Origin of the sequence: Kibdelosporangium aridum (assembly GCF_900176515.1) — a bacterium.
GTDB classification, from domain to species: domain Bacteria; phylum Actinomycetota; class Actinomycetes; order Mycobacteriales; family Pseudonocardiaceae; genus Kibdelosporangium; species Kibdelosporangium aridum.
Window position 1 is genome coordinate 459,123 of sequence record NZ_FWXV01000007.1, and the last position, 56,844, is coordinate 515,966.

Consider the following 56,844-nt stretch of genomic DNA (forward strand, 5'->3'; position numbering starts at 1 on the left):
CGTGGAGTGTGCCCGCGACAACGTCGCCAGGCTGGGGCTGGGCGACAAGATCCGCGTTCAGCACCAGGATCTGTTCCCAGTGGGCAAGGCCGATCTTGTCGTGTGCAATCCGCCCTGGTTGCCTGGTGCCGTCTCGGCGCCGCTGGACGCCGCCATCTACGACCCGGATTGCCGGATGCTGCGCGGGTTCCTCAGCACGCTGCCCGATCACCTGACCGACAGCGGCGAAGCGTGGTTGATCGTTTCCGATCTTGCCGAACGCCTGGGACTTCGGCCGGCGACCGACAAGTTGATCGCCGAGGCCGGCCTGAAGACCCGCGACCGGTTGACCGTCCGCCCACGGCACAAGACGCGCCCAGACGACCCTCTCGCCGAGTACCGGGCGGCGGAGATCACCTCACTCTGGCGGATAGGTCACATGGTGTAACCGCTGAAGTACACAACGCCTTTGTCCAGCAATGCGTGGAACTTCCCGTGCAGGCTTGACTTGTTCCTGGCGTCGTAGTCCGAGGAGTGCATCCACTCACCGGCGCTGTCGACCAATGTCACGAGTTTCGGGTGCACCTCCTTGGTCCAGCCGGGCGTGGCCGGGTTCCACCGGTTTTCCTTCAGCTGCTTGATTCCCGTGTCGTCGAGGTGGATCACGGCGTGGTAGACGGTGTCGGTCGGCCCTGGTGTGCGTGGGTCGCCGCGGGTTACCGCCACCCAGTGCACCTCTTTGATCCCGGTCATCCACGGGAACTTGGCGACGACCGATTGCTTGTCGCCGGACACCTCAGAGGTCTGAGTCACCGTCTCGCCACTCGAGGTCGTGCAAGCGGCCACCAACAGGACACACAGCCCGGCCAACCATTTCCGCATGGTCAGATCGTAGCTCCCCCGTGACCGGCACCACAGCTGTCCACATAGAACTCTCTAGCAGAAACCGCTGGGGAATGCCAATTTCCGCTCATCCTGTCCGAACCGTGGAACGATTTGGTTCCGCGTTCCCCGGTTGGGACAGTGGCAGCCGATCTTCACACCAGGGGAAAGGCAGTCATGGCCGAGCAGGAGAACACACTGTCCGGGCTCCCGGAGAAGCCCAAGCGCAACCGGGGCCTGCTGATCGGCATCGCCGTCGTGGTGGTCGTCGCGATCGCCGCAGTGGTCGTGCTGTTCGCCACACGCGGATCCGACAGTACGGCCGACGGCCGCACCACGGTCCGGATCGGCACCACCGAAGCGGGCGCCGAGTACTGGAGCACCTTCCGTGATCTGGCCGCACAGCAGAACATCGACTTGCAGGTGGTCAGCTTCAGTGACTACACGCAGGCCAACCCGGCGTTGTCGCAGAGCCGGATCGACCTGAACCTGTTCCAGCACTTGCTGTTCCTGACCAACTACAACGTGGCGAACAACGACACGCTGACGCCGATCGCGTCGACCTACGTCGTCCCGCTGTCGCTGTACTCGCGTAAGCACACAGCAGTCGCGGACATCCCCGCCGGCGGCACGATCGCGATTCCGAACGACCCGACCAACCAGGCGCGAGCGTTGCTGGTGCTGCAGAAGGCGAACCTGATCGTGCTCAAAGGCGGCGGCAACGTGCTGTCCACGCCCGCAGAGATCGACAAGGACCGGTCCAAGGTCACGGTGACTCCGGTCGACGCCGCGCAGACCGTCGCCTCACTGCCCTCTGTGGACGGTTCGATCGTCAACAACAACTTCGCGCTCAACGGTGGTCTGGACCCGTCGACGGCGCTGTTCGCTGACAACCCGGCCGATCCCTCGGCCGAGCCTTACATCAACGCGATCGTCGCCCGCGCTGCCGACAAGGACAACGCGGTCTACGCCAAGGTCGCGCAGATCTACAAGGACCCGCGCGTGGCCGACAAGGTCAAGGCCGAGTCGAAGAACACCGCCGTGCTCGTCGACCGTCCGGCGGCCGACCTGACCGCGATCACCGCCCGGCTTGCCGGCACGATCCGCGCCAGCCGCTCGTGAGCGGCATCGATTCCGCTGGGCCGATCATCGAATTCCGGGGCGCCGGCAAGAAGTTCGGCGACGTGACCGCGCTCGCCGGTGTCGATCTGAGCATCGACACCGGCGAGATCTACGCGGTCATCGGCCACTCCGGCGCAGGCAAGAGCACACTGGTCCGGTTGATCAACGCCTTGGAGCGGGCCACGTCCGGCTCGGTCCTCGTGCACGGCGTGGACATCACCACCCTGTCCGAGCGGCGGCTGCGGGACGTCCGGCTGGGCATCGGCATGGTGTTCCAGCAGTTCAACCTGATGCGCTCGCGCACGGTCTTCGGCAACGTCGCGTATCCGCTGAAAGTCGCCGGATGGGCGAAAGCCGACCGGGAACGCCGGGTCACCGAGCTGCTGAAGTTCGTCGGGATCGCCGACAAGGCCTGGCAGTACCCGGATCAGCTGTCGGGCGGGCAGAAGCAGCGCGTGGGCATCGCGCGTGCGCTGGCGACCAACCCGAAGATCCTGTTGGCCGACGAGTCCACCAGCGCGCTGGACCCGGAGACGACCGGTGAGGTCCTGCGCCTGCTCAAGCGGGTCAACAGCGAGTTCGGCGTGACGATCGTCGTGATCACGCACGAAATGGAGGTCGTACGCGAGATCGCCGACCGCGTCGCCGTGCTCAAGGACGGCAAGGTGATCGAGCACGGCCCGGTGCGTGACGTGTTCGCCGCGCCACGGGAACCGACGACGAAGACCTTCGTCGAGACCGTGCTGCGGGCCCGTCCCGACTCAGCCGACCTGGCACGGATCCGGGAACGGCACCCCGGGCGTCTGGTGATCGCGCGGGTGAGCGACGACCGGCGGATCGGCCCGGTGCTGTCGGAGGCGATCAGCCGCTACGACGTGCGGTTCGAGGTGGTGCACGGTGGCGTGAAGGAGCTCGGCAGCACGTCGTTCGGCAGCCTGACGCTCGAGCTGATCGGCGCGGACGCGGCCGTGGACAAGCTGATCGCGGACCTGCGGACCACCACAGACGTGGAGGAACTGGCCTGATGGGCACGAACTGGGACACCTTGCGGCCGATCCTGCTTGACGCGGTCGGCCAGACCCTCTGGATGGTCGCGGCCACGATGGTGGTCGGCGGGTTCCTCGGCCTGCTGCTGGGCATCGCGCTCTACAGCACCCGCCAGGGCGGAATTCTGGCGAGCCGCCCGGTGCACACGGTGCTGAACGTGGCGGTGAACATCGTCCGGCCGATCCCGTTCATCATCTTCATCACGGCCATCGGCCCGGTCACCATCGCGGTGGTCGGCACCCAGCTGGGTACCGGCGCGGCCACGTTCGCGCTGATCGCCGCGGCCACCTTCGGCATCTCCCGTATCGTCGAACAGAACCTGGTCACGATCGACCCAGGCGTGATCGAAGCGGCCCGCGCGATGGGCGCGAGCCCATGGCGGATCATCACGACGCTGCTGGTGCCGGAAGCCTTGGGACCACTGATCCTGGGGTACACGTTCGTGTTCGTGGCCGTAGTGGACATGTCGGCGGTCGCGGGCGCCATCGGCGGCGGTGGCTTGGGCGACTTCGCCATCGTCTACGGGTATCAGCGCTTCAACTGGGGCGTCACGGCCGTGGCGGTCTTGATCATCATCGTGCTGGTCCAGGTCGCCCAGTTCGCCGGCAACCGCCTCGCCCGACGGGTGCTGCGCCGCTAGGTTGCATACCGTACACACCGGCATGCGATGCTCGTCTCCATGATTCGACACGTGCTGGCTGCCGTAGCCGCTCTTGTCATGGTCGCCGGGTGCGGGACTGACCAGGCAGCCGCGCCCTCGGCCGACAGGGAGCTCATCCTCGCCACCACGACGAGCACCCAGGACTCCGGCCTGCTCGACGAGCTGCTGCCCGCGTTCACAAAGGACACTGGCTGGCGCGTGAAACCGTTGGCTGTCGGCAGCGGGCAGGCGCTCGAGCTGGGCAGGCGGGGCGAGGCGGACGCATTGCTTGTGCACTCGCCGGAAGCTGAAGTCAAGTTCGTGGCGGAAGGCAGTGCCGGGCAACGGCGCCTGGTGATGCACAACGACTTCGTCCTGGTCGGCCCCTCGGCTGATCCGGCGGGGATCAAGGGCGTGCCCGCGGTCGAGGCGATGAAGAAGATCGCATCCGGCAGCGCCGGTTTTGTGTCCCGTGGAGACGATTCCGGCACGCACGCGCGGGAAAAGCAGCTGTGGCAACAAGCTGGGATCAAGCCGGCCGGTAGCTGGTACCGCTCGACCGGGCAGGGCATGGGTGCCACATTGCGGGTGGCGGCCGAGACGTCGGCGTACACGCTGACCGATCGGGCCACGTATCTGACGCAGAAACCCGCGCTCGATGTGCTCAACGAGGGTGACAAGGCCCTGCTGAACATCTACCACGTCATCGAGATGACCAAGAAGGCCGGCGAGCGGGTACAGCCCGACGGCGCGAAGGCGTTCGCCGACTGGATGGTCGGTGCCAAGGCCCAGCAGATGATCGGGGACTTCGGTGACGGCAAGCTCTTCGTGCCGGACGCGGGCAAAGACGAAGCCACGTTGGGCAGCTGAATGGACGTACTGGGCGACGGTCTGATCGAAGCGCTTCGGTTGCTGCTGACCGGAGACCAGGACACGTGGGCGATCACCGGGCTGACCTTGCGTGTGTCGATCACCGCGACGCTCATCGCGTTGGTGATCGGTGTCCCGTTGGGTGCTGTGCTCGCGCTCGGTCGCTTCCGTGGGCGACGCGTGCTGCTCGCGGTCGCCAACACGGGTATGGGCTTGCCGCCCGTTGTGGTCGGTTTGTTCGTGACTGTGCTGTTGTGGCGCAGCGGTCCGTTGGGGACGTTCGGTCTGCTGTACACGCCGACGGCCATGGTGATCGCTCAGGCGGGCATCGCGACTCCTGTCGTGATCGCGTTGACCGCTGCGGCGTTGCAGCAGGTTGACCCGGATTTCGTGCTGCAGATGCGCGGGCTCGGCGCGACGCGGGCCCGTGCTTTCGGCGCGTTGCTGCTGGAGGCCAAGCTTCCGTTGCTCGCGGCGGGCATGGCCGGGTTCGGTGCCGTGGTCAGCGAAGTCGGGGCCGCGCAGATGGTTGGCGGCAACCTCGCGGGCGAGACCCGTGTGCTCACCACGGCCGCGGTGCTGGCCACGAGCCGTGGCCAGTTCGCCCTGGCCATCGCGTTCGGCTTGGTACTGCTGGCTATCGCGTTCGCGGTCAACCTCGCGGTCACGTTGGCGCAGCACCGTCAAACGGCGGCCCGGTGAGCATCGGCTGTCGTGAGCTGCGGGTGACCGTAGACGGGCGAGCGCTCGTCACGGTCCCGGCGCTCGATATCGCCGACGGCGAGACCCTGGCCGTGCTCGGGCCTAATGGCGCTGGGAAGTCCACGCTGCTGCGGGCACTTGGTCATCTGACGCACGCGTCAGGCACAGTGCTGCTGGACGGCCAGCCCGCGACCACAACCGCGCTACGCCATGCCGTCGCCGCCGTGCTGCAACGACCTGTGCTGCAGCGCGCGAGTGTGCTCGACAACGCCGCCGCTGGCCTGCGTTTGCGAGGTATGGGGCGTTCCGAGGCCCGTCGCCGCGCCGAGCCATGGCTAGACGCTCTGGGCGTGGCACACCTCGCCGAACGGCACGCGCGAACGCTCTCCGGTGGCGAGGCACAACGCGTGGCCATTGCCCGCGCGCTGGCCGTCGCACCGCGCGTGCTGCTGCTCGATGAGCCGTTCTCAGGGCTGGACGCGACAACCCGTACGGATCTGCTCGCGGACCTTCGTGCCGCCCTCGATCGGCTGAGCGCGGCGGTCCTGCTGGTCACCCATGACCGCGAGGAAGCGCACGCGCTGGCGCAACGCACGGCCCTGCTGGTCAGCGGCGAGATCCGGCAAATCGGGAAGACGGACTCGGTCCTGGATGCCCCGGCCGATCCGGACTGCGCGAACCTGCTGGGCTTCACCACGCATCTGCCGCCCGCTCTCACCGGCCGCGACGTGCTGCTGGTCGCCCGGCCTGAACGGTGCACACCGCTCGGGGACGACGCACCCGCGCCACCGGATTCCCTGGTGTTCGAAGGTGTCCTGCGCCGAGTCGTGCCGCTTGGTGGGGCTGTCCGTCTGGATGTGGACACGGCCACTGGACCGGCCGCGGCGGTGACGACTGCCGACGTGACCTCCACCCCGGGCAGCCGGATCCGCCTCGCTGTCGGCTTCACGCATCTGCGTGCATGTGGCCCGTAAGCTGCTCGGCCATGGTGGACACAGCGAAGAAGGCGCGGCTGACGCTGGGCTTGTTGTTGCTCATCCCGGCAGGGCTGGTCGCGGTGTTCCTCAGCGGCGTCTTGGTGATGGGATCGGCGGGATGCGGCAGCAGTGGGTCGGCCATGATCTGCTCGGCGACCGTCCAAATGTGGGTGATGGTGCTGCCGCCCGCGGGCGCGGTCGCCGGAATGGTCGTCGGTGCCATCCTGGGGACACGTTCCCTGCGGCAAAGCCGCCCGATCACCAACGCGGTTCTCGCCGGCTGGCTGGTTTTCGCCGTCACCGAAGTGGCCGCCATCGTTCTCGGCGCGGCCTGACAGCAGTCCACTATGGATTGTCGTGCGGCGTGGTGTCGCCCATGCTGTACCGGTCGATTCCGGCTTGGACCGTCTCGCACATGTCGATGAACCGGTCGAGGAACTCCGGGTCCACTGCGTCGAAGAACAACCGACGGACGCGTTCAGCGTGTGCGGGCGCGGCCTCGGCGATCGTGGTCTCGCCGTTCTCGGTCAGCATGAACGCGGGCGATCGGAGGTTCTCAGTGGGCACGCGCCGTACCAGTCGGCGCCGCTCCATCCGCTTGAGGTGATGTGACAGCCTGCTCTTTTCCCACTGCGTCGCCTCGATCAGCTCGTACGTGCGCATCCGGCCGTCCGGCGCCTCAGCCAGGTTCACCATGACGAGGTAATCGGCGGCGGACAGCCCGAAATCCGCCTGCAGGTGCTGTACGAGTGCATTGTCCAGCCGCCGTTTGAAGGCAAGGTACGAGCGCCACGCGTGCTCTTCGCGCGGACTAAGCCAGCGCCCTTCTGCCATGTGATCAATCCTAACTACCCGTCCGGCCGTCGCGTACACCCATATCCACAATTCGCCAAAGTCGCCGGACATGACAGTAGCAATCTATACAGGTATAGTGATACCTGTTGATTGCTTGTCAGTTAGCGACGAACGCCAAAGAGGGACGACGTGAAATGACCGACGAAAAGCCATCCGAGCAGCTACTTTCCCGGCGCGGCGCGCTGACCGCACTGGCCGGCGCGGGCGTGGTCGCGACAAGCGCCCAGCTGGCGATGTCCCGGACCGCGGCAGCGGCACCGGCGACGGCTCAACCTGCCGATGTCGTGTTCGTCAACGGTCGGATCACCACGTTGGACCCCAGGAAACCGGTGGCGACCGGCCTGGCCGTGCGTGCCGGGCGAATTCTCGCCACCGGCACCAATTATGAGATCCGCAGGTTCGCCGGCCCGAATACCAAGGTGATCGACCTGCGCGGACGGCGCGTGATCCCCGGTCTCAACGACTCGCACACCCATCTGATCAGGGAAGGTCTCACGTACACCGCCGAACTGTCGCTGGCCGGCGTGACCTCGGTGGCCGACGCGTTGCGGCTGATCAAGTTCCAGGCCGACCGCACGCCCGCGCCACAGTGGATCAGGGTGATCGGCGGGTTCACCAAGTGGCAGTTCCGTGAGAAGCGCCTGCCCACGCTCGCCGAGCTGAACGCGGCCGTGCCGGACAAGCCGCTGATCGTGCTACACCTCTACGACCGCGCTCTGCTCAACCAGACTGCCGTGCGCTTGCTTGGGTTCACAAAGGACACCCAGGCGCCGCCCAACAGCCAGATCGAAGTGGACGCCGCGGGCAACCCGACCGGCCTGCTGATCGCCAAGCCGGATCCCTTGCTGCTCAACAGCACCCTGGCCAGACTGCCCGCGTTGGACCCAGCGAGCCAAGCCACGTCCACCAGGCTCTACATGCGACACCTGAACGCGCGCGGCGTCACCAGCATCACCGACGCCGCCGGTGGCGGAACGCTCTACCCGGAGAGCTACAGCGTCATCAACCAGTTGCACGCACAAGGCCAACTGACCGTCCGAATCGGATACCACCTCTTCCCGCGCACCCGTGGCGGCGAACTCAACGACTACAAGCAGTTCGTCGCGAGTACGAAGGTCGGCGGCGACGACTTCCTCAAGCTGTCCGGCGCGGGCGAGGTCGTCCTGTTCACCTCGGTGGACTTCGAGGACTTCGAAGAGCCCCGGCCAACCCTTCCGTCCTCAATGGACGCTCAGCTACGGGACATCCTCGCGCTGTTCGCCGAGAACGAGTGGCCGTTCCGGCTGCACGCCACGTACGACGAGTCGGTCAACCGGCTACTGAACGGCATCGAACAGGTTTACGGCCCGAGCGGCCCGAAGGCGCCGTTCATCCTCGATCACGCGGAGACCGTGACCGCGGCGACCATCGACCGGATCGCCAAGCTCGGCGGAACCGTCGCCATCCAGGACCGGATGGCGTTCCAGGGCGAGACTTTCCAGCAACGGTACGGCACACGGGCCGCGACGCACACTCCCCCGGTTCGCCGCCTGTTGCGCAGCGGGGTCCCGGTCGGCCTTGGCACTGACGCCACTCGCGTCGCCAGCGACAACGTCTGGATCGCGCTGTACTGGATCACCACTGGGCACACGGTTGGCGGCACGCGGCTCTACCGTTCAGACAACACATTGGACCGCACGGAAGCGCTTCGCCTGCTCACTCAGGGAAGCGCAAGCCTGTCCCGTGAGGACGATCGCAAGGGGACGCTCCGCCCTGGCGCGCTCGCCGACCTCGCGGTGCTCACGGAGGACTACTTCACCGTGCCGGACTCCCGGATCCCGGGGATCGAGTCGGTGCTCACCATGGTCGACGGGAAGATCGTGCACGCCGCAGCGGAGTTCAGCACGCTGAATCCTCCGCTGCCCACGATCGTCCCGGCCTACTCGCCTTTGCTGACCGGAGCCAACCGGCTCTGACGTCAACGCTGTGTCGTGGCCGTCGTCTGCGTTCGCGCGGGCGGCGGCTTCAGCAGCAACGGAGTGACGTCAACGGATTCCTTGAGCAGCCCGAAGTCGGTCATCAGCTTGACGATGCGCTGGATCGGGATCGGGTCGAGGTTCGCCCGGAACACCGGCAGCCGGGTCAGCGCCGCGACATCCTTGTCGATCTTGGCGAACTCCGGCAGCAGCGGCTCGATCTTCGTGCGGTCACTCGACGCGTCGGTCGCCCTGCCAAGCCCGCGTTGGAAAGCCTCGACAGTCTTCGGGTGCGCGTTGACGAACGTGCTCGTGGCGCCGAAACCCGTGAAGGGCAAGTCGCTCAACGGGCCACTGGCCAGATCCAGCAACGGACTGGCACCAACCGAACGCTCGGCCGCCGTGACGAACGGCTCGACCATCATGGCGGCGTCAACCCTGCCCTCGTCCAGCGCGGTCGGCATGTCGGGGAACGGCATCTCCACGAACGTGACGCTCTTGTGGTCGACGTTCTGCGTGGCGATCGCCGAGCGGACCATGAGCTCGGCCAACGTGCCCTTCGCGGTGACCGCGACCTTCTTGCCAGCCACATCCGCCGCGGCGTTCAGCTGCGAACTCTTGCTCTTCATCAGCATCGCCGTGCGCGGCGCGGCGTACGAGTTGCCCGCGACGATCTTGACGTCCGCGATCCCCTTGGAATGCGCGAGGATCAGCGGCGGATAGGTCGAGTAGACGATGTCGTACTGGCCGTTCACCATGCCTTCGACCGTCTGCTGGCCACTGCCCGCGATGGCGACGTTGACCTCTAGGCCCTCCTCACGGAAGAACCCGCTGCGGATCGCCAGTTGCAGCGGCGCGATCTCCACTGTCGGCAGGATCGCGACGTTGATCCGGGACTTCTCCAGCGGTCCGGACGGCGCGGGATCACTTGACTCCCCTGTGATCGCGGAACAGCCGCTGACCAGCAGCGCCGTCACAGCGAACGCGGCGGATAGCACCCGTCGAGGCATCGATGACACTCCAAGGAAAGGCCGGATGTGGCACCCGCCCGGTGGCGAGATCACCGTCCGGAAGAGGCCGCGCTCCAGTCGAGCGGGTGCGCGCACAGTCTGGAGCTCACCCGCTGTCACATCCCTGCCATGACAGCGAATCCGTGACAGGCCCTTGTCAACCCGCTGGTCCAAACCACAAGGGCCGCACCGAATTGCATGCACCGCAACGGAATCAGCATGATCGTCCGTCAAGCGGTTTTGGCGTCTTTCACTTGATCGGCGCAATACTACTACCTGTGGACGACTGCTTAACCCAGTCGCGCCACCGGCGAGGCCTCGATTGGTCCTAATGGGACATACACATAGCGACGTGACGCCGCCCATCACGCGACTTGGGCTCCCTCAGGCCGACCTTTACACAGGCCCACCCAGTCGGTACAACTAATCTAAGACGACCGGTCATATTCAAGGCAAGACAGGAGCACAACCATGACCACCTACGGCGCGTACGAGGTCGACGCAGGCGGATTTCGCCTGGTCGACAGAGACTTGGTTGAGCCGGTCGCTGGGCATGTCCGGATCAAGGTCGAGGCGTGCGGGGTCTGTCACTCCGATGTCGCCGCCGTCGACCAGCTGTTTGGGCAGACCGGGCCGGTTGTGCCTGGGCATGAGATTGTCGGGGTGATCGACGCTGTTGGCGAGGGTGTGCACAAGTGGCATGCCGGGGAGCGTGTCGGCGTCGGGTTTCTCGGCGGCCAGTGCGGTGAGTGTGACTTCTGCCGACGTGGGGACTTCGTCAACTGCACTGATCAGCCGTACACGGGGACCGTTGTCGACGGTGGATACGCCGAGTACGCCTACGCGCGCGCCAGCGGGCTCGCCCGCATTCCGGACGGCCTCACGTCACTCGACGCGGCACCGCTGTTGTGTGCTGGGCTGACGACGTTCACGGCGCTGCGTCAGGTCCATGCGCGGCCTGGTGAACTGGTGGCCGTGCAGGGCATCGGTGGTCTTGGTCATCTTGCCGTCCAGCAGGCCAAGAAGCTTGGCTTCCGGGTTGCCGCGATTGCCCGTGGCACCGGTAAAGCCGCACTCGCCGAGCAGTTGGGCGCGGACGTTTATCTGGATGCCACCGCTGAGGATCCGGGCGCCGCGCTGCAGAAACTGGGTGGTGCGGCCGCGATTCTGGCCACCGCGTCAAGTGGCGCGTCCATGTCGCCATTGTTGGGTGGGCTGCGTCCGCGCGGTCAGATGATGGTGCTTGGGCTGCCGTTGGACCCTGTGCAGGTGGATGCCCTGCCGTTGATCTTTGGCACGCGTTCGATCGCGGGCAGTCTCACCGGCAGCTCCATCGAGAACGAGGACAACCTCGCGTTCAGTGTCGCCAACGGCGTCCTGCCGATGAACGAGGTCAGGCCGTGGACCGACGCCCCCGCCGCATACGAGCACATGATGTCCGGTAAGGCCCGGTTCCGGGTGGTGCTCAGTATGTGATGTCCTCGTGGGTACCCCTGACGTGGAGTGGCACAACTGGTGCCACTGGACGATCATGCAAGGCGAGTACGCACGTCCGACGCAGGGGACATTTCCATGGCACTAGAAGGCGAGTACGTGCCCAGCACGGCCGACTACGCACGCGACCAGGTCGCGTTGTACGAGGACACGAATGGGCAGCAGGGCGGCGACATGCAGGGTCGCCCGGTGATCATCCTGACCACGCGGGGAGCCAAGTCCGGCAAGATCCGCAAGACACCGCTGATGCGGGTCGAGCACGACGGCAAGTACGCCGTCGTGGCTTCGCTCGGCGGCGCTCCGCAGAACCCGCAGTGGTACGCGAATGTGAAGGTCAACCCTCGCGTGGAACTGCAGGACGGCGCTGAGCGGCGCGAGTATGAGGCGCGTGAGGTGGAGGGGTCTGAGCGGGAGCAGTGGTGGGATCGGGCCGTGGAGGCCTGGCCTGACTACGCCGTGTACCAGACCAAGACCGACCGGGTGATCCCGGTTTTCGTTCTGGAGCCGGTCAGCTGAACGTCCCGGTGGTGGGGCCGCCGCCCCACCACCGCCAGATCAGGACGACACCAGGGAGCCCAGGAGCTTCAGCCGCCGCGCGGACTGCGTTCCCGGCTCAGCCCCGTTGAAGATCATGCGCTGCCCCGGGGCGTCAGGCAGCCGGAACGTCTCCTCGTTCAACGTCAGCCTGCCCACCAGCGGGTGGTTGAACTCGCGAACCGTGTGCAGGCAGTCGGTCATCGGGTGCGTCGCCCAGATCCGCGCGAAATCCGGGCTTTTGACGCACAGCTCGGCCACTAGCTCGGCCAGTTCCGGGTCACCGGGATGCTCACGGGTCGAAATGCGCAGATTGGACGCGGAGATGTGCATGATCGTCTCCAGGTCCACGTACAGGTCACGCGCTGCCTGCTCGAGGAACAACCGCCTCGCCAAGTTGGGCCGTTGACCGGGCTCGATACCCAGCAACGCGTACCCGAGCCGGTTCGCGGCCAGCAGATCGGCGCGTCTGCCGATCACCCACGCCGCCTGGTCCGTCGCGCTGTCCAACAGGGCCCGCAGTGAGTCGCGGACCGTTTCCGGGCCGAGGGGCCCGCGGGCGATCTGGGTCGGCCAGGCCAGACGCAGCAGGTGCAGGCGTTCGGTTTCATCCAGGCGCAGCGCGGTGGCGATCGCTTCCAGCACCGAATCGGACATCTGGTGGCTTTCGCCTTGTTCGATCCGGGTGTAGTAGTTCACGCTCATGCCCGCGAGCCGCGCCACCTCTTCACGCCTGAGGCCCGGCACCCGCCTTGGCGCGCCGTGGGTGGGGATGCCGATCTGCGCGGGGGTCAACGCCGAACGCCGGGAGCGGAGGAAGTCGCCTAGCTCTGTGTTCCGGTGCTCACCCACTTCCCGATGATATCGAACGGGCGCACCGACATGACCTACTAAGCAGGCTAGTACAGTGGCGGCATGGGACCCCAGCGGCTGACCACCGGGCCACGCTGGGTCCTGCTGTGCCTGCTGCTCTTCGGCGTCATCGGGATGCACCACTTCCTGCCTGCCGACGCTCAGGTTCACCACACGGCCACTGTGGCCACGACCGATATGCCCCAGCCGCATCCGGACGAGCCCTCACATGACTTGCTGCACCTGTGCATGGCGGTTATGTGCGCTTTCGGTGGGTTTCTGCTTGTCACGATGCTGCTCACCAAGTCCGTGACCGCCTTGGTGCCGCCGTTGCGGACCTGGCGGCACATTTCCCGGGTCGACCGGCCGCCCAGCGGCCGCGATCTGCTCAGTTGCGTCTGTGTGCTGCGGCTGTGATCGGCACGTCTGCCGTCACCACTTCCCAGTACACAGAACAGGAACCCCTACACCATGAGGAAAATCCTTGTTGGTGCGAGCGCGGCTGCCGTGCTCGCCCTCGCCGGTTGTTCTTCTCAGGACAGCGGCCACTCCGCGATGACCACCACGACCACTCCGTCTGTCCAGAGTGGATACAACACCGAGGACGTCACGTTCGCGCAGCAGATGATCCCGCATCATCAGCAGGCCGTGGACATGGCGAAGCTTGTGCCGTCCCGCGGTACTGACCCGAAGGTGCGCGAACTGGCCACCCGGGTGCAGCAGGCGCAAGACCCGGAAATCCAGCAGCTGACGGACATGCTCAAGAAGTGGAACGCCGCACCGCAGGGCATGGACCACGGCTCGGCTGGTCACGGCGGCATGGACACCACGCACCTCGAAGCCGCGAAGGGCACGGAGTTCGATCGGATGTGGCTGCAGATGATGATCGAGCACCACCAGGGCGCCGTGCAGATGTCACAGACCGAACTGAGCAAGGGCTCAAGCCCTGAGGCGAAAGCGCTGGCACAGAAGATCATCGACGCGCAACAGGCCGAGATCACCGAGATGCAGGCCATGCTGAAGTGACCGCACCCTCGTGAGCGGCCCGCCGCTCACGAGGGTTTCAGCACGTCAGCAACCCTACGGTGAGCAGCAGAACCGCTGCGCCAGCCAAGGGACCGGCCGTGGCCGTCAGGCCCGTCAGCACGCACGTCAAGGCCCGTCGCACGGGCCGGACGTGCGGGGCACCGCAGTCGAGCCGAGCGAGCCGGACGTCCACGGCCTGTCTGGCCATGGCCAAGGCGATCCCGGGCGCCTGGCCTGATACGCAGATCAACGCCGAGCGGACGGCGGCAACGCCATGGACACGGACGGCGGCATCATCGGCGGCGAGTTCGACCAGGTCACGCAATGCCGTTGCGGCGTCACGGAAAAGCGGCACGAACGGCAAGGCTTTCCGGACTGCCTCAGCGATCGCGACGATCAGGTGGTGACGTCCACGAACATGGGCGCGTTCATGGGAAAGCACGGCAGCGACACTCTCGGCAGGCAGATGCCGATACAACCCTTCCGTGGCAACGACAACTCCACCGGACAGGCTGAAAGCCAACGGCTGGTCGTGCTCCAGCCACAAAGTCCCGCCCTGTTCGCCACGCGCGGCCAACCGCAGAACGCTCAGATGCTCAGTACGCCGACGAGCCCTGCGGCGAGCACCACGGACCACGATCACGGCAAGGCGAACGGCCAACGCCAGCACCAGGCCACCGGCAACCGCGCCGCCAAAGGCCTCGGCCTGCGGCGGAGCGCCGTGCACGATGTCCCGGCAGTGATGCAAGAAGGACACGAAGTCGTTGCCATGACTGGGAACAAGCAACAACACGACCGCGGTGACTGTCGCGGCCGAAAACCCGACAGTGGACAGCAACCAGGCGACGATCAGCACCCACGGGTCACGTCGCCGCAAATCCACCCGGCGCAACCGGGCAGGCACCAGCCAGCCAACAAGGACGGCACAGGCAAGGAGCGCGGCGGCCACGGTCATCGGCGCCGACCCTTTTTCCGCAGGCCGGAACGCAGAACTTCGACTTCACGCTCGGACACCGTGCTGGCGAACTGCAACAACACGGCCTCCGGATCACCGGATGAATCGAGCACTTCCCGCAGCGCACGGGTCGCGGCCTCGGCACGGGTCAGCGCGGGCTCGTACAGGTAGGCCTTGCCGTCCAACTGCCGGCGAACCCATCCCTTGCGGTGCAAGTTGTCCAGTACAGTCATCACGGTTGTGTAAGCCAGCGGCCTGCCTGTGTCCAGTGTGGCCAGTACGTCACGCACCTTGGCGGGCTCACCTGCGTCCCACAGCACGGTCATCACCGCGGACTCCAGGTCACCCAGCCCGAACATGCCACCTCCCACTCGCCACGACCTCGTAGGCGAGAATAACCGAGGCTGAAGAACCTGCCCCAGCGTCACGCGTCTTCTACCCTGAGGCCATGACGACTGGGGGGTAGGAGAGAAATGGCGACGGTCCGGTTCCGGGTACTGGGGCCAGTCACGATGGAGGTCGATGGCAAACCGGTCGCCCTCGGCGGTGTCAAGCCGAGGACGCTGCTGGCGGCGCTGCTCGTCCGGCCGGACCGGACAGTGGAGACGCCGGCGTTGATCGAAACGGTGTGGGGGGCGAGACCGCCGGGCTCGGCGCGCGGGATGATCCAAACCTACGTCTCGACCTTGCGCCGGGCCATCCGGCAGGCAGGCGGGCCGGACGTACTGCGTGGTGACGGGTCCGGGTACTGGGTGACGGTCAAGGGCGGGCTTGATCTCACCGAGTTCGAGAACGCCGTCGAAAACGCCCGCGACATGCTCACGCACAACCGTCCGAAGCAGGCAGCGGCGCATCTGCGCGGGGCATTGGGGTTGTGGCGGGGCCCGGCCTTCGACGGCGTGACCAACGGTCTGCTCGGTGCCGAGGCGGCGCGGCTGCAGGAACTCCAGATGACCGCGCTGGAGTTGCGAGTCACCGCGGATCTGCGAGCAGGCGACTACGAAACGCTGATCCCAGACCTTCGTGGCCTGGTGGCACAGTATCCGTTGCGGGAGAAGCTGTGGGCGTCGCTGATGCTCGCACTGCACCACACCGGCCAGAATTCGGCCGCGTTGGCGGCGTTCGAGTCGATCAGGCGCAAGCTGGCGGACGAATTCGGCGCCAATCCTGGAAGTTTGCTGCGTCAAGCGCACGAAACCGTGCTGCGCGGTGAAATGACCGGCAAGGAGGCGGTCACCAGCGCAACGCCGGCGAACACCGTACCCATGCAACTGCCCGCGGATCTGACCACGTTCTGCGGCCGGACAACCGACATGGCACGGCTGGACACGCTGAACGCACGGACGATCGTGATCGCGGGGCCTGGCGGGGTCGGCAAAACGGCTTTGGCTGTGCACTGGGCGCATCAGGTGCGGACCCGGTTCCCGGACGGCCAGCTTTTCGTTGACCTGCGCGGATACGACACCCTGGCACCGGTTTCCACCGCGCAGGCACTCACCCAGTTCCTGCGTGCGCTCGGAACACCGTCACAGCAAGTACCGGCCACAGTGGACGAACAGGTCGCACTCTACCGATCGTTGACCGCGGACCGCATAATGCTTGTCGTACTGGACAACGCGGTCGGCACCGACCAGGTTCGCGCGCTGCTGCCGCCCAATCCGCAGTCGATGACGCTGGTGACCAGCCGAGATGACCTGCGCGCGCTGACTGTCCACAATGACGCTCGGGTCCTGCGCCTCGACGCGTTGTCCGAGCTCGACTCAGTGGCCCTGCTGAAGTCGTTCCTTGGCGCGGTCGACGACGGGCCGGTGGAGGAACTGGCTCGGCTGTGCGGATATCTGCCGTTGGCGTTGCGGATCGTGGCCGCCAACCTGCTCGGCAGCGGACATGGCTTGATCACGGACTACATCGAGCGGCTGCGCGCGGACCGGCTGGCGGAACTGACCATCGACGGTGATCCGTCCGTCGCCGTCCGGTCCACGTTCCACCTGTCCTATCAGGCACTCGACGGGCCGGCACGGAGGTTGTTCCGGTTGCTGGGCCGTGTTCCCGGGGCGGACTTCACCGTGCCGGTCGCATGCGCGATCGCCGGTGACGACTCCGAGGCGGACATCCGCCGCGCGCTCGACCGGCTGGTTGCCGCGAACTTGGTGGCCCCACGGCCTGGTGAGCGGTTCCAGTTCCACGACTTGATCCGTGACTACGCCGCGGATCAGGCACGGGCCGAGACGACCGACGATCTGACCGCGTGTGACCACCGGTTGCTGGGCTTCTACTTGAGTGCCATCAAGGACGCATCCGTTCGTTGGCTGGACGACGAACGCGCGAACCTGGTCGCCGTGGTCGGCAGCGCGGCGAGCGACACCGGGACATGCCACTACGCCACAGAGATCACGCTGGCGCTGCGGCAGTACTTCATGAGCCGCGGGCACGCGGCAGACGGTTTGGCGATGTGCGAAGCCGCACTGGCCGCCGCACGACGCGCGGGTGATCAGCGCGCGGAAGCCGGGGTCCTCACGATGAGCGGCCTGATCTCGTACAACTTGAGCGACTACCAGCAGGCCATCGCCAAGCACACGAGGGCACGGGACGTCGCCAAGGCGATCGGTGATCCGCTCGCCGAAGCCGACGCGGTGCACCACCTCGGCCGCGTCCACGCCCAACTCGGCCAGCCGCGCGATGCCATACGTTGCCACGAAAGCGAATTGGCGCTCGCCGAGCAGGCGGGCAGCGAGGTGCTGCGCGCTCGTGCGATCAACTACATCGGGGTGGCGGAGCTGTCCCTCGGCCATGTCGAAGAAGCGGTCGCCAAACACACTGAGTCGCTTTCCATCTTTGAGAAACTCGGTGACCAGGGCGCGACCATCTACGTGCTGAACGGGCTCGGCCTGGCGCATTGGACGGCCGGGCGGCTGACCGAAGCCGCCAACTGCCACAAGCAGTGCGTGGACATCGCGCGCGAGAAGGAAATCCACTACCTCGCCGGAAACGCGCTGGTGTGCCTCGCGGAGACGTACTGCGACCTTGGGCGTTACCTCGAAGCGAAATCCCATGCCTACGAGGCGCTCGTGGTCAGCCGCCAGATCGGCGAACGCCGGTACGAGGCGGGCGCGCTGGAGATCACTGCCACGGTGCAGCGCAGGCTCGGCAGGCTGGCGGAAAGTATCGAGGGTTACACCGCCGCGTTGGCTTTGTCGAGGGCGATCAGCTTCCGCTACGGCGAAGCGTCCATCCTCATTGGACTGTCGATCGCCCACCGGCACCTCGGCGAGACCACCACCGCCATGGGCTTCGCCCGTGCGGCACTGGACGCCATGTACGAGACGAGCATGCGCGTGCTCGAGGCGCCCGCACTGACCGAACTCGCGGCGAACTGCCTGGCCATGGGCGATCTCAGCCAGGCGGACCGGCACATCGAGCACGCGTTGAAACTGGTCGTGCAGGGCGGCCAGCGCCTGTTCGAGGCACGAGCGCTGCACGTGCGCGGCCTGATCACGCAGGCGGCGCAGGGCAGCGCGGCCGCCGTGCCCCATTGGCAGCGGGCATTGGAGATCTTCACCGAGATCGGCGCACCGGAGACGACGGAGCTCAGCCGTGTCCTGAAATCCGCGGTGACCTGCTGATTCAAGGTGCCCACAAGGTTTATCTCTGGTCGGCCCGGCATAGTTGACCATGGCCAACCGCCACACGGGACAGACTTTTACTTCTTTCTCGAGGAAGTAGAAGTTACTGGGGGTCGGCTCCGCTGCCACATCGATTCGGCATCTCGGTAGCGGAGCCGGCGGCGGAAGCCCACCGTGTCATCGTCCGGCCTGACGGAGCCAGCGCACAGTGGAGCGGACGATCTGTTCCTTCACGAAGGCCGCGCGCTTGCCCGTGAAGATCTTCTGCTTCGGCGCGTCATCGGCGTGCACGAGCTGGACGAGGCCGTCTGCCCGGCCGAGGCTCATGCACTGCAGGTAGTACCGGAACGACAACGGCTTCGGCTCCCAGCCGCGCAGTTGCCGTGCGATGTTCTTGCCTGCTCGCTTTCCCATCGGAAGTGCGACGGCACAAGCCATCCGCAAGTCACCGGCGGCGTCGCCGACGGCATAGATGTTCGGATGTGACACTGACCGCAGGGTGTCGTCGACCGCGATCCGGCCACGGTTGTTCAGGGTGATGCCTGTGTCGGCCGCCAGCTGGATGTTCGGCGTCAGGGACGCTGCCCACACGACCACGTCACTGTCGATGTCGTCAGGATCGGCTTTCCGCCCTTCCACCAGGTCGATCCCCATGTCGGTGAACACGGAACGGACGTAGTCACGGGCTCGCGGCGACCACATCTGCCCGATCTCGCCCGCCGTCACCATGCGGACCTTCCAGTCCTGTCCCCGCGAGGCCAGTTCGGTGGCGATCTCGACGCCGGTCGCGCCGCCGCCGACCACAGTCAGCGTGCCCGGGCCGTCGTCGAGGCGCTTACGCAGGTAGCCGGCGTTCTCAGCGGTGAACACGCGGCCATCCGCCGGGACGCTCGCGGTATGGCTGCCCAACGCGTAGACGAGGAAGTCATAGCTGTACAGGCCGCCGTCGTCGGTATGGATCTGTTGTTGGTCCGGATCTATTCGCGTAGCCCGGGCCGCGACGGACGTCACCGGCTTCTTCTGGATGAAGCTCGACAGCGGGTGGGCGATGCTGGGGCGCCCGGCCGCGAGTTCGTGCTCGCGGACCCGCTCGGTGAAGCTGGCACTGGGTGCGATCAACGTGACATCTGCCTGGTCAGCGGCGCGCAGTGCGGCCATCACACCCGAGTACCCGGCGCCGAGGACAACAACTTTGTGCTTGGTCATGCCTCCTGGACGAATTTCCGCCGCGCCGTGTGACATCGGGGATGTCACACCCGAGAGGGTTGTCTCGTCTTGAGGGCATGAGCGACGAAGCACAGCTCGCAGCCCTTCGTGCTGCCGCTGACCGTCGACGCGGCCGTGTGTCCAGAGTGCGGGGCACCGGAGAAACTCGCCTTGCTCAGGAAGGGAACACCATGACAATCGCAGTCAGGGCAGCAGTGGTGATCACCGCGGCAAGCCTCGCCGTGCTCGGCATCTGGATGTGGGCGTGGCCGGACAGCTTCGCCGACTACGTGGCCTTCCCTGTCCACGTGCATTTCCTGCACGACATGGGCGTGTTCCACATTGGACTCGCGATCGCCCTGTTCCTGTCCTTGGCCCAACGGGACTCGATCTTCGTCCTGCTCACCGGGTTCACCGCGATCTGCCTGATGCACGCGGGCAACCACCTGATGGACCACGACCTCGGCGGCACGGCCAACGCGCCGTACATCATCGCGGTGCAAGGCCTGATCAGCGGTGTGGGTGCGTGGTGGCGCCTGCGAGAACTGCGAAAGGTTCCGCTAGCCCAAGCGCGCCGCTGACACCCTGATCCACCACAGCCCGAGAATCGGCAGGACGACCGGTACGAAGCCGTAGCCACGCCCGTAGAACGACCACACGGTCGCGTCCGGGAACAGCTGTGGCGCGAACAGACTGACCGTTCCCACCACGACAACACCGATCAGCTCGACCACGCACGAGATCGTGGCGATCCGCCGGGACGTCTCGGTTCCTTTGATCAGGCACACCAAGGCGACGATGTAGATCACGGCCGCCACGGCGGACAGCACGTACGCCAACGGCGCCCGCTCGAACCGAGACGCGATCTGGACCGCGGACCGGGCCGTCGCGGCGATCACGAAGATCGCGTACACCGCGATCAACAGCCGCCCAGGCCCGGACCGCGTGGCTTCACGAAGATCAGCCATGGCCGTCCCAGATCTGTCGCAACCGGACGATCAGCACCGGAATGGTCAGGCACCCGATCACCAGAACGCCTGAGCCCCAACGACTGCGCTCGGCCGCCGCCCAGACCGCGGCGAGCGGCAGGATCAGCACCGGCCCGGCGAGGTAGCCGATGAACGTCCACTTGTCCACGGCGCGATCGGTCGTGAACACGTTGACCAGGCCGATGACCAGCTGGACGAGCAGCGCGAGTTCCAGCACCAGCACCGCGCCCGCCAAGGCGAGACCGTACGGGCGGTTCAACGCGAACCGCTTGTTGAGCACTATCAGCACCAGCCCCCACACCGCCAGACCAATGGCGGCGAAGGTCAGTACCGTGGCGAGCACGTCGACCATCCAGCCAATCCCTCTCCTCGACCCGTGGACCGGGCACAGTGTATTACTACGGCTTGTAGTACTTCCATTCGCCCAGCACTTGCCGGGTCCGAATACCTCGAAGTGGTTGACCGAAGGCCACTGACGACTACTCGCCATTCCCGTCGAGCCGGAAACGCGGGACGATGGAGGTCATGACAGAGCCGTTGGTGCTCGACGAGAACTTTCTGCAGAACCCGTACGCGATCGAAGCCGAGTTGCGGGCGTCCGCGCCGGTCAGGCAGGTGATAACGCCGGGCCGCCTGCGGGCGTGGCTGGTGACCAGGCACGAAGACGTCAAGGCCGTGCTGACCGATCCGCGTGTGCGCAAGGACTCCCGTCGCGCCACCGAGCTGTTCAAGCGGTTCCTCCGGCCTCAGTCACCAGTTCTGCACCCCACGTACCGCGCTTTGGAAAACCACATGCTCCACGCCGATCCGCCGGACCACACCCGGTTGCGCAAGTTGGTCGGCAAGGCCTTCACCACACGCACTGTCGCGCGGTTGCAGCCCCGGATCGAGCAGATCGCCGACGAACTGCTCGACCAGATGACCGGCGAAGTCGACCTGCTCGAGGCCTACGCGCTGCCGTTGCCGATGACAGTGATCTGTGAGCTGCTCGGCGTCCCCGTCGCGGACAGGGACGCGTTCCGGGACTGGACGCACGTGATCGTGGCATCCGATCCGCGGCGCGATCTGGTCGGCGCTTCCCAGGCAATGAGCGACTACCTCGCCGATCTGATCGAACGGAAACGCGAAGCGCCGACCGAGGATCTGCTGTCCGATTTGATCGCGGTGTCCGACGACGGCACGCGGCTGACCAAGCAGGAGCTGCTCTCGATGGCCATCCTGCTGCTGATCGCCGGACATGACACGACCGTGAACCTGATCGCCAACGGCACACTGGCGCTGCTGCGCGCGCCCGAGCAGCTCAAGGCGCTGAAGGCGGATCCGTCGCTGCTGCCGGACGCCGTCGAGGAGCTGCTGCGCTACGAAGGCCCACTGCACACCGGCACGATGCGGTTCACCGTCGAGGACGTCGAGATCGGTGGCGTGGTGATCCCGGCGAACGAGTTCGTGCTGGTCTCCCTGCTGGCGGCCAACCGCGACGAGCGGCGGTTCGAGGAGCCGGACGCACTCGACATCTCACGGTCCGCTGGCGGGCACGTCGCGTTCGGCCACGGCATCCATCACTGCCTGGGTGCCCCGCTCGCCCGGCTTGAGGGACGGATCGCGATCGGCAAGCTGCTCGACCGGTTCCCCGACTTGCGCCTCGCCACCGATCCCGACACGCTCACCTGGCGGACCAGCACCTTGATGCGCGGTCTTGAGGCCTTGCCCGTGCATACGAAGTGACCACAGCCACGTCCCCTGGCTGTCACAGCGGGTACGGCTGTGCCGTCCAGGCTGTGAGAAGAGAAAGGGGACGTCATGCGCAAGATCCTCGTGGTCGGCGGTGGCTACGCCGGCTTCTACACCGCATGGAAACTCGAGAAGAAGCTGCGGAAGGGCGAGGCCGAGCTGACCCTCGTCGATCCCCGCCCCTACATGACCTACCAGCCGTTCCTGCCTGAGGTCGCGGCCGGTTCGATCGAGGCGCGTCACGCGGCCATATCGCTACGCAGACACCTGCGCCGCACCAAGCTCGTCGCGGGGATGGTGACCGAGATCGACCACGCGCGTCGCACGGTCACCGTCCGCCCGATGGACGGGCCGATGTTCGACATCGGCTACGACATCATCGTGGTCACCGCCGGAGCGGTCACCCGGAAGTTCCCGGTGCCGGGCATCGCCGAACACGCGATCGGGCTCAAGCACATCGAGGAGGCCGTGGCCATCCGCGACCGCCTGCTGACCTCGTTCGACCGCGCCGCGGTGCTCCAACCGGGCCCGGCGCGGCAACGGCTGCTCACGGTCACGTTCGTCGGCGGCGGCTTCACCGGCGTCGAAGGGTTCGCTGAGGTGTTCTCGCTGGCCAAGGCGCTGGTGAAGCGCTACCCCGAGCTGGACGAGAGCGAGCTTCGGTTCCACCTCGTCGAGGCTGCCGGGCGGATCCTGCCCGAGGTCACCGACCGCCCTGGCCGGTGGGTGGTGCGGTCGTTGGAGCAGGGCGGTGCCAAGGTGCACCTCAACACCACGGTCCAGTCTGCTGTGGACGGTCATATCGTGCTGTCGAACGGCGATGAATACGACTCGGGTCTGATCGTGTGGACCGCGGGCAACGCGGCGAACCCGGTGGTGCACAAGCACACCGACCTGCCGACCGACGCGGTCGGGCGGATCGTAGTCACCGCCGACCTGCGCGTGCCCGGTGTCGAGGACGCGTGGGCCGCGGGCGACAACGCCGCCGTGCCAGACCTCGCGTCGGATGTGCCTGGGGCCCTTACTGTGCCCAACGCGCAGCACGCGTACCGCCAAGGCAAGCTGTTGGCCAAGAACGTCGCGGCCACGCTGCGGGGCGGTAAGGCCAAGGCCTACGAGCACCACAGCCTTGGCGCGGTGGCCACGCTGGGGATCGGCCGGGGCATCTTCCAGTGGCGGTGGATCGTGATCAAGGGGTTCCTGGCCTGGCTGATGCACCGCGGCTACCACGTCCTCGCCGTGCCCAGCTGGGAACGCAAGGTGCGTGTGCTGGCCGTCTGGCTCACGGCCGTGTTCTACGGCAGGGACATCGTGTCGCTGGCATCGGTGGAACACCCCCGGGACGCGTTCGTCGCCGGGAGTGATCCAGAGTTCCGTGCCTAGGTGTTGCGCCAGACCGTGCCGCGGCGCTCGTACTCCATGACGGTCTCGATCCGGTTGGCCAGCTGCACGCCGAGGTACCGCTCGACCAGCCAGATCGCGGCGTCCAGACCGGACGTGATGCCGCCACAGGTGACCAGGTTGCCGTCGTCGACCACGCGCGCGTTGATCACCGTCGCGCCCTGCGCGGCGAGATCCGCCTTGGCGCCCGCGTGCGTGGTGGCGGGCCTGCCTCGCGTGAAACCGGCCGCTGACAAGGCCATCACGCCGGTACAGACCCCGACCATGACCGCCTTCACGTCAGCAAGGCGGCGCATGAACGCCTTGTCCGCGAGCAACCGCGCAAGGCCCGATGCCGGCTGATTGGCAAAACCGCCACCCGGCACCACCAGGACGTCAGCGTCCTGCGGCGACCATCCGCGCGGCACATCGATCCGCATGCCCTTCGACGCGGTGATCGTGGTCGGCCTGCCGGTCGACACCAGGCTCGTCCGGATACGGTCGCTCATGTGGCCCGCCATGGACAACACATCGAACGGCGCGACGAAGTCCAGCTCCTCCGCGCCTTCGTACACCAGCACCTGAACACGTAACGGCGACTGTGACGCCGAGGCGATGGGTGCGCCCGTTGCCATCACCCCGGCGGACAGCGCTGACGCGCGTAGGAAAGTACGGCGTTCCAAGAGTTACCTCCCAGTGACAGTCCTCTGCTCACTAGTCGGCTGGGACCCACCGGTCAGTTCCGGGGGAATTTCCGGGGTGAATTTGCGCAGTCTGAGGCTGTTGGAGACGACGAACACCGAGGACAGCGCCATCGCCGCTCCCGCGACCAACGGGTTCAGCAAACCCAATGCGGCGACGGGCAACGCGGCCACGTTGTAGCCGAAGGCCCAGGCGAGATTCCCGCGGATTGTGCGCAGTGTCCTGCAGGACAGGCTGATGGCGTCCACGACGGCCGTGAGGTCGTCACGAACGAGGATCGCGTCCGCCGCCGCGAGTGCCACGTCCGTGCCTGTTCCGATCGCCATGCCCAGGTCCGCCGTGGCCAGCGCGGGTGCGTCGTTGATGCCGTCACCGACGAACGCCACGCCGCGTCCCTGGCTCTGCAGACGACGCACGAGTTCAGCCTTCTCCTCCGGTCGCATACCGGCGTGGACCTCGTCTATCCCGACTTCGTGAGCGATCGCTCGGGCGGTGGACTCGTTGTCACCGGTGACCAGGACGGGGTTCAGGCCACGAGATCGCAGCAGCCGGACGGCGTGCGCGGCACTCGGTTTGGGCTGGTCCCGCAGGGTGATCAGGCCCTTCGCGGCGCCGTCCCAGCCAACCAGGACGACCGTGTCGGTCGAATCCTGTCGCAGTTCGGCGGGCACATCCCAGCCGCGTTCGGTGAACGCCGCGATTCGCCCTGCCAGAACGGTCTTTCCTCGCACAACCCCGATCGCTCCGAGCCCTGGCAGGGCCCGGAAGTCCGTGACTTCGGGAAAGTCCTGTGCGGCTGCGACGATCGCCCGGCCGACAGCGTGTTCGGACGCTGATTCCAGAGCCGCCGCGGTCGTCAGGACATCACCGACGACACTGGACACCTCCATCCGCCCGGTCGTGACCGTGCCTGTCTTGTCCAGCAACACTGTGTCGACGTTGCGCACAGCCTCCAACGCATGCGGACCGCGCAGCAGAAGCCCCAGCTGGGCGCCCCTGCCTGTGGCGACAAGCAATGCCGTGGGTGTTGCCAGACCAAGTGCGCAAGGACACGCGATGATCAGCACTGACAGCGCGGCCGTCAGCGCTTCCACAGTGGACCCGCCGCTGATCACCCAGATCGCCGCGGTCAGCACGGAAAGCCCGAGAACCACCGGCACGAACACCGAGGCGACCCGATCGGCCAGCCGCCGGACCTTGGCCTTGCCCGACTGTGCCTCCTCGACAAGCCGGGTCATCTGGGCGAGCTGGGTGTCCGAGCCGATCCGGGCCGCCCGGACGACCAAGCGGCCGGTCAACGAGATGGTCCCGCCGATCACGGCCATTCCTTGCTCGGTGGCAACGGGAACCGATTCGCCGGAGATCATGCTCGTGTCCACATCGGAGTGGCCGGACTCGACCACTCCGTCGGTCGCGATCTTCTCGCCTGGCTTGACGACGAAGCGGTCATCGACACACAGACTGCCGATCGGGACCAGCTTTTCGGCACCGCCTTGGATGACCGTGACGTCTTTGGCGCCCAGCAAGGACAACGCACGCATCGCGGCACCGGCGGTCCGCTTGGCTCGTGCTTCGAAATAACGGCCTGCCAACAGGAATGTCGTCACACCCGCGGCGACTTCAAGGTAACTACCGCCGTCGGGGCTCGCGAAGACCGTGAACACTGACCAGCCGAACGACACCAGCACGCCCAGGGACACCAGGGTGTCCATCGTTGTGCCGCCGTGCAGCGCGTTCTTCAGTGCGGCCCGATGAAACGGCAACGCCGACCAGAACACGACCGGCACCGCGAGCGCGAGACAGATCCACTGCCAGCCAGGGAAGCGCAATTGCGGCAGGAACGTCATCGCCAAGGACAAGTCGCCCAGCGGAACCATCAGGACCACGGCCACGATCAGCCTACGCCACAACGCCTTCACTGGGTCAGTACGGACCGCGGAGGCCGTGTACCCGGCGTTCGTGATGACCTTGACGAGCGTTTCCACATCCACAGTGGACGTCCGGACGCTGGCACGTTCGGTCGCGTAGTTGACCGTCGCCTGCACGCCGTCGACCTTGTTCAGCTTGCGTTCGACACGGGTCGCGCACGCGGCACAGGTCATGCCGCCGATTTCCAGCTCGATGGTCACGATTCTCCTGTCATCGGCGGATGTCCGAAAGCTTGGCCAGCATCGCGTTGTACGCGGCCAGTTCGTCCTCGGACTCGGGGTTGCGGTCGTGCCGACGGGCCTCGCGTTCGTCCGAACGCGACCACTGCACCAGCAGGGCGATCACCACGACGAGAACCGGGATCTCACCGGACGCCCACGCGATCCCGCCACCAAGGCGCTGGTCGGCGAGGAGGTCACCGATCCATGGCACGGCAAGCGAACGGTAGAAGTTCTCGGCGATCACGTCCTGTGTGGACATGATGATCACGCCGAAGAACCCGTGGAACGGCATGACCGCGAACAACATGGCCAGCCTGCCCAGGTACGGCGGGCGGCGCGGGCCGGGGTCGACACCGATGACCACCCAGTAGAACAAGTATCCCGTCAGCAGGAAGTGAGTGTTCATCAGCAGATGCGCCCAGTGCCACCGCACCGCCTGGTCGAAAAGCCCGGTGAGATAGAGCGCGTAGTACGACCCGACCAGAAGAATGCACGCCACCAACGGGTTCGTCAGGACCCGCGAGACCTTGCTGTGCAGTACAGCCAGCAACCACTCTCGCGGACCTTGGTTTGGACTTAGCGCACGCAATGCCAATGTCACCGGGGCGCCCAGCACAAGGAGCACGGGCGCCAGCATGTTCAGCGCCATGTGCGTCACCATGTGCACGCTGAAAACACCTGGCCCGTAGCGTCCGACTCCGGACGACGTGGCCAGAAGCACCACCAGACAGCCAAGCAACCAAGCGATTGTCCGTCCGACCGGCCAGTGATCTCCACGCCCCCGCAGTGCCCGTACGCCAAGGAGATAGCCGATCACCAGCAGGATGGCCACGGTTCCGAAGATCAGGGAGAACCGCCATGCCGCGAAGAAGTCCCACACGCTGGGCGCGGCCGAGATGTCGTGCCCGATCAGCGTGTCCATCGGTGTCTGAGCTGCGAAGAACCCGGGCGGCGGCTGCCTGGCCATCCCCACCGAGACACCGATGCCGACAGCCATCACCAACACTTGAGCCCACAGTGCTCGCCTGATGAACATCGCCAAGGCCGCGAGGATGACCACTTTGGCCAGCAGCAGAAGGCCGTAGGAGGTCAGCAGGTCTCGCCACGGTGTCAGGACGAGTCCTTCCAGGGCACCCGAGATGGCCAATACACCGAAGCAGATCAGGGAAATGACGTTGTACTTGCTCTTGTACTGCTGCCCCCGGCTGACGTGGACGACAAGCGTGCCCACCCAGACCGCGGCCGCTGTCACGTGCCAAATCGCCGCGTCCGTCGCGATGTCGTGCCCGGCTCCTGCTGATGCGTGCCCGGCCACCACGGGTGGCAGCAGTGCGAACAGTGCGATCAACGTCAGCGCAGCACAAGACAACCAGGTGAGCACAATCCGGCAGGCGATCAGCACGATCAGCACGAGCGCCGCGGAAATCGCCCAGGCTTTGGGGGTTTCCAGCGCGGTGAAGCCACCGACGAGACGCGGGATGTCCATTTCGGACAAGGGCTGGCCCGAAGCGTCGGCGACGTCGAGCACCACCATGGCCGCTGCGGCGGCAAACCACGCGACCGCAGCGTGAGTGGCGATACGCAGCCCCGCGTAACCTTCCGCCTTCAGCACCCCGTCCCGCCGGGCTGGCGCCATGAACACCGCGTACACCAGCCCGCCCACGGTCAACGCCCCCGCGCCGTCCGCTGTCAGCCGGACAAGTGCCGCACTGAACCGCACGAACGCCCCAGGATCGGTGTCGCCGAGCGCGACATGTCCGGACGCGCCGATCAGCGCGACGAGCACGAGGACAGTCACCGCGCCCGCGAGGGCGGCTCCTACCGGTCTGGTCACCTTCCACAAGTCGTACGTAGCGTGCCTACGGTTCCCGGGTGTGATGGCACCCACTCATGGGGTACTCGACGGTCATGGCACACATGAAACTGAGCACGACAGTTCTGGAAGCACCCGACGCGCGTGAACTGGCGGAGTTCTACCGTCAGCTGATGGGGTGGGAAATGTGTGAGCAAGAGGAGAAGTGGGTAACGCTCACGCCACCAGGCGGCGGCACCGGGTTGTCCTTCCAGACCGACCCGGAATACGCCTCGCCGACGTGGCCTGCCAAACCCGGCCAGCAGCAGATGCAGGCACACCTGGACATCGCTGTCGAGGACCTCGAGGCCGCGAGCGCACACGCGCTCACGACCGGCGCGACACTCGCGGACTACCAGCCGCAGGAGCGAGCGCGGATCTTCCTCGACCCCGTCGGGCACCCCTTCTGCCTGTACGTCCCGTACGAGTCACTTTCATGTGACATCCCGGTGCCTGAGGACGGCTGAGTCAGCCCTTGCTCTGGTCGTTGCTCAGCCACTTCTGCGGGCGCATCCGCACGAGCACGGAATGCTCCCCCAGCGCTTCGTCGACGTACAGCTCGGAACGATCCACCGGGAAATAGCGGCTGGCGATCTTGACGGCCTGATCCCGGGTCGGCGGGGCGTCGTTGGCGATGACCGGGCCTTCCACGGTGACGTACTTGTACGGCTCGGTCTCGTTGTGCACGGCGAGGCTGAACGTGCCCGCTGCCCTGATCAGCTTGTCCTTGACGGTGTCGCGTTCGATCCAGATCAGCAGGTCGCCGCCGGGTTCGTAGTCGTACCAGACCGGCACGGCCAGCGGCGCGCGACCGTCCCTGGTAATCGCGAGAATCCCGATGTGCGGCTCGGCCAGGAACGCCATCCGTTCCTCGGCTGTCATAACAAAGGACATGTCTGCAGACAACAGCGCGGTCGTCTTGATCATTCCCGACCCGGGCCAGAGTGCCCGCCACCGGGGCCAGCATGTCTACTTAGGATGCAGGCGGCACGCCGCGTTGCGGGCGCGGTGGCCACCGGAGCAGAGTGGATGGATGGACAGTCTCGGCACACGCATTCTGCGCAACGGTTTCGGCTGCCCACGGGGGCTGCTGGGGCGTGTCGGCGGCTGGCTGATGGCCCGGGGAAACGCCGCGACCGAACGACATGTGGTCTCCTTGGCCGCACTCGGCGAGCACGACGTCGTGGTGGTTCTTGGCCACGGGCCAGGCATCGGTCTTGAAGCAGCCGGAACGAAGTCACGCCATGTGATCGGTATCGAGCCGTCGAAGACAATGCGTGACGCAGCCGCACGCCGCTGCAAGGAGTTGATCCGCGAAGGCAGGGTGACCATCCGCGACGGAGCCGCCGAGAGCACCTCGCAGCCGGAGGCCTCCGTTGACGTTGTCCTCGCGGTCAACAACGTCCAGATCTGGCCGGATTGGCAGGCCGCCTTCGCCGAGCTGCACCGCGTTCTGCGGCCGGGTGGCCGGATGTTGCTGTCCGCCCACCGCAAGTGGCTGCCCGACGGGCTGGAAAAGGCCGTCGAGGACGCGGGATTTCAGCAGGTTGAAACGTCGCTCTGGGATCCGCCGTCCCATGGTGCCGACACCGCGTTCATCCTCAGGGCGACCCGCGCGTAATTGTTAGGAAAGTTTCCTATCAGTATTGACCAGCTTCCCGCTGGCATGTCACGCTCGTCGTCAAACCGCCGCCCTGCACTCGGAGGTTTCCGCCCATGTCCCGTACCAGGGGCACGCTTCTGGTCACCGCGGCGGCGTTCACCGCCTTACTCGGTGTCACCCCTGCCGCACAGGCCGCGCCGCAACTCACGGCGAAATTCACCCAGACCTCGGTGTGGGACACCGGTTACGGCGCCACGTACACGATCGCCAACAGCGGTGACACCCCGTCGACGACCTGGACCGTCGAGTTCGATCTTCCCGCCGGGAGCACGGTCAGCAACTCGTGGAGTTCCACCAGGACCCAGACCGGCCAGCACTACAAGTTCACCAACGCCGCCCACAACGGCGACATCGCTCCTGGCGCAACCGAAAGCTTCGGCTTCAACGTCTCCGGCCTCGGCACTCCCCTGTCCTGCACGGTGAACGGCGCTCCCTGCGGCGCTGCGCCACCCGTCGACAGCCAGGCCCCGACCGTCCCCGGCAACCTCCGGTCGACGGGCGTGACGTCGAGTTCGGTGTCCTTGGGGTGGAACGCGTCCACCGACAACGTGGGCGTGACCGAGTACCAGGTCCTGCAAGCAAGCACTGTCGTGGCAACGTCAGCGACCACTTCGACGGCTGTCACCGGGCTCTCGGCCGACACCTCGTACACGTTCAGCGTCCGTGCACGGGATGCGGCCGGGAACACGTCCGCGGCAAGCTCTCCGATAACTGTCAGGACATCCTCGGGCGGCGGTGGCGGACCTGTTGTGGACGTCAGCACCGCGGCACAACTGCGAGCAGCTCTGGCCAATGCCACACCGGGACAGACGATCAAGCTCGCCGCGGGCATCTATCGCGGATCGTTCGTCACCCAGAAAGCCGGCACCGCGGCTCAGCCCATCACCCTGACCGGGCCACGCAACGCCGTCCTGATCAACGACGGACCGTCCGGTGAAGCACCCTCTTGCCCGGCACCGACCGCCGGCTGGGACTCCGGTTACGGGCTGTGGCTGTCCAACGCTCCTTATTGGAACCTCACCGGCTTCACTGTCGCGGAGTCCAAAAAGGGCATCGTGATCGACAATTCGCACCACGCCGTGGTCTCCAGCGTTCACGTGCACCACGTCGACGAAGAGGCCGTGCACTTCAGGAAGTCCTCCGCGGACAGCGTGATCCGGGACTCGCTGATCACCGACACCGGTCTGGTCCAGAAGGGCTACGGCGAGGGTGTGTACATCGGTTCGGCAGGCTCGAACTGGGCGTGCCACGGCAACAGCGGCGGCGTGGACAAGGCCGACCGGGTGCAGGTGCTCAACAACCAGATCGGCCCAAACGTCGCTGCGGAACCGATCGACGTCAAGGAGGGCACCGCCAACGGCGTGATCCGTGGCAACACCTTCAACGGCCAGGGCATCACCGGCCAGAACTCGGCCGACTCGTGGGTGGACGTCAAGGGAACCGGGTACCTCATCGAGAACAACACCGGCACGTTCACCACCCCCGGCGTCTTCGCCAACGGTTACGAAACCCACAACCCGAGCACAACGCCCTCGTTCGCCAACGGCTGCGGCAACACGTGGCGCAACAACAAGTCGGACCTCGGCGGCGTGGGCGAGTACGCCATCAAGATCACCTCGGTGTCGAAGTGCACCGCCAACCCCAATGTGGTGTACGGCTCCAACACCGCGACCGGCGCGACCAAGGGGCTCACCAACATTCCGGTGACGCCGTAGGACAGCGACGGCGCCTGGGCACCCAGGCGCCGTCAGTCCACGCTGGCGCCCGGCGCCGGCAAGAGTCACAATGTCCCGATGACGGGGCTAGCGGACCTGATCAAGTCGGAGCGACTCGAGCACATCGAGTTCCTCAAGACGCTGACGCCCGAAGAGTGGGCGACGCCTTCCTTGTGTTCCGGTTGGACAGTGCAAGAAGTCGCCGCGCACATCGCATGGGCCCCGGCAGCCTCGCCTTTGGAGACCATGAAGTTCATGGTGCGCAGCGGGTTGCGGGTGAACAAGGGCAACGCCGAAGCCGCGCGGCACTGGGCCCGCCGTGGCCCTGAGGCGATCCTCGCGCAGCTTCAGGTCACCGCCGAGAAAGGCCTGAAACCGCCTGGGGGTCCAGAGAAGGCCGCCTTGGCGGATGCGGTCGTGCACGCCATCGATATCCGTAAACCGCTCGGCAGACCGAAAGCGCTGAACCCTACGGCCTTTCCGATCGTCGCCGACTTCTTCGCCGCCTTGCGGTGGCCGTTGTCGATCATGATCTCCCGTCCGAGGCACCGTGGCGTGCGTCTGATCGCCACGGATCTCGACTGGTCACACGGCGCCGGCCCAGAAGTCCGTGGCACGGCCGAAGCCCTGCTCATGCTGCTCACCGGCAGACCGGTGACCGCGAGCGACTTCACCGGCCCCGGTGCCGAAACGCTGTCAGGCAAGTAGTTTCCGCGTGACGATCGTGCGAGCGCCTAGTACTCCCGTCGAGACTCCGCTGAACCGCCAAGGTGAACGCGTTCACCCTGCGGTCCGAAAAGGATCAGCAGTTCGACCGGCCGGTCGTCGTCGGGCATGAGGCTGTGCGGAGTGTGCGTGTCGAACTCAGCCACCTCGCCCGCCTTGAAGACGTGGTAGTGGTCGGAGAGCATCAAACGCAATCGGCCGTCCAGGACGTAGAGCCACTCGTAGCCCTCGTGTGTCTGCAACTCCGGCGTGTAGCTCTTCGGCCTCGGCGGAATGACCAGCTTGAACGCCTGGATCCCACCGGGCCGTTTGCTCAGCGGCACGAACGTCATGCCGAACCGCTTCACCGGCCGGAGGTGCACACGCGGATCACCGGTCGCGGGCGCCCCGACCAGCTCGTCGAGCGGTACGCCGTAAGCCCTGGCCAGTGGCAACAGCAGTTCGAGGTTGGGTCGCCTGCTGCCACTCTCCAGCCGGGAGAGGGTGCTCTGTGAGATACCCGTGGCCCGTGAGAGGTCCGCGAGCGTGATGTCACGCTGTTTGCGCAGGGTACGCAGCTTGGGACCGACGGCGTCCAGCACGTCACGCAGTTCGTCCATGCCCTAGAACTTGCCGGAACGGCATGAAACTTTGCAAGTCCAGCAAGCCGCCGGTCATGGTGTGACCATGACAAACGCCCGAGAGTTCTGGGAAAACCGCTACAACGGAAAGCGGCGCTGGAAGGGCACGCCCAACGCCCTTCTCGTCGAGACCGTCGCAGATCGAAAGCCTGGTCGCGCGCTGGATCTCGGCTGCGGGGAAGGTGGTGACGCGGTGTGGCTCGCCGGCAAGGGCTGGGAGGTGACAGCGGTCGACATCGCCGCGTCGGCCCTGCGCCACACCAGCGAACACGCCGAAGCCAACGGCGTCCACGTCACCACCGAGCAGCACGATCTCAGCGAGACGTTCCCCACTGGTCCGTTCGACCTGATCAACGCCCAGTACTTGCAGACGCCCTTCGACTTCGACCGGGCCGCCGCGTTCCGCAAGGCCGCGCACGCGCTGGCACCGGGCGGGCTGTTGCTGATCGTCGACCACGGGTCGCTGCACCCGTGGTCGTCGGCCGATCCGGACACGGTTTTCCCGACACCGCAGGAGATCTTCGACGAACTCGACCTTGATCCGTCACGGTGGCAACCCGAACGCCTCGCAACGCCGGAGCGCAAGGCCACCGGGCCGGGCGGACAGATCGCCACCGTGACGGACACAGTCATCGCGGTGCGATCACGGGCTTGAACACGTCAGTGCCCCACCAGGATCGCTGCCACCGGTCGTGTTGGCGGTCAGGCCGAACGTCGTTTGCCCGTTCACCGCGACGGATCTGTTCCCGTCGGTATTCCGCACTGTGACAGGTGATCCCGACCCGACGCGGACGCCGTTCCATACGCTGGTGACCGTCTGGCCAGCGGCGGTCGGCCACGAAACGGTCCAGTCGGACAACGTGGTCGACCCGGTGTTGCGGACGGTCACCTCGGCCTGGAAGCCGCCCGGCCAGGCATTCGTCACCCGGTAGGTCCCCGTGCACGCACCCGGGCTGCCGCCGGGCGGTCCACCCTCGCCGATGCCGGTGACCTCGCCGTTTCCGCCGTCGAAGACCACGTCGGAGCATCCGTAGAAGGTTTCCTTGCTGTCCGAGCGCTTCCACACCGAGTAGATGATGTGCTTGCCGCTCTTGCCTGACGGGAAGCGGCCGCGCCAGTTGTACTGGGCGTCGACCGAACCGACCTGGCCGGTCAGCGGCGGGTGGTCGACCGAGAGGAAAGGCTGGTCCTCGAGGTCGTTCCAGGTCAGCGGCCTGGTCGGGCTCCAGCTGTCCTTGGTGACGTACAGGTAGAACCAGCCGGGGTGCGCGGCCCAGGCGTTGTAGGCCCAGGCGAAGTCCGCGCCCGCGGTCAGGTGGGTCAGTGGCCAGTCGTCGCGGGGCAGGTTCCAGCCGTCGAAGGTCTGGTTGCCGCCGCTGCACAGCTGGCCGTCCGGGACGAACCCGCGGGTGCGGCCGTCGCCGTCGGAGCGCAGCACGCTGAACCAGTTGTACAGCGGGTTCGTCCCACTGACGCCCGCGGCGGCGGCGCAGGCGGGGTTGACCGGGACGATGTTGCCGTTCTGGGTCAGTCCGTCCTTCCAGCAGAAGTACGTCCGGCTACCGGGTTTGAGCATCGCACCGTGGGCAAGCGCGGGGGTGCCGCCGAGCACTATGACCACTGTGGACAGTGCCATGGCGATGGCGGCGAGCAGGGCGAGTCGCTTCATTGCGCTCCTCCGTGAACGCCTTCTGGGAGCGTTCCCAGAATCTGGCTACGCCAAGTCCTTGTCAAGGTGCGGAGTGTGAGGCTACGGTCGATTGGGAGCGCTCCCAGAATCTGGCTCTGCACGCAAGGAGGCGATGCATGAGGCTCCACGCAGCACTGGCCGTCTCAGCCCTGCTAGCTGCGACAACAGTCGCCGCTCTGGCCGCACCGGCTGCGAACGCGGCGCCCGGTTGCAAAGTCGAATACAGCATCACCAACCAGTGGAACACTGGATTCGGCGCGACCGTGGCGATCACCAATCTCGGCGATCCGATCACCGGCGGATGGACCCTCGAATGGGACTTCCCCGGAAACCAGCAGGTCCAACAGGGCTGGAACGCCCAGTTCGGGCAGCAAGCCACCAAGGTGACCGTCCGCAACCCGAGTTGGAACGGCTCCTTGGCGACGGGCGCGAGCGTCTCGCCGGGCTTCAACGGGACCTTCTCGGGTACCAACGACAAGCCGACCTCGTTCAAGCTGAACGGGGTCACATGCGACGGCACCACACCACCGCCGACCGACCCGCCACCAGGGTCCAAGGTGGACAATCCTTATGTCGGCGCCGGGGTGTACGTGAACCCTGACTGGGCAGCGAAGGCATCGGCGGAACCCGGCGGAAGCGCGATCGCCAACCAGCCGACCGCGGTCTGGCTCGACCGCATCGCCGCGATCAACGGCACGGCGACCGCCCGTGGCCTGCGGGCCCACCTGGACGAAGCGGTCCGGCAGGCTGCCGGAAATCCGTACGTGATCCAGCTGGTGATCTACAACCTGCCCGGCCGGGACTGCTCGGCACTGGCGTCCAACGGCGAGCTCAAGGCCGATGAGCTGCCGAAGTACAAGGCCGAGTACATCGACCCGATCGCGGCGATCCTGGCTGACACGAAGTACTCCGCGTTGCGGATCGTGACCGTGATCGAGATCGACTCGCTGCCCAACCTGATCACCAACGTCACGCCGCGGCCGACCGCCACCCCGCAGTGCGACACGATGAAAGCCAACGGCAACTACGTCAACGGTGTCGGATACGCGCTGGCCAAACTGGGTGCGATCCCGAACGTCTACAACTACATCGACGCGGGCCACCACGGCTGGCTGGGCTGGGACGACAACTTCACGCCCTCAGCGCAGATCATGGCCCAGGCCGCCAGGGCCTCCGGCAGCACGGTGAACAACGTGCACGGCTTCATCGCCAACACCGCCAACTACGGCATCCTGAAGGAGCAGTTCTACACGATCAACGACTCCATCAACGGTACCTCGGTGCGGCAGTCGAAGTGGGTGGACTGGAACCGCTACGTCGATGAAGTGTCCTTCGCCAAGGCATTCCGTGAGGAAACTGTGCGAGCCGGTTTCCCGTCGGGCGTCGGCATGCTGATCGACACCTCCCGAAACGGCTGGGGCGGCTCGGCGCGACCGACCGGTCCTGGCCCACGGGACACTGTGGACACGTACGTCAACGGGGGCAAGCTGGACCGCCGGATCCACCTCGGCAACTGGTGCAACCAGGCCGGGGCTGGCATCGGTGAGCGCCCGAAGGCCGCGCCGGAGGCCGGCATCGACGCCTACGTGTGGATCAAGCCGCCGGGCGAGTCCGACGGCTCCAGCAAGGAGATCCCGAACAACGAAGGCAAGGGCTTCGACCGGATGTGCGACCCGACGTACACCGGAAACCCGCGCAACAACAACAACATGAGCGGCGCACGGCCGGACGCGCCACTGTCCGGGCACTGGTACCCAGCCCAGTTCCAGGAGTTGCTGCGCAACGCCTATCCGCCGCTGTAAAGGAAGGAACCACCTATGCCTGGCCGAGCCCTGGTCGGACTGTTGCTGCTGGCATTGACGGCATGCTCACCGCAACAACCACCACCCGACCAAGGGCTCGGTCAGCCCATTACGTCCATCGACGACCTCGCGTCCTTGGTCAAGGAGCGCGCAGGCGGCTGCCGGAATGTCCAGACCGGGACTCCGCAGGAGTTCAGGCAGTTCGTGGGCACGCTGTTCGCGGACATGTACCAGCCGTACGTCACCGAATGGGCGACTTGCTCGGTATCAGCGGACTTTCCCCGAGTGGGCCTGGTCCTGTTCAAGGACTTCAAGGAATTTCAGGCGTCATGGCGGGACGCGATGACCGCCGGCCGCGTCAGCGACAGTCCGCAGTTCAGCTTCGGAAACGGATACGCGGTGACGCAGGGCTATCTGGGCACGGCCAAGCTGGGGCTGTTCTACCTGCGGTGCAACTACAACGACCCCAAGGTCCACCAGATCCCAGCGGACGTCGAGGGCTGCGTGTTCGCCAATCCCGAGCACCGCGGCCACGGCCACTAGTAGTTGCGGCCGGAGGTTCGTCGGGGGTACCGGCGGAACTTCCGGCCGTGACCACTAGGCCGACTGCCGCGTCGTCAACGACACGGGAAGCACCAGCCGCGGCACGGCGGGCTCTTGTCCGGTCTGCAGTTGCAGCAGCATCCGGATCATCTCGCCAACCTGCTCGGCCGGGTCCTGGTGCACGGACGTCAACGGCGGATCCAGCGTCGGCGCCAGGCGCGGGTTGTCGTCGAAGCCGACGACCGCGACATCGTCCGGGACGCGCCTTCCCGCCGACCGCAAAGCCCTGATCGCCCCTGCCGCCATCGGGTCGCTGGCGGCGAACACCGCGTCCAGGTCGGGCACGCGGTCGAGCAGTCGTTGCATGGCGACGTCCCCGCCATGCTGGGTGAAATCGGCCGGTTCGGACATACCGGTCGGATCGATCCCGGCCGCGGTAAGGGTTTCCTGCCATCCCGCGAGACGGTCCCGTGCTGAGCGCTGGTCCTGCGGCCCGGACACGGTGACAATCCGACGACGCCCTTGGGAGAGCAGATGCTCGACAGCCAGGCACGCACCGGACTTGTTGTCGTAGTCCACTGTGTACAGGCCTTTGCCGTTGGTCACCGAGGAACCACCGAACACCACCGGAACCCGCAGCAGACGCAAGGCCGTGGCCAGCGGGTCGCCGATGTGCGGTGCGAAGACCAGTACACCGTCGACGTGACCACCGTCAAGGAACTTCATGGTTCGGGGGATGTCGTCCCGATTGTCCACGAACATCACGAGCATCTGGCTGCCCCGGTTGGCCAGGTCCCGGAACGCCGCGCGCATCACGATCAGGTAGTACGGGTCGTCCAGCACCATCGACTCGGGCTCGGACAACAGCAGCGCGACCGCGCCGGTGCGCTTGGTGACCAGCGACCGAGCCGCCTGGTTCGGCGAGTACCCCAGGTCACGAGCGGCCGCGAGGACTTTCTCCCGGGCTTGCGGACTGACGTAGGTCTCCTCGTTCAACGCGCGCGATGCCGTCGAACGGGACACGCCCGCGTACGCGGCGACGTCCTCCAACGTCGGTCGCCCACCCTGGTCCGGTACCGCCACTCCATGCCTCCCTGGTCCCGCGTGACGACCAGCCTATGGCCAACCCGCCCCGGATCGCCATGGGAGCGCTCTCGGGTGCCTCGGCCTTGACATCAAGCGTGGCAAGAGCCACACTCGCCACACGTCTGGGAGCGCTCCCAGAACTGCCGTCCAATGAGGGGCACGAAGTGCGAAGAATTCTCACCAGCGCCGCGGCCTTAGCACTGTTAGCCGGCGCGACCGCGTGTGGCGGGTCCAGTGAAACACCGTCCGGCCAAGGCCAGCCGAGTGCGAGCGGCCCGATCGAGCTGACGATCGCCACGTTCACCGAGTTCGGCTACGAAGACCTGATCAAGGAATACGAGGCCGCGCACCCGGGCATGAAGATCACCCACCGGAAGACCGGCCAGGGTGGTCCCTACCACCAGGACATGCTCACCAAGCTGAGCGCGGGCTCCGGTCTCGCTGACGTCCAGGCCCTGGAAGAGGGCCATATCTCGACGTTCATCGACAAGGCCGACAAGTTCAACGACCTGAGCGAGATCGGTCCGAAGGACCTGCAGTCCCGTTGGCTGCCGTGGAAGTACGACGCGGGCAAGGCCAAGGACGGCAAGCTGATCGGTTACGGCACCGACATCGGCCCACTCGCCATGTGCGTGCGCACCGACCTGCTGCAGGCGGCCAACATGCCGACCGAGCCGGCGAAGCTCAAGGAAATGCTGGCCACGTGGGACTCGTACTTCGCAGCGGGCGACCAGTACACCAAGGCCACCGGCAAGGCGTGGTTCGACTCGTCATCGCAGATCTTCAACGCGATGGTCAACCAGCTGGACACCGGCTACATCAACCGGGACGACAGCCTGGCGATCGAGTCCAACCCCAAGATCAAGGAGAGCTGGGACAAGGTGACCGCGGCGGCCAAGCGTGGCCAGACCGCGAAGCTGACCGCGTTCTCCAACGAGTGGAACAGCGGGTTCAAGCAGGGGGCGTTCGCCACGAAGACCTGCCCGTCCTGGATGCTCGGCGTGATCAAGCAGCAGGCAGGCCCGGAGAACGCGGGCAAGTGGGCGGTCGTGGAGGCATTCCCGGAGGGCGGGGGCAACTGGGGCGGCTCGTATCTGACCGTGCCCAAGCAGAGCAAGCACCCGAAGGAAGCCGCTGAGCTCGCGGCGTGGCTGACCGCGCCGGAGCAGCAGCTCAAGGCGTTCAAGACGACCGGCAACTTCCCGAGCCAGGTCAAGGCGATGGAGTCGAGCGAGCTGCTGTCGTTCACCAACGAGTACTTCGGTGCCACGAAGGTCGGTGAGCTGTTCGCCAACCAGGCGAAGAAGGTCACCAAGGCGCAGTACAAGGGCCCGCGGGACGGGCAGATCCAGGAGAACGTGACCAGCCCGGCGCTGGCGGCGGTCGAACAGGGTGCTTCGCCGGAGGACGGCTGGAAGCAGGCGGTCGACGGCGCGAAGAAGCTGGTCAGGTAGCGATGTCACAGACGACGGCGCGATCCTCAGCACCGTCCACAGCAGACATCGCGGTCGTCCCGCCACGGCGTCCTTCGCCGTGGCGGGACCGGCTTGCGCGGTTGGACGTCAAAGCATCGCCCTATCTCTACATCGCGCCGTTCTTCGTGGTGTTCGGCGTTGTCGGGCTCTTCCCGTTGCTGTACACGGGTTACGTCTCGATGTTCAACTGGGAGCTCGGTGACGACGACCCGTCGTTCATCGGGATGGACAACTACGTCGAGCTGTTCGGCGACGACCAGTTCTACCGGACGCTCGTCAACACCGTCAGCATCTTCCTGCTGTCCAGCGGGCCGCAGATCGTGATCGCGGTTCTGCTGGCGGCGTTGCTGAACTCGCGGCTGCGGATGCCGACCGCCTGGCGCGTGGGCGTTCTGCTGCCGTACGCGGCTTCGCTGGTCGCGATCGGGATCATCTTCGCGAACCTGTTCGGCCCGAACTACGGCTTGGTCAACTCCCTGTTCGAGCTGTTCGGCCTCGACCGGATCGACTGGCAGGCCAACAGATTCGCCAGCCACATCGCCATCGCGATCATGGTCAACTGGCGGTGGACCGGGTACAACGCGCTGATCATCCTGGCCGCGATGAAGGCCATTCCGCGAGAGATCTACGAGGCGGCCGTGGTGGACGGCGCGTCGCCGGTCCGGCGGTTCTTCTCGATCACACTGCCGCTGCTGCGGCCGACGCTGATCTTCGTCGTGGTCACGTCGACCATCGGTGGCCTGCAGATCTTCACCGAACCCAAGCTGTTCGACGCCATGCCCGGCTCGAACAACGGCGGTTCGACGAACCAGTTCCAGACGGTGACGCTGTACATGTACCAAACCGCCTTCGAAAGCCAGCACTTCGGTTACGCGTCGGCGATGGCGTGGGTGCTGTTCCTGGTGATCCTGGTGATCGCCTCGCTGAACTTCCTGCTGACCAGGCGGTTGGCACGATGAAACGAGCGGGGTTCTGGATATACGGGCTGCTGGCCGCCTTCGTACTGGGCTCGGCGTTTCCGTTCTACTGGTCGTACCTGGTCGCCAGCCGCGACAGCGGGATGCTCACCGACCGGCTGCCGCCGCTGATACCCGGCGGCAACTTCTGGGCCAACGCGCAGCGCGTATTCGACTCGGTGGAGTTCTGGAAAGCGCTGGTCAACAGCGTGATCGTGGCAGGGTCGGTGACGCTGTCCACGGTGTTCTTCTCGACGCTGGCCGGGTTCGCCTTCGCCAAACTCCGGTTCCGCGGGCGCGATCCACTGTTCCTGTTCATCGTCGCGACCCTGGCCGTGCCGACTCAGCTCGGCATCATCCCGCTGTACATGTCCATGGCCGACTTCGGCTGGGTCGGCGGGTTGTGGGCGGTGATGGTGCCCAACCTGGTCACCGCGCTCGGCGTGTTCTGGATGCGGCAGTACACAGTGGACGCTGTGCCGTTCGAACTCGTCGAGGCGGCACGGATGGACGGCTGCAGCATGATCCGGGTGTACTGGCACGTCTGCCTGCCCGCGGTCCGGCCGGCCGCGGCGTTCCTCGGCATGTTCACGTTCATGACGGCGTGGAACGACTTCCTGTGGCCGCTGGTCGTGCTGGACGCAGGCAACCCGACGGTCCAGGTGGCGCTGGAGAAGCTGCAAAGCGGTTACTACATTGACTATTCGTTGGTGCTCGCCGGCACGACGCTGGCGACCATCCCGATCCTGATCGTTTTCGTCGCGCTCGGCAGGCAGATCGTCGCCGGGATCATGCAGGGTGCCGTGAAGGGATGAACCGTGACGTTTCCTGACGGATTCGTATGGGGTGCCGCGACCGCGGCGTTCCAGATCGAGGGAGCCACCACCTCCGACGGCCGGGTGCCGTCCATTTGGGACACCTTCTGCCATGTGCCCGGGGCTGTGCACAACGGCGACACCGGTGACGTGGCAGCTGACCACTATCGGCTGATGGAACAGGACGTCCGCATGATGGCCGACCTCGGCCTGCAGGCGTACCGGTTCTCCATCGCGTGGCCGAGGATGGGTGACCTGAGCTTCTACGACCGGCTCGTGGACACGCTGCTTGCCTACGACATCCAGCCGTGGGCGACGCTGTACCACTGGGATCTCCCCCAGTCATTGGAGGAGACAGGCGGCTGGGCGAACCGTGACACGGCCTATCACTTCGGCGAGTACGCCGAGACGGTCGCGAGGCTGCTGGGCGATCGGGTTCCGAGCTGGATCACGCTCAACGAACCGTGGTGCTCGGCTTTCCTCGGTTACGCCTCCGGCATCCACGCGCCTGGCCGCACCGAACCGAACGCGGCGATCGCCGCTGCCCACCACCTGTTGCTGGGCCACGGGATCGCGATGCACGCGATCCGGTCGTTCTCCCCCAAGGCACAAGCCGGGATCACGCTCAACCTGTTCCCCGTGCACGCCGACGACCCCGCGGACGACGCAGTCAGGCGGATCGACGGCCTGCAGAACCGGATCTTCCTCGACCCGGTCGTCCACGGGTCGTATCCCGAGGACCTGCTGACGGACCTCGCGCCTTACGGCCTGTCGGAGACGATCAAACCGGGCGACCTCGGCTTGATCCGTCAGCCGCTGGACATGTTGGGCATCAACTACTACCGCGATCTGTACGTGCGGTCGGGTACCGAGGCTCAGCTGCCGTCGCCGTGGGTCGGCTCGGAACACGTCGAGTTCCCCGACCGCGGGTTGCCACAGACCGACAGCGGCTGGGACATCGTCCCTGGCGGGTTGACCGACCTGCTGGTTCGGCTGCACAACGACTACCCGGGACTTCCGTTGTACATCACGGAGAACGGCGCGGCCTTCCCCGGTATCGACGACACCAACCGGGTGTCGTTCCTGGATGCCCATCTGCGGGCCGCGCTTGACGCCATCCGCCAGGGTGTGGACCTGCGCGGGTATTTCCTGTGGTCGCTCGTGGACAACTTCGAGTGGGCCGAGGGCTACGCCAAGCGCTTCGGCATGGTCCACGTCGACTTCGACACCCAGGTCCGCACCGCGAAGACAAGCGCCCACTGGTACGCCCAGGTCATCTCCAGCAACACCCTGCCGTAGCCAGACACAAAAAAGCTGGGCGGGCCGCGGGCCCGCCCAGCTTTTTTGTGTTCTTCTAGCCGAAGAGTTGGAAGTGCAACGAGAACGCCGTCGCTATCTCGGCTTGTGCCCAGAACCTGTGGTACGTGAACGTCGGCACGGCTCCACCGTCCAGGTAGGACTGCACCTTGGCCCACTGTTGGTCGGAGCGGTAGAAGGACCGGATCGACAGGAACGTGCTGTTCTGGTCGATCGTGTCGCCGTTCGGCATCTTGCCGGTCCAGCCCGGCGGGACGTACACGCCTTCACCGGTGGACGAGTTGTACTTGTCGTCGAACCGGTTGTAGTCCGCACGGGTCTCCGGCGTGGCGATGCCCACCGCGTCGGCGTGCTGGAGCAGGGAGTTCAGCAGGGCTTCGCCGGTGGTCTTCGCGGCTGCGTCGCCTGACCTGGCCGCGTAGTTGAGCAGGACCTTGGCGTACGAGGCCGCGACACCGACATCCTTGCTGTGGTTGAGCACGCGCACGTGCAAGCCCGCGTTGCCGCCAGGACTGCTCGGGTTCCACGTATCCGGTGCGCCCGTCCACTGCATGTCGTTCGGAATCTGGAAGTTCGCGCCGGTCGTGGTGTTCGCGATCGCCCACGGGACCCACTTGTCCAGGATCTTCTTGGCCCTCGCGTCGCCGGTGATCTGGTAGTACGACGCGACTCGCTCGAGACCCCAGACCTGGAAGCCGAACCAGCGGTTGCTTGGCGGGTCGTGCCAGACCGGCTGCCAGTCGTAGAACATCCCGTAGAACGTCGGCGAACCCGCGGGCGGGGTGCCGTACTGGCCCTCCCAGCTGTTGGTCGCACCGCCTGCGATACCACCTTCGCTGGACTGCAGCCACTGCAGGAACTCCAGCTGCCGGTCGAGGCTCTTGGCCCAGTCCGCGGCGCCAGTCGCCGAGGTCGGCTTCAACGCCGGGTCGTTCGCCAAAGCGTATGCCGCCAACGGGTTCTGGTAGCCCTGGTGGTTGGCGCCGTCACCGATGCGCCATGCCCAGCCTGCTGAGGTGTCGGTCGCACCGCCCCAGGCGTAGTACCAGGACATCAGGTAGTGCGCACTGTCCTTGCCCGTCGCGCCGGGGCAACTCGACGGGCTGGTGCAGTTGCCGATCCGCTTGAAGTACTTGTCGAACATGGCGTACCGCAGGTAGTCGCCCATCTTCGACGCCTTCTTCACGACCGCGCTCACATCGCCGCCCTTGCCTTGCGCAGCAGCCCACCGCTGTGCAAGGAATGCCACCTGGACGGCTCGCGCGTCCGCGTCGGGAGCGTTGGTGTACTTCCATTGCCTGGCGTACGAGGCGTCCTTTGTGAACAGATCGAGATATCCGTTGGGGCCGCCGTGTTTGAACGTGTCACACGAAGGCTGTGGGATCGTCTCGAACACCGACTCGGACGAACCGCGCTGGTAGGTGTTGATGTACGCGGGCGCGGTCGTCCCGTCGCCGCAACGGCCGAACTTGTAGGTGTTGTCGACATCCAGCAGCCAGTGCATGCCGTAGATGTCGTCGCTGCCGTACGCGGCTTTGAGTTCGGCTGCGATCGGGTCTTGGCCGACGGGGATGTTGCCGTCCAGTACCGCCGGATACCGGTCCATTCTGGGGTGTTCCGGTGCGTAGGTCGCTGGATCGGCCGGGTTGTACTTGTTGTTCGTCGGCTGGTCGGCAGTCGACGGGATGATGTACTTCTCGAGGGACGCCCATGCCGCGTTGAACGGCGCCCAGTCGCCCTGGATCTGACCGTAGGCCGCTTCCAGCCAGAGGTAGTAGCTGAAGGCCTCCGAGGTCGTCTGGTGGCCGTGATCCGGGGCCTCGACCAGAAGCGTCTCAATGGAGTGGTACGGCACGAGAAGATCGCCGAACTTGCGGAAGTAGCCGCTGTTCGGGTCCTTGATCTTGTTGTACTGAGTCAGGAACGCCGTCTTGAACTCCGGTGTCGACGCGTCCAGCTCAGTTGCCGTGAACGTCGCCGCCGTGTAGCCCGTGGCGCTGGCCGTGAAAGTCGCACTGGCCAGGGCTCCACCGTTCGCGGCCGAGGTGATCGTGACCGGCTTCGGCGTGTTCCAGTCGGTGGTCGAGAAGGTGAGTTCTGTCGGGCTTGCGGTGAGATCCGCGCTGCCCGTTCTGGTTATGGTCGCTGTGACTGGGCCTGTCGGCTGTGTTGCCAGTGTCACGTCCACTGTGGTCGACGTGCCCTGGCGGAGGTTCACCGTGCTCGGAGTGGCCAGGATCGTTGGGGCACTGAGGACTCTGACCGCCACGGGGCTGGAGATCGTGGACGCGCCTTTGTCGTCGTATGCCCTGGCCGTGACCGAGTGCTGGCCCGGCGCCGCGCCCGTCCAGCTGTGCTGATATGGACTGCTCGTGTCAGTTTCGAGCAGGGTTGTTCCCGCGTAGAACTCGACTCTGCTGATGGTCCCGTCGGCGTCGGTTGCCGTCGCCGCCAACGGAATCGCCGCTTGTGCCGGGTGGCTCGAGTTGTCCGCCGGACTGGTCAACTGGACCGCGGGTGCCCGGTTGGGGCCCACGCAGGCTGTTCCGTTGACCGCGAAGTCCGTTGGCGCGCGGTTGGCCGCGGATTTGCTGCCGTTGAACCCGAACTGCACTTGCCCGCCTGCCGCGACAGCCCGGTTGTACGGGGCGTTGCGGACCGACACGGCAGGGCCATTGAGGTTCGGGGTCGCCTGCCACAGCTGGGTGATGCGTTGGTTGTCCGGGAACGTCCAGGTCAGGTCCCAGCCGTCGATCTGGTCGGTGCCGACGTTCTTGATGGTCACGGCCGCACCGAAGCCGGTGTTCCATTCATTCGTGACGCTGTATTCGACTGTGCAGGACACGGCCGCCGCGGCGGGCTGCGCGGCGACCGTCATAGTCGCCGCCATCAGCCCTACCGCAACTAAGGCGGGCAGGGCGCGTCTGCGTCTCATGGGTCGTCCTCCTCCGGCCTTCGTTGGCAACTGGGAGCGCTCCCAGACGACTGTAACGGTCACGAAACCATCTGGGAAGCCCGCCGCCGGTCAGACGCGTTGGCGAACGGCCTGAGCACCGTGCTGGGAGTACGTCCTAGCCGAGGAGGCCGCGGCCTGTTCCCGGTTCTTGTCGCATCTCGACAGTGGACACCGTGTCCACCTTTGCAGCACGGTGAGTCTCACGTTCCGGCACCACGAAATCCCGGCCTACGTGCATGCCGGGGAATTTCATGGTGCGGGAATGGTGGACACGCGGTGCTGCGAAGGTGGACACGGTGTCGTACATGGGTGAACCTGTCCCTGGCGGGGACGACTGGGTTCGCCAGGGACAGGCTCGGCCGGTGGTGATCTGTCTCAGTTGGTGTCGAGTGCTACCGCGATGTCGGTGACCGGCAGGCCGGGCAACGGGAAGTCGCCGACCTTGGTCGCGGCTCCGGTCAGGATCTCCACGGTGTAGAGCGACCCGAAGGTGTTGCCGGTCATCTGGCCGACCAGGAACGCCGTGTTCGTCATCGTCTTGCCGCCGTTGAGGTCACTGTAGATGTCGTAGCCGGTGTCCAGGTTGAACGGAACCCCGAGTTTCCCGATCGGGGTCAGCGCTCCGTCGTTGGGCGGCAGCTGCAGGACTTCCTGGTCGTTCTTCGTGTCGATGTCGAACAGCAGGGTCTGGGTGTCGCCGTTCAGGTCGTTGTTCGTGTACGCCACCGCCGACACCCCGGTCAGCGACAGCGGCATGTCCTGGTTCGTAACGCCGCCGATCACGTCGTGGCGGAGGTTCTGCCCTGTGTCACTGACGATCCGCAGACGGTCGGCGACCGGGTTGAAGTCGACGCCGAACGCGTTGCCTTGCAACGCGTACTGCAGCTGCGACACCCTCTTCAGCGTCGGCGGGTTGGGGTCGCCTGAGCTGGTCGGCAGGGTGACCGTGTAGATGCCGTTGTAGTTGCCGACCGCGTACAGCTTTCCGTCCTGCGGGCGGTAGTCCACGCCGACCACCGCTGTGTCGTTCCCGGTCAGACCGGCGATCTGCCGCACCCAGTCCAGTTGTCCCGGATTGTTCGTCTTGAACGCGCACATCACTGTGCCTTGGGACAGAATTCCGAACGCCTGCAAGCTGGGCACCGACGCCGCGGTGCTGCTCGCGGGCAGTCCGACCGCCACAGCGGCCGCGGCGGCGACCGCGACGGCCGCCGCCGCTGCGCGCTTTCCGATTCGCAAACCCATGTCTTTCCCCTCATCGTGCTCCATCGGGCCGCTTGAAGCTATTCGGGGCGACTGGACATGGGCTGAACGATCAGGGCAGTTCGCAGTTGTAGACGATTTCCGCGACGCACCGGTCGATGCCTGGACCACCGTCCACTGTGTCATGACCGGGGCCGCCGACAAGTGTGTCGTTGCCGTCGTCGCCGTGCAGCACGTCGTTCCCCATTCCGCCGGTGATGTGGTCATTGCCCTGTCCGCCGAGCACCCCGGCCCGGCCTGGCGAGTACTCGACAGGGTTACTGTGCGCGAACACGTCCGCGCCCGCACCGAGGCAGGCGACCACCCGGTTCGGGCTCGCTTCGGAGAAAATGAAGTCGTCACCCTCTCTTGCGTCCACCACGTCCGCTGGCCCGGTCCAATAGACGTCGTCACCCTCCGTGCCCGTCCAGCGAACCGAGAACGGCACTCCGGTCACCGGGTCGAGGCACGTGCTCGGCGTCATCTCGGCGGTGGCGGTCGGTGTCGCAAGCGTCGCCACAGCCACAGCGGCGATCAGGACGAACGAAAGTTTCACTAAATTCTCCTCCTCCAAATGGCGGCATGGCATTTCTCGTCCCCCTTGCCACACCAGCGGCGCCCTCATAACGTCGCCACCACAGATTGGTCATCGCGACTGGATGAGATCTGAACGACGACTGGACGCGGTGGAGGTGGGACACGTTGCGGATCCAGGTGCTGGGGCCGGTCCGGGCGTGGCGGGACAACGGTGACCAGGTCGATCTCGGGCCGGTCGGACAGCGGGCGGTGCTCGGGCTGCTCGCGTTGAACGGCGGCCAGGGCATGTCCCGTGCCGACCTGATCGACGCCGTGTGGGGACAGCGCCCACCTGCCAGTGCCGTGAACATCCTGCAGACCAGGGTGAAGCACCTGCGGCGGCTGCTGGAACCCGATCGTCCGCCGAGAGCAGGAAGCACTGCTCTGCCACGCGCAGGCGACGGCTACGCCTTGCGGATCACCACGGACCTCACCCGTTTCCGCAAGCTGGCAACGACTTCCGACGCGCACGTGCTCAAGCAGGCGCTGGACTTGTGGCACGGTCCACCCCTCGCGGACATCCCGACGCTCGCCGACCACCCGGCAGTTCTTGCGGTGTCGAAAGAACGACAGGCCGCGATCGCGCGCTACGGGGAGATGATGATCTCGCTCGGCAGTGCCGCCGAGGCGTTGTCGGTGCTGGAAGAGGCCGCCACCGAACAGCCTCTTGACGAAGCCGTGCAGGCACGGTTGATCAGGGCGTATCAAGCCGCTGGCAGGCGCGCGCAGGCTTTCGAGGTATTCCATGCGATTCGCAGGCGCCTTGCCGACGAACTGGGTGTCGTACCTGGTCCCGAGCTGACTGCGGCACACGAAGAGGTGCTGCACGAGGACATCCCGGTCACCGCCAGCCGCCCGGTTCCCAACCAGTTGCCCGCGGACGTGCCCGGCTTCACCGGCCGCGACGCCGAGCTGTCCGAAATGGACGAGCGGCTGGCCGGCCCTGGCATGCCGATCTGCGTGATCTCCGGGACGGCCGGCGTTGGCAAGACGGCGTTGGCCATCCACAGCGCTCACCGGATCCGCAAGCGTTTCCCTGACGGCCAGCTGTACGTCGACCTGCAGGGTTACTCCCCTGGCCGTCCTGTCACGGCTCTCGATGCGCTCGGGCGGTTCCTCAACGCGCTTGGTGTGCCCGGTGCGGAAGTCTCGCTGGACGTGGCCGACCGTGCCTCGCGGTTCCGCACTGAGCTGGCCGGACGCCGAATGCTTGTCGTGCTGGACAACGCCAACTCGGTCGAGCAGATCCGGCCGCTGCTGCCCGGCACGGAGTCCTCCGCGGTCATCGTGACCAGCCGCGACAGCCTGGCGGGCCTGGTCGCGTTGCACGGCGCCCATCGGCTGGACCTGGATCTGTTGCCCGCAGCCGAGGCACAGCAACTTCTCCGCGACCTGATCGGTGCGGACTCCGAGTCGATCGTCGTCCTGGCCGAGCAATGCGCGCGGTTGCCGCTCGCGTTGCGGGTCGCGGCCGAACTGGCCATCAGCCGTAGCGGTCCGTTGCACGAACTGGTGCAGGAATTGGCGGATCAGCAGCGCAGGCTGGAAATACTGGACGCCGGCGGCGACGACCGAGCCGCCGTGCGCGCCGTGTTCTCCCGCTCCTACGAGCATTTGCCCGTCGACTCGGCCCGCGCGTTCCGCCTGATCGGCATTCATCCCGGCGCCCGCGTGGATCCCTACGTCCTCGCAGCGCTCGCCGAAGCCAGCCTTGACGACGCACGCCGGACGCTAGACCAGTTGGCCCGAGCCCATTTGACGCAACCTGACGGATCGACCCACGACCTGCTGAAGGCCTACGCCGTCCAGTTGGCAGAGCAGGAAGACTCGGCTGACGAACGAAAAGCGGCGCTGGTCCGGGTTTTCGACTACTACCTCGCCGCGTCCATGGCCGCGATGCATGTGCTGCACCCGAAGCACCACGACGATCCTGGCCCCTACATCCGGCCTCTGCCAGACGCCGAGGCAGCACGGGAATGGCTGGACGCTGAGTTGCCCACACTGATCGCGCTGTCGGCGTACGGCTGGCCTTCGTACACAACCAAGTTGGCCACCACGCTTCACCGTTACCTCGACGGCGGCCGCTATGCCGAAGCGCTCGTCATCCATGGCCATGCGCTCAAAGCCGCAGACAACGCGACTGATCGTGCCCACGCGTTGACCAATCTCGGCACGGTCCTGTGGCGGGCAGCGCGCTACTCCGATTCCGCCGATCATCTGACCCAGGCACTTGAGCTGTATCGACAGCAGAACGACCTGAGCGGGCAAGCGCGTGTGCTGACCAACCTGGGAGTGGTCGACGAACGGCTCAGCCGGTACGAACAGGCCGAGGACCACCAACGCCGTGCGCTGGCCATCTACCACGAGCTCGGCGATCAACTCGGCGAAGTCCAGACCCACGTGAGTCTCGGGATCATCGACGAGCGCCGAGGCAAGTTCTCGTCCGCCGCCGAGCATCTCAGCGCCGCGCTGGAACTGTGCCGGACGATCGGTTACACATCGGGCGAGGCGTATGCCCTGCTTAACCTCGGTTACGTCGACAAGAGGATGGACCAGTACACGGCGGCGGGCGAGCACTTCAGCCAAGCCATGGACCTGTTCAAACAGTTGGGCGAACGCCGAGGAGAGGCGTACGCGCTGACCAATCTGGGAGAACTGGATGTGCGGCGAAGCCAGCCCCAGGTGGCGATCGACCGGCACTTGGCCGCCATCGCGCTGTTCGGCGAAGTCGGTGAACAGCGAGGTCTGGTGACTGCGTTGAACGGCCTTGGCGAAGCCCTGTTCGCAATTCGTCGCAGCATCGACGCACGCGCCCGGTACACGGCCGCACTGTCGCTTGCCGTCGAAACGGGCGACGAGGACGAGGAAGCACGCGCCCACAACGGGTTGGCGCACACGTACCGGCTGGCCGGTGACGGCGCGCAAGCACGTGACCATTGGGAGAAGGCGCTGGAGCTCTACACCAAGCTGGATGACCCGCAGGCCGAGAACGTCCGGGCGCAGCTGTTGTGATCAGGATCCAGGTACTCGGACCACTGCGGGTCTGGCGGGACGGCACTCTGCTCGACCTCGGTTCGGCGGGTGTCCGTGCGCTGCTTGGCTTGCTCGCGCTCAACAGCGGGCAACCGACGTCCCGCGCGGACATCGTCGAGGCCTTGTGGCGTGATCAGCCGCCGCCCAGTGCGTCGAACGTCATCCAGACGTACATCCGGACCCTGCGACGACTGCTGGAACCCGGCCGGCAAGCATACGGCCACAGCTCCTATCTGCCTCGCATCGGCGATGGATACGCCTTGCGGGTACCGGACCTCGATGTCCTCCGGTTCAAACAACTGCTTGCTTCGCGTCACGACGCCGAAGCGCTGCGGCTGTGGCACGGTACGCCGCTCGCCGACGTCCCGGCTCTGGCCGGTCACAAGAAGGTCCTCGCGCTGATCGAACAACGCCGGGCCGCCCTCGCCCGCTACGGTGACCTCCGGATCACGGCAGGAGCGGCACATGAAGTCGTCACGCTTCTTGAGGACGCTGCCGCTGACCAACCGCTGGACGAAGCCGCGCTCGCTCGCCTGATCCGTGCGTACCAGGCCGTCGGCCGCAGGGCGCAGGCGTTCAGGACGTATCACACCGCGCGCCGAAAGCTCGCCGAGGAACTCGGTGTCGACCCGGGTCCCGAACTGGCGGGCGCGTACGCCGAACTGGTGACGCACGCCAAGCCTGCCCCGGCGCAACTACCGGCGGACGTCGGCGGCTTCACCGGCCGGGCAGCGGAACTGTACGGACTGGACAAAGCACTGGCCGACCATGGCCCCACAGGTCTGCTGTGCGTCATCTCGGGTAGTGCGGGCGTCGGCAAAACAGCGTTGGCAGTCCGATTCGGACACCAAGCCCGCAAACGCTTTCCCGGCGGGCAGCTGTACATCGACCTGCGCGGGTTCGACTCTGAGCAGCCGTTGTCAGCCGATGACGCGCTCGCCCGGCTGCTGAACACGCTCGAGGCACAGCAATTCCACGAAGCAATCACCGGCAAACGCGTGCTCTTGGTGCTGGACAACGTCGGCTCGGCTGACCAGATCGCACCGCTGCTGCCCTGTCCGCCCTCCTGCACGATGGTGGTCACCAGCCGTGACACATTGCCCGACCTGAGCGCACACCACCGCGTCGAACTGGACGTACTGTCCCAACAGGACGCACTCACCCTGCTGACCAAGATGATCGGCACACGCACGCAAGCCGAACCTCAAGCGGCGGAGGCACTTATCGCGCAATGCGCCCAGTTGCCGCTGGCGTTGCGGGTCGCCGCGGAACTCGTCGTGTCCAGGGCGACCACGAGTCTGTCCACATTGGTCGAAGAGTTGGCTGACCGAGGCAGGCGGCTGATGTTGCTCGACGGCGGCGGCGATCAACGGGCCGCGGTCCGTGAGGTGTTCTCGTGGTCGTACCGGCATCTGAGTTTCGAGGCGGCCCGTGCGTTCCGGCTACTTGGCCTGCACCCGGGCCTGGACATCGACATCACGGCGGCGGCCGCACTGTTCGGTACCGAGATCGCCAAGGCATCCCTGCTGCTCGAAGTTCTCGGGCGGGCGCACCTCGTGCACACGACAGCACCCGGCCGGTGGGGAATGCACGATCTGCTGCGTGCGTTCGCCGCCGACCTGGCCGAGGACAACCAAGCGACCCAACGACTGTTCGACCACTACGTGAACACAGCCGAAGCCATGTCGGCTCCGCTTGATCAGGCAAGCCGGGCCTGGCTGGACGCGGAACTGCCCAACCTGACGGCGATCTGCACCCACATGGCGGCTGGGCACATCGTTCGCCTGGCGACCGCGCTCTACCGTTACCTGGACGGAGGCAGGCACGCCGAAGCACTCACCATTCACTCGTATGCCGAACAAGCAGCCGTGCGGTTGAACGATCTGTCCGCCCAGGCGCACGCCGTGACCAACTTGGGTTCGGTCCACTGGCAGCTAGGCCGTTACGAAGACGCCGCCACGCACTACCGACGAGCCCTCGACATCCACCTCAAAGCCTCAGACCAGGCAGGCGCGGCCCGTGCCCTGACCCGCCTTGGCAACGTCGAGGAGCAAACCGGACGGTACGAGCAAGCCGCCGAGCACCATGCGCAAGCGTTAGCGCATGCCCGCGCGGCAGAGCACCCGAGCGGCGAAGCCCGGGCACTGACCAACCTCGGCATCGTCAACGAACGCTTGGGCAACCTCGACACGGCCGCAACCCTGCATGAACAAGCGCTCAACCGCTTCCTGCGGCTGGGTGACTGGGTGGGCGAGGCGGTGGCCCGAACCAGACTCGGCATGATCGCGATGCGCACCGGCGCCCACGACCGCGCGATGCAGGAGCACGAACGTGCACTCGCCATCTCACGCGAATCAGGGCACCTGCGCGGCGAGGCACACTCGCTGATCAATATCGGCGACGTGCACCGGAGTGGCGGCAGGTACACGCAGGCCGCAGCGCATTACCGGGACGCACTGGAGCTCTGCGAGCTGACCGGCCACGAATACGGCCGCGCCACAGCCCTGAACGGCCTCGGCGACGCACTCGGCAGCACCGGGATGATCGCCGAGGCCCGTCAGCACTACGCCGAAGCTCTGGCCATCGCCGTCAAGATAGGCGACCTGGACGAACAAGGCCGCGCCCACACCGGCCTCGCCCGATGAGGATGTGTCACTGGGAGCGCATGGCTTCCTCGAATTCCTTGCGGACTTGGTCGCCGCCTGTCGATCGCCAATTCCGGACGACGTCATCCCATGCGGACACCGGCTTGCGACCGCTGAGGATGTCGTTCTGGCCATCGTTGATGATCGTGCCGAGTTGGCCTTGTTTGCGGGACCATGCGTCGGAGAACAGGCTCACTGTGGGGTCGGCGACGGCGGTCGGGATGATCGAGGCTTGGTACTCGTACGACTTGCGGGTCGCGTCCGGGTTGCCTGGTACGAAGATCACGTCCGGTGAGTCCACGATGTACCGGACGCCCAGCGCGGTCTGCGTCACGCCTGCTTGGGTCTGCTGTGGACCTCCGTCCTTCATCGCATAGTGTGTCCCGGCGATTCCGTACTTGCGGAAGAGGTACTCCTGCGTTCCGAAGGGTGCCGCGAGCCAGTTGCACAGCTGCAGCAATTGCCGGGCGCGGCCTTCGTCGGTCTTCTTCATCACCGTGAAGTTGTTGGTGGCCTGCGCCTGCCATGTTGCTGCCCATCCGCCGCCGTTGTACTTCGGGGGGCGCATTCCTGAGATCGCGAAGCTTGGGCCGGCGATGTTCTCCGCGTAGAACTGGGGCCATGCGGTGTATCGGTCAAAGATGAGCAGTGCGATACCTGCGTTGAACCACTTCTTCACGGGGGCGTTGTTCGTGAAGCTGTCCGGGTGCACCGTGCCCGAGGCGACCAGTTGGGCGCAGTCCGCGAGCGCTTGTTTGAATTCCTCGTACTCGTAGCGGGACTTCAGCTTTCCACCTTCGTCACGCCACCGCCACGGCAGGTCGAGCATCTGCGAGACGTAGTCGGTCGGCGCCTGTGCCAGCGCCCACCGATTGGGTCCGCTGACCTGCTTGCACAGATCCCGGAACTCCGCGAAGCTGCCGGGGTTCGGGTTGACGCCAAAGCTCGCCAGCAGGTCGTCCCGCCGGAACATCAGGCTCCCGCCAACGCCACGCGACACCGGAAGCCCGTAGATCCCGCCGTTGTACCGGCAGTCTTTCCACGCCGCCGTAGGCAGGTTCGCCAGGAACGGGTATTCCTTGGCCGCGTCACCCGCCAGGTAGGGCGTCAGGTCCTGGCACTTGCTGGCCATCCACGCAGGCAGATTGGCCACACCCGCAGGCAAGCCGTTCGGCGTGTACAAGGCGGGCACGATCAGGTCAGGCAGGTCGTCACCGGCCACCAGGGTGGCGAACTTCGTTGCCATGTCGGCGTTCGGCACGATCGTGAGCCGCAGATCGGCGCCGATCCGGCGGTTGAGCTCCTGCCAGTACGGATTCTGGTCCACAGCAGGCGGAACGGGCGATCCCGTCAGCACGAAGGCCGACACCGACCCGCCGTTCATCGGGGGCGTGTTGAACGCCTTCACCGGCGGCTCTGGATACTTCAAGAACGCGTCAAGCAGCCCTTGCTCGTTGCCTTTCAGATCCGGCTGGATTCCGGGATACGGCGTGTACGTCGGCAGTTTGATCCCAGTGACGGTTTGTTCGGGGTTGCCGTTCGACCCGCTACTGCAGCCGGCGACCGCGGTCGCGACAGCACCGGTCAGGAACAAGCGGCGGTTCACGGACATCGTTGTCTCCTTCGCTCGATGATCAGCCCTTCACGGCGCCGACCAACACCCCCTTGGTGAAATGGCGTTGGACGAACGGATAAACCAGCAGCACAGGAATGATCGACAGCACCAGGATGGCCATCTGAATGGCTTCCCGCGGCGGCAGCTCGGTCGCGCCAAGCTGGTCGACCCCGAGTTCGGACTGGTTCACCACATACGTTCGCAACACCAGCTGCAACGGCCACTTCGCGGTGTCGTTGATGTACAGCAACGCCCCGAAGAACGAATTCCAGTACGCCACCGCGTAGAACAGCGCCACCACAGCCAGAACTGCCTTGCTCATCGGCAGAACGATTCGCCACAGCACGGCGAAGTCACCCGCGCCGTCGATCCGGGCGCTGTCCATGACCTCCTGTGGCAGCTCCATGAAGAACGCCCGCAGCACGATCACGTTGAAGGCGTTGACCATCACGGGCAAGATCAGCGACCAGTACGTGTCGAGCAGCCCGAGGTACTTCACGATCAGATAACTCGGGATGATCCCGGGCGTGAACAGCAACGGCAGCAACACGATCGCGAGCAACGGCCGATGCAACAACGTCCCGCGCCTGCTCAGGCCATAAGCCAGCAAGGTTGTGGCGATCAAACTCAGCGCGGTCCCGACAACCGTGACAAGCAGACTCACCACTGTCGCCCGGGTCACCACGCCGCCGGACAGAATCGCCTCATAGGCATCGAAGCTGATTCCGCTGGGAAACATCACGAACCCGCCTGCTCGCGTGACGTCCTCACGGCTGGCGAGGCTGGTCGCGATGATCCCGAAGAACGGCACGATCACGGCCGCGCAGCAGATGGCGAGCACCAGCGCCTTCAGTGACCTGATCATCGGTGGTAGATCCCTTGTTCGCCGAACTTGTGGGCGAGTTTGTTGGCACCCAGCACGAGCACAACGCCGACAATGCCCTTGACCAGACCGACCGCGGCGCTTATCCCCCAGCTGCCGGCGAGAATCCCGTTGTTGTAGACGTACGTGTCCAGCACTTCGCTGACATCCGAACCGACCGCGGCCTGTTGCAGGATTATCTGCTCGAACCCGACCGTCAAGGCGTCACCGAGCCGGAGAATCAACAGCAGGACAATGATTCCGCGCAACCCCGGCAACGTCACGTGCCACAACTGGCGGGCACGGCTGGCACCGTCGATCGCGGACGCCTCGTACAACGTGGTGTCTATCCGGGACAGTGCCGCGAGGAACAGGATCGTGGCCCAGCCCGCGTCCTTCCACAGCACCTGGCTGGTGATCAGTAGTTTGAACACGTCCGGGTTGCCGATGATGTCCACCGGGGACAGTCCAGCCGACCGCAGCGAGTTGTTCAGCAGCCCGGAGTCGCCGAGCATCTGCTGGAACACCGCGACCACGATCACCCAGGACAGGAAGTGCGGCAGGTAGAGCACACTCTGCACGACCTGTTTCACCCGCTCGGACAGCAGGCTGTCCAGCAGCAGAGCCAGGCCGATCGGGATCGGGAACACCACGATGACCTGCAACAACGTGATCACCAGGGTATTGCCGAGTGCCCTGAGGAACGCCGCGTCCCCGCCCAACAGCACACCGAAGTTGTCGAACCCGACCCACGGACTGTCAGCGATCCCGAGATACGGCTGATAGTCCTTGAAGGCGATCACGTTGCCGAGCAGAGGCACGTAGTGGAACACGAGCAACGCCAGTACTCCCGGCAACGCCACCAGGATGAAGATCTTGTCCCGCCGAAGCCGCTGCTTCATAAGGCGTATTTGTCCAACATTCCGCACATGCCGTACGTACGCTGTGCGGGTGCCTGCGCGACCTCGACCTCG

General features: G+C 65.9%; 53 protein-coding genes (2 of these 53 running past the window's edge). 30 read left to right on the forward strand and 23 right to left on the reverse strand.

Features of this window, described 5'->3' with window-relative positions:
- Positions 1–427 carry the 3' end of a 50S ribosomal protein L11 methyltransferase gene (locus B9C43_RS35675; protein WP_143446820.1) on the forward strand. 590 nt of this gene lie to the left of the window's left edge, so the window shows 427 of its 1,017 coding nt (coding positions 591–1,017); its start codon lies beyond the left edge, outside the window; the stop codon is at positions 425–427.
- Here the strand turns inward: B9C43_RS35675 and B9C43_RS35680 are convergent.
- Positions 415–861 carry a hypothetical protein gene (locus B9C43_RS35680; RefSeq protein ID WP_084431106.1) on the reverse strand — a complete coding sequence of 149 codons (447 nt, stop codon included), beginning with the start codon at positions 859–861 and terminating at the stop codon, positions 415–417. The genes B9C43_RS35675 and B9C43_RS35680 overlap by 13 nt on opposite strands.
- Before the next feature lie 177 nt (positions 862–1,038).
- Between B9C43_RS35680 and B9C43_RS35685 the strand changes: the two genes are divergently transcribed.
- The 7 genes from B9C43_RS35685 to B9C43_RS35715 are packed head-to-tail and all read left to right on the forward strand — an operon-like array spanning position 1,039 to position 6,554.
- Positions 1,039–1,983, forward strand: coding sequence for a MetQ/NlpA family ABC transporter substrate-binding protein (locus B9C43_RS35685; RefSeq protein ID WP_084431107.1), 945 nt, complete (start codon positions 1,039–1,041; stop codon positions 1,981–1,983).
- Positions 1,980–3,008, forward strand: a complete 1,029-nt coding sequence (locus B9C43_RS35690; RefSeq protein ID WP_143446821.1) for a methionine ABC transporter ATP-binding protein — start codon at positions 1,980–1,982, stop codon at positions 3,006–3,008. The genes B9C43_RS35685 and B9C43_RS35690 overlap by 4 nt, the downstream gene beginning before the upstream one ends.
- Complete coding sequence (locus tag B9C43_RS35695; protein WP_084431108.1) at positions 3,008–3,670, forward strand: methionine ABC transporter permease; 663 nt, start codon at positions 3,008–3,010, stop codon at positions 3,668–3,670. Before B9C43_RS35690 ends, B9C43_RS35695 begins: the two co-directional genes overlap by 1 nt.
- A 39-nt stretch (positions 3,671–3,709) precedes the next feature.
- A complete protein-coding gene (locus tag B9C43_RS35700) occupies positions 3,710–4,540 on the forward strand; it encodes an ABC transporter substrate-binding protein (protein ID WP_084431223.1) in 831 nt (276 codons plus the stop codon).
- A complete protein-coding gene (locus B9C43_RS35705; protein WP_033388531.1) occupies positions 4,541–5,242 on the forward strand; it encodes an ABC transporter permease in 702 nt (233 codons plus the stop codon).
- Entirely contained in the window at positions 5,239–6,216 is a 978-nt protein-coding gene (locus tag B9C43_RS35710; RefSeq protein WP_051896783.1) for an ABC transporter ATP-binding protein, read from the forward strand. The genes B9C43_RS35705 and B9C43_RS35710 overlap by 4 nt, the downstream gene beginning before the upstream one ends.
- Positions 6,217–6,227: 11 nt before the next feature.
- The gene (locus B9C43_RS35715) at positions 6,228–6,554 is read left to right on the forward strand and encodes a hypothetical protein (protein WP_084431109.1); all 327 of its coding nucleotides are present in this window, start codon (positions 6,228–6,230) and stop codon (positions 6,552–6,554) included.
- Between the two features lie 10 nt (positions 6,555–6,564).
- On the opposite strand, the gene B9C43_RS35720 is transcribed toward B9C43_RS35715, so the two are convergent.
- Positions 6,565–7,053 carry a MarR family winged helix-turn-helix transcriptional regulator gene (locus B9C43_RS35720; RefSeq protein ID WP_084431110.1) on the reverse strand — a complete coding sequence of 163 codons (489 nt, stop codon included), beginning with the start codon at positions 7,051–7,053 and terminating at the stop codon, positions 6,565–6,567.
- Between the two features lie 155 nt (positions 7,054–7,208).
- On the opposite strand from B9C43_RS35720, the gene B9C43_RS35725 reads away from it, so the two are divergent.
- Positions 7,209–9,029 (forward strand): amidohydrolase, encoded by a 1,821-nt coding sequence (locus B9C43_RS35725; protein ID WP_084431111.1) that lies wholly within the window; start codon positions 7,209–7,211, stop codon positions 9,027–9,029.
- Between the two features lie 2 nt (positions 9,030–9,031).
- Here the strand turns inward: B9C43_RS35725 and B9C43_RS35730 are convergent, their stop codons facing one another.
- A complete protein-coding gene (locus tag B9C43_RS35730; RefSeq protein ID WP_160096913.1) occupies positions 9,032–10,039 on the reverse strand; it encodes an ABC transporter substrate-binding protein in 1,008 nt (335 codons plus the stop codon).
- Between the two features lie 471 nt (positions 10,040–10,510).
- Between B9C43_RS35730 and B9C43_RS35735 the strand changes: the two genes are divergently transcribed.
- Together B9C43_RS35735 and B9C43_RS35740 are read left to right on the forward strand one after the other, a co-directional pair.
- Positions 10,511–11,515, forward strand: coding sequence for an alcohol dehydrogenase catalytic domain-containing protein (locus tag B9C43_RS35735; protein WP_084431113.1), 1,005 nt, complete (start codon positions 10,511–10,513; stop codon positions 11,513–11,515).
- 96 nt (positions 11,516–11,611) lie between these two features.
- Positions 11,612–12,049: a nitroreductase family deazaflavin-dependent oxidoreductase gene (locus B9C43_RS35740; protein ID WP_084431114.1), complete on the forward strand. Its 438-nt coding sequence runs from the start codon at positions 11,612–11,614 to the stop codon at positions 12,047–12,049.
- Between the two features lie 39 nt (positions 12,050–12,088).
- Here the strand turns inward: B9C43_RS35740 and B9C43_RS35745 are convergent, their stop codons facing one another.
- Positions 12,089–12,919, reverse strand: a complete 831-nt coding sequence (locus tag B9C43_RS35745) for a helix-turn-helix transcriptional regulator (protein ID WP_200825829.1) — start codon at positions 12,917–12,919, stop codon at positions 12,089–12,091.
- A gap of 63 nt (positions 12,920–12,982) precedes the next feature.
- Here B9C43_RS35745 and B9C43_RS57770 point away from each other — a divergent pair, with 63 nt between their 5' ends.
- Positions 12,983–13,336 carry a hypothetical protein gene (locus B9C43_RS57770; protein WP_051896786.1) on the forward strand — a complete coding sequence of 118 codons (354 nt, stop codon included), beginning with the start codon at positions 12,983–12,985 and terminating at the stop codon, positions 13,334–13,336.
- A 54-nt stretch (positions 13,337–13,390) separates the two neighbouring features.
- The gene (locus tag B9C43_RS35750; RefSeq protein ID WP_084431116.1) at positions 13,391–13,945 is read left to right on the forward strand and encodes a DUF305 domain-containing protein; all 555 of its coding nucleotides are present in this window, start codon (positions 13,391–13,393) and stop codon (positions 13,943–13,945) included.
- Between the two features lie 37 nt (positions 13,946–13,982).
- Here the strand turns inward: B9C43_RS35750 and B9C43_RS35755 are convergent, their stop codons facing one another.
- Together B9C43_RS35755 and B9C43_RS35760 are read right to left on the reverse strand one after the other, a co-directional pair.
- A complete protein-coding gene (locus B9C43_RS35755) occupies positions 13,983–14,900 on the reverse strand; it encodes a M56 family metallopeptidase (protein WP_084431117.1) in 918 nt (305 codons plus the stop codon).
- Positions 14,897–15,259, reverse strand: a complete 363-nt coding sequence (locus B9C43_RS35760) for a BlaI/MecI/CopY family transcriptional regulator (RefSeq protein WP_084431118.1) — start codon at positions 15,257–15,259, stop codon at positions 14,897–14,899. The genes B9C43_RS35755 and B9C43_RS35760 overlap by 4 nt, the downstream gene beginning before the upstream one ends.
- Before the next feature lie 114 nt (positions 15,260–15,373).
- On the opposite strand from B9C43_RS35760, the gene B9C43_RS35765 reads away from it, so the two are divergent.
- Positions 15,374–18,523, forward strand: coding sequence for an AfsR/SARP family transcriptional regulator (locus tag B9C43_RS35765; protein WP_084431119.1), 3,150 nt, complete (start codon positions 15,374–15,376; stop codon positions 18,521–18,523).
- A 177-nt stretch (positions 18,524–18,700) separates the two neighbouring features.
- On the opposite strand, the gene B9C43_RS35770 is transcribed toward B9C43_RS35765, so the two are convergent.
- Positions 18,701–19,729 (reverse strand): NAD(P)/FAD-dependent oxidoreductase, encoded by a 1,029-nt coding sequence (locus tag B9C43_RS35770; RefSeq protein WP_084431120.1) that lies wholly within the window; start codon positions 19,727–19,729, stop codon positions 18,701–18,703.
- A gap of 191 nt (positions 19,730–19,920) precedes the next feature.
- Here B9C43_RS35770 and B9C43_RS35775 point away from each other — a divergent pair, with 191 nt between their 5' ends.
- Complete coding sequence (locus B9C43_RS35775) at positions 19,921–20,310, forward strand: hypothetical protein (RefSeq protein ID WP_143446823.1); 390 nt, start codon at positions 19,921–19,923, stop codon at positions 20,308–20,310.
- Here B9C43_RS35775 and B9C43_RS35780 read toward each other — a convergent pair.
- On the reverse strand, positions 20,290–20,697 hold the full coding sequence (locus B9C43_RS35780) for a hypothetical protein (protein WP_084431122.1): 408 nt from the start codon (positions 20,695–20,697) through the stop codon (positions 20,290–20,292). The two genes, B9C43_RS35775 and B9C43_RS35780, sit on opposite strands and share 21 nt — an antisense overlap.
- A complete protein-coding gene (locus B9C43_RS35785) occupies positions 20,690–21,070 on the reverse strand; it encodes a hypothetical protein (RefSeq protein WP_084431123.1) in 381 nt (126 codons plus the stop codon). Before B9C43_RS35785 ends, B9C43_RS35780 begins: the two co-directional genes overlap by 8 nt.
- Positions 21,071–21,243: 173 nt before the next feature.
- Between B9C43_RS35785 and B9C43_RS35790 the strand changes: the two genes are divergently transcribed.
- Together B9C43_RS35790 and B9C43_RS35795 are read left to right on the forward strand one after the other, a co-directional pair.
- Positions 21,244–22,443 carry a cytochrome P450 family protein gene (locus tag B9C43_RS35790; protein WP_200825830.1) on the forward strand — a complete coding sequence of 400 codons (1,200 nt, stop codon included), beginning with the start codon at positions 21,244–21,246 and terminating at the stop codon, positions 22,441–22,443.
- A gap of 75 nt (positions 22,444–22,518) precedes the next feature.
- Positions 22,519–23,832, forward strand: a complete 1,314-nt coding sequence (locus B9C43_RS35795) for an NAD(P)/FAD-dependent oxidoreductase (RefSeq protein WP_084431125.1) — start codon at positions 22,519–22,521, stop codon at positions 23,830–23,832.
- Here the strand turns inward: B9C43_RS35795 and B9C43_RS35800 are convergent.
- From B9C43_RS35800 to B9C43_RS35810, 3 genes are read right to left on the reverse strand one after another with little or no spacing between them, the layout of a single operon-like run.
- Entirely contained in the window at positions 23,829–24,512 is a 684-nt protein-coding gene (locus tag B9C43_RS35800; RefSeq protein WP_143446824.1) for a DJ-1/PfpI family protein, read from the reverse strand. The genes B9C43_RS35795 and B9C43_RS35800 overlap by 4 nt on opposite strands.
- A 3-nt stretch (positions 24,513–24,515) precedes the next feature.
- Positions 24,516–26,660, reverse strand: coding sequence for a heavy metal translocating P-type ATPase (locus tag B9C43_RS35805; RefSeq protein WP_327224049.1), 2,145 nt, complete (start codon positions 26,658–26,660; stop codon positions 24,516–24,518).
- A gap of 10 nt (positions 26,661–26,670) precedes the next feature.
- Positions 26,671–28,515 carry a bifunctional copper resistance protein CopD/cytochrome c oxidase assembly protein gene (locus B9C43_RS35810; protein WP_235039044.1) on the reverse strand — a complete coding sequence of 615 codons (1,845 nt, stop codon included), beginning with the start codon at positions 28,513–28,515 and terminating at the stop codon, positions 26,671–26,673.
- A gap of 74 nt (positions 28,516–28,589) precedes the next feature.
- Between B9C43_RS35810 and B9C43_RS35815 the strand changes: the two genes are divergently transcribed.
- Positions 28,590–29,000 (forward strand): VOC family protein, encoded by a 411-nt coding sequence (locus B9C43_RS35815; protein WP_051896790.1) that lies wholly within the window; start codon positions 28,590–28,592, stop codon positions 28,998–29,000.
- Position 29,001: 1 nt separating this feature from the next.
- On the opposite strand, the gene B9C43_RS35820 is transcribed toward B9C43_RS35815, so the two are convergent.
- Positions 29,002–29,427, reverse strand: a complete 426-nt coding sequence (locus tag B9C43_RS35820) for a pyridoxamine 5'-phosphate oxidase family protein (protein ID WP_084431227.1) — start codon at positions 29,425–29,427, stop codon at positions 29,002–29,004.
- A gap of 139 nt (positions 29,428–29,566) precedes the next feature.
- Here B9C43_RS35820 and B9C43_RS35825 point away from each other — a divergent pair, with 139 nt between their 5' ends.
- The 3 genes from B9C43_RS35825 (at position 29,567) to B9C43_RS35835 (ending at position 32,619) form a co-directional block, all read left to right on the forward strand.
- Complete coding sequence (locus B9C43_RS35825; protein WP_084431126.1) at positions 29,567–30,154, forward strand: class I SAM-dependent methyltransferase; 588 nt, start codon at positions 29,567–29,569, stop codon at positions 30,152–30,154.
- 95 nt (positions 30,155–30,249) lie between these two features.
- Entirely contained in the window at positions 30,250–31,911 is a 1,662-nt protein-coding gene (locus tag B9C43_RS35830) for a cellulose binding domain-containing protein (protein ID WP_084431127.1), read from the forward strand.
- A 78-nt stretch (positions 31,912–31,989) separates the two neighbouring features.
- Positions 31,990–32,619: a maleylpyruvate isomerase family mycothiol-dependent enzyme gene (locus tag B9C43_RS35835; protein WP_051896789.1), complete on the forward strand. Its 630-nt coding sequence runs from the start codon at positions 31,990–31,992 to the stop codon at positions 32,617–32,619.
- Positions 32,620–32,645: 26 nt separating this feature from the next.
- Here B9C43_RS35835 and B9C43_RS35840 read toward each other — a convergent pair whose 3' ends face one another.
- Entirely contained in the window at positions 32,646–33,236 is a 591-nt protein-coding gene (locus B9C43_RS35840) for a helix-turn-helix domain-containing protein (protein WP_084431128.1), read from the reverse strand.
- 67 nt (positions 33,237–33,303) lie between these two features.
- Between B9C43_RS35840 and B9C43_RS35845 the strand changes: the two genes are divergently transcribed.
- Positions 33,304–33,912: a class I SAM-dependent methyltransferase gene (locus B9C43_RS35845; protein WP_084431228.1), complete on the forward strand. Its 609-nt coding sequence runs from the start codon at positions 33,304–33,306 to the stop codon at positions 33,910–33,912.
- Here the strand turns inward: B9C43_RS35845 and B9C43_RS35850 are convergent.
- A complete protein-coding gene (locus B9C43_RS35850) occupies positions 33,901–34,926 on the reverse strand; it encodes a lytic polysaccharide monooxygenase auxiliary activity family 9 protein (RefSeq protein ID WP_084431129.1) in 1,026 nt (341 codons plus the stop codon). The two genes, B9C43_RS35845 and B9C43_RS35850, sit on opposite strands and share 12 nt — an antisense overlap.
- Positions 34,927–35,063: 137 nt before the next feature.
- Here B9C43_RS35850 and B9C43_RS35855 point away from each other — a divergent pair, with 137 nt between their 5' ends.
- Entirely contained in the window at positions 35,064–36,749 is a 1,686-nt protein-coding gene (locus B9C43_RS35855; protein WP_084431130.1) for a glycoside hydrolase family 6 protein, read from the forward strand.
- 15 nt (positions 36,750–36,764) lie between these two features.
- On the forward strand, positions 36,765–37,292 hold the full coding sequence (locus B9C43_RS35860; protein WP_033388574.1) for a hypothetical protein: 528 nt from the start codon (positions 36,765–36,767) through the stop codon (positions 37,290–37,292).
- 54 nt (positions 37,293–37,346) lie between these two features.
- On the opposite strand, the gene B9C43_RS35865 is transcribed toward B9C43_RS35860, so the two are convergent.
- Entirely contained in the window at positions 37,347–38,375 is a 1,029-nt protein-coding gene (locus tag B9C43_RS35865; RefSeq protein WP_084431131.1) for a LacI family DNA-binding transcriptional regulator, read from the reverse strand.
- A 167-nt stretch (positions 38,376–38,542) separates the two neighbouring features.
- Here B9C43_RS35865 and B9C43_RS35870 point away from each other — a divergent pair, with 167 nt between their 5' ends.
- Genes B9C43_RS35870 through B9C43_RS35885 form a run of 4 tightly spaced genes read left to right on the forward strand, consistent with a single transcriptional unit; the run spans position 38,543 to position 42,923 of the window.
- Entirely contained in the window at positions 38,543–39,832 is a 1,290-nt protein-coding gene (locus tag B9C43_RS35870) for an ABC transporter substrate-binding protein (protein ID WP_033388585.1), read from the forward strand.
- Positions 39,833–39,834: 2 nt separating this feature from the next.
- Complete coding sequence (locus B9C43_RS35875; protein ID WP_084431132.1) at positions 39,835–40,812, forward strand: carbohydrate ABC transporter permease; 978 nt, start codon at positions 39,835–39,837, stop codon at positions 40,810–40,812.
- Positions 40,809–41,624: a carbohydrate ABC transporter permease gene (locus B9C43_RS35880; RefSeq protein ID WP_084431133.1), complete on the forward strand. Its 816-nt coding sequence runs from the start codon at positions 40,809–40,811 to the stop codon at positions 41,622–41,624. Before B9C43_RS35875 ends, B9C43_RS35880 begins: the two co-directional genes overlap by 4 nt.
- A gap of 3 nt (positions 41,625–41,627) precedes the next feature.
- On the forward strand, positions 41,628–42,923 hold the full coding sequence (locus B9C43_RS35885) for a GH1 family beta-glucosidase (RefSeq protein ID WP_033388586.1): 1,296 nt from the start codon (positions 41,628–41,630) through the stop codon (positions 42,921–42,923).
- 55 nt (positions 42,924–42,978) lie between these two features.
- On the opposite strand, the gene B9C43_RS35890 is transcribed toward B9C43_RS35885, so the two are convergent.
- The 3 genes from B9C43_RS35890 to B9C43_RS35905 all read right to left on the reverse strand — a co-directional run bounded on the left by B9C43_RS35890 (position 42,979) and on the right by B9C43_RS35905 (position 47,695).
- Entirely contained in the window at positions 42,979–45,876 is a 2,898-nt protein-coding gene (locus B9C43_RS35890; protein WP_084431134.1) for a glycoside hydrolase family 48 protein, read from the reverse strand.
- 396 nt (positions 45,877–46,272) lie between these two features.
- Positions 46,273–47,142 carry a DUF4394 domain-containing protein gene (locus B9C43_RS35900; protein WP_084431136.1) on the reverse strand — a complete coding sequence of 290 codons (870 nt, stop codon included), beginning with the start codon at positions 47,140–47,142 and terminating at the stop codon, positions 46,273–46,275.
- 70 nt (positions 47,143–47,212) lie between these two features.
- Entirely contained in the window at positions 47,213–47,695 is a 483-nt protein-coding gene (locus tag B9C43_RS35905) for a calcium-binding protein (protein WP_051896793.1), read from the reverse strand.
- Positions 47,696–47,841: 146 nt separating this feature from the next.
- On the opposite strand from B9C43_RS35905, the gene B9C43_RS35910 reads away from it, so the two are divergent.
- Positions 47,842–50,727 (forward strand): AfsR/SARP family transcriptional regulator, encoded by a 2,886-nt coding sequence (locus B9C43_RS35910; RefSeq protein WP_084431138.1) that lies wholly within the window; start codon positions 47,842–47,844, stop codon positions 50,725–50,727.
- On the forward strand, positions 50,724–53,393 hold the full coding sequence (locus tag B9C43_RS35915) for an AfsR/SARP family transcriptional regulator (protein ID WP_084431139.1): 2,670 nt from the start codon (positions 50,724–50,726) through the stop codon (positions 53,391–53,393). Before B9C43_RS35910 ends, B9C43_RS35915 begins: the two co-directional genes overlap by 4 nt.
- Positions 53,394–53,400: 7 nt before the next feature.
- On the opposite strand, the gene B9C43_RS35920 is transcribed toward B9C43_RS35915, so the two are convergent.
- The 4 genes in view from B9C43_RS35920 to B9C43_RS35935 are tightly spaced (at most 22 nt apart) and all read right to left on the reverse strand, a layout consistent with a single transcriptional unit that may run on beyond the window.
- Positions 53,401–55,005, reverse strand: a complete 1,605-nt coding sequence (locus B9C43_RS35920) for a type 2 periplasmic-binding domain-containing protein (protein ID WP_084431140.1) — start codon at positions 55,003–55,005, stop codon at positions 53,401–53,403.
- Between the two features lie 22 nt (positions 55,006–55,027).
- Entirely contained in the window at positions 55,028–55,873 is an 846-nt protein-coding gene (locus B9C43_RS35925) for a carbohydrate ABC transporter permease (RefSeq protein WP_033388596.1), read from the reverse strand.
- Positions 55,870–56,772 (reverse strand): ABC transporter permease, encoded by a 903-nt coding sequence (locus tag B9C43_RS35930; RefSeq protein WP_033388598.1) that lies wholly within the window; start codon positions 56,770–56,772, stop codon positions 55,870–55,872. Before B9C43_RS35930 ends, B9C43_RS35925 begins: the two co-directional genes overlap by 4 nt.
- Positions 56,769–56,844: the 3' end of a cupin domain-containing protein gene (locus B9C43_RS35935; protein WP_143446825.1), read on the reverse strand. The gene runs 584 nt beyond the window's last position; only the last 76 of its 660 coding nucleotides appear in the window; the start codon falls outside the window, past its right edge — the gene reads right to left on this strand; it ends in the stop codon at positions 56,769–56,771. The genes B9C43_RS35930 and B9C43_RS35935 overlap by 4 nt, the downstream gene beginning before the upstream one ends.

Excerpts from the sequence above, each read along its gene's own strand:
- B9C43_RS35720 (WP_084431110.1), bottom strand. The coding sequence starts at position 7,053 with ATGGCAGAAGGGCGCTGGCTTAGTCCGCGCGAAGAGCACGCGTGGCGC.
- B9C43_RS35735 (WP_084431113.1), top strand. The coding sequence starts at position 10,511 with ATGACCACCTACGGCGCGTACGAGGTCGACGCAGGCGGATTTCGCCTG.
- B9C43_RS35775 (WP_143446823.1), top strand. The coding sequence starts at position 19,921 with ATGACAATCGCAGTCAGGGCAGCAGTGGTGATCACCGCGGCAAGCCTC.
- B9C43_RS35765 (WP_084431119.1), top strand. The coding sequence starts at position 15,374 with ATGGCGACGGTCCGGTTCCGGGTACTGGGGCCAGTCACGATGGAGGTC.
- B9C43_RS35850 (WP_084431129.1), bottom strand. The coding sequence starts at position 34,926 with ATGAAGCGACTCGCCCTGCTCGCCGCCATCGCCATGGCACTGTCCACA.
- B9C43_RS35790 (WP_200825830.1), top strand. The coding sequence starts at position 21,244 with ATGACAGAGCCGTTGGTGCTCGACGAGAACTTTCTGCAGAACCCGTAC.
- B9C43_RS35880 (WP_084431133.1), top strand. The coding sequence starts at position 40,809 with ATGAAACGAGCGGGGTTCTGGATATACGGGCTGCTGGCCGCCTTCGTA.
- B9C43_RS35785 (WP_084431123.1), bottom strand. The coding sequence starts at position 21,070 with ATGGTCGACGTGCTCGCCACGGTACTGACCTTCGCCGCCATTGGTCTG.
- B9C43_RS35705 (WP_033388531.1), top strand. The coding sequence starts at position 4,541 with ATGGACGTACTGGGCGACGGTCTGATCGAAGCGCTTCGGTTGCTGCTG.
- B9C43_RS35840 (WP_084431128.1), bottom strand. The coding sequence starts at position 33,236 with ATGGACGAACTGCGTGACGTGCTGGACGCCGTCGGTCCCAAGCTGCGT.
- B9C43_RS35890 (WP_084431134.1), bottom strand. The coding sequence starts at position 45,876 with ATGAGACGCAGACGCGCCCTGCCCGCCTTAGTTGCGGTAGGGCTGATG.
- B9C43_RS57770 (WP_051896786.1), top strand. The coding sequence starts at position 12,983 with ATGGGACCCCAGCGGCTGACCACCGGGCCACGCTGGGTCCTGCTGTGC.
- B9C43_RS35740 (WP_084431114.1), top strand. The coding sequence starts at position 11,612 with ATGGCACTAGAAGGCGAGTACGTGCCCAGCACGGCCGACTACGCACGC.
- B9C43_RS35795 (WP_084431125.1), top strand. The coding sequence starts at position 22,519 with ATGCGCAAGATCCTCGTGGTCGGCGGTGGCTACGCCGGCTTCTACACC.
- B9C43_RS35780 (WP_084431122.1), bottom strand. The coding sequence starts at position 20,697 with ATGGCTGATCTTCGTGAAGCCACGCGGTCCGGGCCTGGGCGGCTGTTG.
- B9C43_RS35725 (WP_084431111.1), top strand. The coding sequence starts at position 7,209 with ATGACCGACGAAAAGCCATCCGAGCAGCTACTTTCCCGGCGCGGCGCG.
- B9C43_RS35825 (WP_084431126.1), top strand. The coding sequence starts at position 29,567 with ATGGACAGTCTCGGCACACGCATTCTGCGCAACGGTTTCGGCTGCCCA.
- B9C43_RS35925 (WP_033388596.1), bottom strand. The coding sequence starts at position 55,873 with ATGATCAGGTCACTGAAGGCGCTGGTGCTCGCCATCTGCTGCGCGGCC.
- B9C43_RS35700 (WP_084431223.1), top strand. The coding sequence starts at position 3,710 with ATGATTCGACACGTGCTGGCTGCCGTAGCCGCTCTTGTCATGGTCGCC.
- B9C43_RS35930 (WP_033388598.1), bottom strand. The coding sequence starts at position 56,772 with ATGAAGCAGCGGCTTCGGCGGGACAAGATCTTCATCCTGGTGGCGTTG.
- B9C43_RS35835 (WP_051896789.1), top strand. The coding sequence starts at position 31,990 with ATGACGGGGCTAGCGGACCTGATCAAGTCGGAGCGACTCGAGCACATC.
- B9C43_RS35900 (WP_084431136.1), bottom strand. The coding sequence starts at position 47,142 with ATGGGTTTGCGAATCGGAAAGCGCGCAGCGGCGGCGGCCGTCGCGGTC.
- B9C43_RS35760 (WP_084431118.1), bottom strand. The coding sequence starts at position 15,259 with ATGTTCGGGCTGGGTGACCTGGAGTCCGCGGTGATGACCGTGCTGTGG.
- B9C43_RS35860 (WP_033388574.1), top strand. The coding sequence starts at position 36,765 with ATGCCTGGCCGAGCCCTGGTCGGACTGTTGCTGCTGGCATTGACGGCA.
- B9C43_RS35695 (WP_084431108.1), top strand. The coding sequence starts at position 3,008 with ATGGGCACGAACTGGGACACCTTGCGGCCGATCCTGCTTGACGCGGTC.
- B9C43_RS35920 (WP_084431140.1), bottom strand. The coding sequence starts at position 55,005 with ATGTCCGTGAACCGCCGCTTGTTCCTGACCGGTGCTGTCGCGACCGCG.
- B9C43_RS35815 (WP_051896790.1), top strand. The coding sequence starts at position 28,590 with ATGGCACACATGAAACTGAGCACGACAGTTCTGGAAGCACCCGACGCG.
- B9C43_RS35875 (WP_084431132.1), top strand. The coding sequence starts at position 39,835 with ATGTCACAGACGACGGCGCGATCCTCAGCACCGTCCACAGCAGACATC.
- B9C43_RS35730 (WP_160096913.1), bottom strand. The coding sequence starts at position 10,039 with ATGCCTCGACGGGTGCTATCCGCCGCGTTCGCTGTGACGGCGCTGCTG.
- B9C43_RS35770 (WP_084431120.1), bottom strand. The coding sequence starts at position 19,729 with ATGACCAAGCACAAAGTTGTTGTCCTCGGCGCCGGGTACTCGGGTGTG.
- B9C43_RS35820 (WP_084431227.1), bottom strand. The coding sequence starts at position 29,427 with ATGTCCTTTGTTATGACAGCCGAGGAACGGATGGCGTTCCTGGCCGAG.
- B9C43_RS35715 (WP_084431109.1), top strand. The coding sequence starts at position 6,228 with ATGGTGGACACAGCGAAGAAGGCGCGGCTGACGCTGGGCTTGTTGTTG.
- B9C43_RS35830 (WP_084431127.1), top strand. The coding sequence starts at position 30,250 with ATGTCCCGTACCAGGGGCACGCTTCTGGTCACCGCGGCGGCGTTCACC.
- B9C43_RS35855 (WP_084431130.1), top strand. The coding sequence starts at position 35,064 with ATGAGGCTCCACGCAGCACTGGCCGTCTCAGCCCTGCTAGCTGCGACA.
- B9C43_RS35750 (WP_084431116.1), top strand. The coding sequence starts at position 13,391 with ATGAGGAAAATCCTTGTTGGTGCGAGCGCGGCTGCCGTGCTCGCCCTC.
- B9C43_RS35755 (WP_084431117.1), bottom strand. The coding sequence starts at position 14,900 with ATGACCGTGGCCGCCGCGCTCCTTGCCTGTGCCGTCCTTGTTGGCTGG.
- B9C43_RS35685 (WP_084431107.1), top strand. The coding sequence starts at position 1,039 with ATGGCCGAGCAGGAGAACACACTGTCCGGGCTCCCGGAGAAGCCCAAG.
- B9C43_RS35680 (WP_084431106.1), bottom strand. The coding sequence starts at position 861 with ATGCGGAAATGGTTGGCCGGGCTGTGTGTCCTGTTGGTGGCCGCTTGC.
- B9C43_RS35845 (WP_084431228.1), top strand. The coding sequence starts at position 33,304 with ATGACAAACGCCCGAGAGTTCTGGGAAAACCGCTACAACGGAAAGCGG.